This window comes from Cognatiluteimonas telluris (genome assembly GCF_011320095.1).
GTDB classification, from domain to species: Bacteria; Pseudomonadota; Gammaproteobacteria; order Xanthomonadales; family Xanthomonadaceae; genus Cognatiluteimonas; species Cognatiluteimonas telluris.
The window spans coordinates 1-50174 of the sequence record NZ_JAANOY010000017.1 but is presented as its reverse complement, the minus strand read 5'-3'; the positions used below and the strand labels follow the sequence as shown (position 1 = coordinate 50174).

The 50174-nt window shown below is 70.3% G+C and carries 45 protein-coding genes, 1 tRNA gene and 1 pseudogene; 13 read left to right on the top strand and 34 right to left on the bottom strand.

Annotated elements, in window-relative coordinates; all coding sequences use genetic code 11:
* Positions 1–14 precede the first annotated feature (14 nt).
* Positions 15–320: a hypothetical protein gene (locus G7B67_RS09500; protein WP_166211394.1), complete on the bottom strand. Its 306-nt coding sequence runs from the start codon at positions 318–320 to the stop codon at positions 15–17.
* A gap of 149 nt (positions 321–469) precedes the next feature.
* On the opposite strand from G7B67_RS09500, the gene G7B67_RS09495 reads away from it, so the two are divergent.
* Positions 470–1105 (top strand): lipocalin family protein, encoded by a 636-nt coding sequence (locus tag G7B67_RS09495; RefSeq protein ID WP_243412318.1) that lies wholly within the window; start codon positions 470–472, stop codon positions 1103–1105.
* Positions 1106–1428: 323 nt separating this feature from the next.
* Here the strand turns inward: G7B67_RS09495 and G7B67_RS09490 are convergent, their stop codons facing one another.
* Positions 1429–2412, bottom strand: a complete 984-nt coding sequence (locus G7B67_RS09490; protein ID WP_166211391.1) for a helix-turn-helix transcriptional regulator — start codon at positions 2410–2412, stop codon at positions 1429–1431.
* A gap of 195 nt (positions 2413–2607) precedes the next feature.
* On the opposite strand from G7B67_RS09490, the gene G7B67_RS09485 reads away from it, so the two are divergent.
* Genes G7B67_RS09485 through G7B67_RS09475 form a run of 3 tightly spaced genes read left to right on the top strand, consistent with a single transcriptional unit; the run spans position 2608 to position 7276 of the window.
* A complete protein-coding gene (locus G7B67_RS09485; protein WP_166211388.1) occupies positions 2608–5553 on the top strand; it encodes a molybdopterin oxidoreductase family protein in 2946 nt (981 codons plus the stop codon).
* A 2-nt stretch (positions 5554–5555) separates the two neighbouring features.
* Positions 5556–6332, top strand: coding sequence for a 4Fe-4S dicluster domain-containing protein (locus G7B67_RS09480; RefSeq protein ID WP_207780904.1), 777 nt, complete (start codon positions 5556–5558; stop codon positions 6330–6332).
* Positions 6329–7276: a dimethyl sulfoxide reductase anchor subunit family protein gene (locus G7B67_RS09475; protein WP_166211382.1), complete on the top strand. Its 948-nt coding sequence runs from the start codon at positions 6329–6331 to the stop codon at positions 7274–7276. The genes G7B67_RS09480 and G7B67_RS09475 overlap by 4 nt, the downstream gene beginning before the upstream one ends.
* Positions 7277–7397: 121 nt before the next feature.
* Here the strand turns inward: G7B67_RS09475 and hemC are convergent, their stop codons facing one another.
* The 7 genes and pseudogenes from hemC to G7B67_RS09440 form a co-directional block, all read right to left on the bottom strand.
* Positions 7398–8342, bottom strand: coding sequence for a hydroxymethylbilane synthase (hemC, locus tag G7B67_RS09470; RefSeq protein ID WP_166211379.1), 945 nt, complete (start codon positions 8340–8342; stop codon positions 7398–7400).
* 97 nt (positions 8343–8439) lie between these two features.
* Positions 8440–9165: a LytR/AlgR family response regulator transcription factor gene (locus G7B67_RS09465; protein WP_166211400.1), complete on the bottom strand. Its 726-nt coding sequence runs from the start codon at positions 9163–9165 to the stop codon at positions 8440–8442.
* A 38-nt stretch (positions 9166–9203) separates the two neighbouring features.
* Positions 9204–10271, bottom strand: a complete 1068-nt coding sequence (locus G7B67_RS09460; RefSeq protein WP_166211376.1) for a sensor histidine kinase — start codon at positions 10269–10271, stop codon at positions 9204–9206.
* The gene (locus G7B67_RS09455) at positions 10271–10942 is read right to left on the bottom strand and encodes an alpha/beta hydrolase (protein WP_166211373.1); all 672 of its coding nucleotides are present in this window, start codon (positions 10940–10942) and stop codon (positions 10271–10273) included. Before G7B67_RS09455 ends, G7B67_RS09460 begins: the two co-directional genes overlap by 1 nt.
* 33 nt (positions 10943–10975) lie before the next feature.
* On the bottom strand, positions 10976–11641 hold the full coding sequence (locus G7B67_RS09450; RefSeq protein ID WP_166211371.1) for a helix-turn-helix transcriptional regulator: 666 nt from the start codon (positions 11639–11641) through the stop codon (positions 10976–10978).
* 88 nt (positions 11642–11729) lie between these two features.
* Complete coding sequence (locus G7B67_RS09445) at positions 11730–12401, bottom strand: hypothetical protein (protein ID WP_166211368.1); 672 nt, start codon at positions 12399–12401, stop codon at positions 11730–11732.
* A gap of 192 nt (positions 12402–12593) precedes the next feature.
* A pseudogene (locus G7B67_RS09440) lies at positions 12594–13772 on the bottom strand (KUP/HAK/KT family potassium transporter); the annotation flags it as partial.
* 81 nt (positions 13773–13853) lie between these two features.
* Between G7B67_RS09440 and G7B67_RS09435 the strand changes: the two are divergent.
* Together G7B67_RS09435 and G7B67_RS09430 are read left to right on the top strand one after the other, a co-directional pair.
* Positions 13854–15329 carry a sensor histidine kinase gene (locus G7B67_RS09435; RefSeq protein WP_166211362.1) on the top strand — a complete coding sequence of 492 codons (1476 nt, stop codon included), beginning with the start codon at positions 13854–13856 and terminating at the stop codon, positions 15327–15329.
* Entirely contained in the window at positions 15326–16054 is a 729-nt protein-coding gene (locus tag G7B67_RS09430) for a response regulator (RefSeq protein WP_166211359.1), read from the top strand. Before G7B67_RS09435 ends, G7B67_RS09430 begins: the two co-directional genes overlap by 4 nt.
* Before the next feature lie 223 nt (positions 16055–16277).
* Here G7B67_RS09430 and G7B67_RS09425 read toward each other — a convergent pair.
* The 6 genes from G7B67_RS09425 to dtd all read right to left on the bottom strand — a co-directional run bounded on the left by G7B67_RS09425 (position 16278) and on the right by dtd (position 19914).
* Positions 16278–16354: transfer RNA gene (locus tag G7B67_RS09425), tRNA-Ile, on the bottom strand.
* Between the two features lie 26 nt (positions 16355–16380).
* Positions 16381–16641 (bottom strand): DUF5985 family protein, encoded by a 261-nt coding sequence (locus tag G7B67_RS09420; protein ID WP_166211356.1) that lies wholly within the window; start codon positions 16639–16641, stop codon positions 16381–16383.
* 30 nt (positions 16642–16671) lie between these two features.
* Positions 16672–16929 carry a DUF5985 family protein gene (locus tag G7B67_RS09415; protein WP_166211352.1) on the bottom strand — a complete coding sequence of 86 codons (258 nt, stop codon included), beginning with the start codon at positions 16927–16929 and terminating at the stop codon, positions 16672–16674.
* 1 nt (position 16930) lies between these two features.
* Positions 16931–17308 carry a hypothetical protein gene (locus tag G7B67_RS09410; RefSeq protein WP_166211349.1) on the bottom strand — a complete coding sequence of 126 codons (378 nt, stop codon included), beginning with the start codon at positions 17306–17308 and terminating at the stop codon, positions 16931–16933.
* 115 nt (positions 17309–17423) lie between these two features.
* Entirely contained in the window at positions 17424–19277 is a 1854-nt protein-coding gene (gene rpoD / locus G7B67_RS09405; protein WP_166211346.1) for an RNA polymerase sigma factor RpoD, read from the bottom strand.
* Between the two features lie 196 nt (positions 19278–19473).
* Positions 19474–19914: a D-aminoacyl-tRNA deacylase gene (gene dtd / locus G7B67_RS09400; RefSeq protein ID WP_166211343.1), complete on the bottom strand. Its 441-nt coding sequence runs from the start codon at positions 19912–19914 to the stop codon at positions 19474–19476.
* Positions 19915–19986: 72 nt separating this feature from the next.
* Here dtd and G7B67_RS09395 point away from each other — a divergent pair, with 72 nt between their 5' ends.
* Positions 19987–20916, top strand: coding sequence for a lauroyl acyltransferase (locus tag G7B67_RS09395; RefSeq protein ID WP_166211340.1), 930 nt, complete (start codon positions 19987–19989; stop codon positions 20914–20916).
* Positions 20917–20979: 63 nt separating this feature from the next.
* Here G7B67_RS09395 and G7B67_RS09390 read toward each other — a convergent pair whose 3' ends face one another.
* Positions 20980–21969 (bottom strand): glycosyltransferase, encoded by a 990-nt coding sequence (locus G7B67_RS09390; protein WP_166211337.1) that lies wholly within the window; start codon positions 21967–21969, stop codon positions 20980–20982.
* 74 nt (positions 21970–22043) lie between these two features.
* On the opposite strand from G7B67_RS09390, the gene G7B67_RS09385 reads away from it, so the two are divergent.
* A complete protein-coding gene (locus G7B67_RS09385) occupies positions 22044–23102 on the top strand; it encodes a hypothetical protein (protein WP_166211334.1) in 1059 nt (352 codons plus the stop codon).
* A gap of 239 nt (positions 23103–23341) precedes the next feature.
* Here G7B67_RS09385 and G7B67_RS09380 read toward each other — a convergent pair whose 3' ends face one another.
* The 13 genes from G7B67_RS09380 to G7B67_RS09320 all read right to left on the bottom strand — a co-directional run bounded on the left by G7B67_RS09380 (position 23342) and on the right by G7B67_RS09320 (position 42738).
* Positions 23342–25051, bottom strand: a complete 1710-nt coding sequence (locus tag G7B67_RS09380; RefSeq protein WP_166211331.1) for an ArnT family glycosyltransferase — start codon at positions 25049–25051, stop codon at positions 23342–23344.
* Positions 25052–25294: 243 nt separating this feature from the next.
* A complete protein-coding gene (rsmB, locus tag G7B67_RS09375) occupies positions 25295–26632 on the bottom strand; it encodes a 16S rRNA (cytosine(967)-C(5))-methyltransferase RsmB (RefSeq protein WP_166211328.1) in 1338 nt (445 codons plus the stop codon).
* Entirely contained in the window at positions 26629–28317 is a 1689-nt protein-coding gene (gene ubiB / locus G7B67_RS09370) for a ubiquinone biosynthesis regulatory protein kinase UbiB (protein ID WP_166211325.1), read from the bottom strand. Before ubiB ends, rsmB begins: the two co-directional genes overlap by 4 nt.
* Entirely contained in the window at positions 28314–28955 is a 642-nt protein-coding gene (locus G7B67_RS09365; protein WP_166211322.1) for a ubiquinone biosynthesis accessory factor UbiJ, read from the bottom strand. Before G7B67_RS09365 ends, ubiB begins: the two co-directional genes overlap by 4 nt.
* A gap of 97 nt (positions 28956–29052) precedes the next feature.
* Positions 29053–30045 (bottom strand): 2-alkyl-3-oxoalkanoate reductase, encoded by a 993-nt coding sequence (gene oleD, locus G7B67_RS09360; RefSeq protein WP_166211319.1) that lies wholly within the window; start codon positions 30043–30045, stop codon positions 29053–29055.
* On the bottom strand, positions 30042–31718 hold the full coding sequence (gene oleC / locus G7B67_RS09355) for an olefin beta-lactone synthetase (RefSeq protein ID WP_166211316.1): 1677 nt from the start codon (positions 31716–31718) through the stop codon (positions 30042–30044). Before oleC ends, oleD begins: the two co-directional genes overlap by 4 nt.
* Positions 31719–31885: 167 nt before the next feature.
* Positions 31886–32824: an alpha/beta fold hydrolase gene (locus G7B67_RS09350; protein WP_166211313.1), complete on the bottom strand. Its 939-nt coding sequence runs from the start codon at positions 32822–32824 to the stop codon at positions 31886–31888.
* Positions 32821–35325 carry a DEAD/DEAH box helicase family protein gene (locus G7B67_RS09345; protein ID WP_166211310.1) on the bottom strand — a complete coding sequence of 835 codons (2505 nt, stop codon included), beginning with the start codon at positions 35323–35325 and terminating at the stop codon, positions 32821–32823. Before G7B67_RS09345 ends, G7B67_RS09350 begins: the two co-directional genes overlap by 4 nt.
* 1 nt (position 35326) lies before the next feature.
* Positions 35327–36958 carry a site-specific DNA-methyltransferase gene (locus tag G7B67_RS09340; RefSeq protein ID WP_166211307.1) on the bottom strand — a complete coding sequence of 544 codons (1632 nt, stop codon included), beginning with the start codon at positions 36956–36958 and terminating at the stop codon, positions 35327–35329.
* The gene (locus G7B67_RS09335) at positions 36955–38022 is read right to left on the bottom strand and encodes a Fic family protein (protein WP_166211305.1); all 1068 of its coding nucleotides are present in this window, start codon (positions 38020–38022) and stop codon (positions 36955–36957) included. Before G7B67_RS09335 ends, G7B67_RS09340 begins: the two co-directional genes overlap by 4 nt.
* A gap of 112 nt (positions 38023–38134) precedes the next feature.
* Positions 38135–39151, bottom strand: a complete 1017-nt coding sequence (locus G7B67_RS09330) for a 3-oxoacyl-ACP synthase III (RefSeq protein WP_166211302.1) — start codon at positions 39149–39151, stop codon at positions 38135–38137.
* Between the two features lie 283 nt (positions 39152–39434).
* Entirely contained in the window at positions 39435–39749 is a 315-nt protein-coding gene (locus tag G7B67_RS09325) for a DUF4156 domain-containing protein (RefSeq protein ID WP_166211299.1), read from the bottom strand.
* Between the two features lie 88 nt (positions 39750–39837).
* Positions 39838–42738: a M16 family metallopeptidase gene (locus G7B67_RS09320; protein WP_425482433.1), complete on the bottom strand. Its 2901-nt coding sequence runs from the start codon at positions 42736–42738 to the stop codon at positions 39838–39840.
* Positions 42739–42962: 224 nt separating this feature from the next.
* Between G7B67_RS09320 and G7B67_RS09315 the strand changes: the two genes are divergently transcribed.
* Together G7B67_RS09315 and G7B67_RS09310 are read left to right on the top strand one after the other, a co-directional pair.
* Positions 42963–43670: an SDR family oxidoreductase gene (locus G7B67_RS09315; protein WP_166211293.1), complete on the top strand. Its 708-nt coding sequence runs from the start codon at positions 42963–42965 to the stop codon at positions 43668–43670.
* 259 nt (positions 43671–43929) lie between these two features.
* On the top strand, positions 43930–44409 hold the full coding sequence (locus tag G7B67_RS09310) for a tRNA (cytidine(34)-2'-O)-methyltransferase (protein WP_166211290.1): 480 nt from the start codon (positions 43930–43932) through the stop codon (positions 44407–44409).
* A gap of 174 nt (positions 44410–44583) precedes the next feature.
* Here G7B67_RS09310 and G7B67_RS09305 read toward each other — a convergent pair whose 3' ends face one another.
* The 5 genes from G7B67_RS09305 to G7B67_RS09285 form a co-directional block, all read right to left on the bottom strand.
* Positions 44584–45636, bottom strand: a complete 1053-nt coding sequence (locus G7B67_RS09305; protein WP_166211287.1) for an NAD(P)H-dependent glycerol-3-phosphate dehydrogenase — start codon at positions 45634–45636, stop codon at positions 44584–44586.
* Positions 45637–45652: 16 nt separating this feature from the next.
* The gene (secB, locus tag G7B67_RS09300) at positions 45653–46177 is read right to left on the bottom strand and encodes a protein-export chaperone SecB (protein ID WP_166211284.1); all 525 of its coding nucleotides are present in this window, start codon (positions 46175–46177) and stop codon (positions 45653–45655) included.
* Positions 46178–46335: 158 nt separating this feature from the next.
* The gene (locus G7B67_RS09295; RefSeq protein ID WP_166211281.1) at positions 46336–46770 is read right to left on the bottom strand and encodes a rhodanese-like domain-containing protein; all 435 of its coding nucleotides are present in this window, start codon (positions 46768–46770) and stop codon (positions 46336–46338) included.
* A gap of 101 nt (positions 46771–46871) precedes the next feature.
* Complete coding sequence (locus tag G7B67_RS09290; RefSeq protein ID WP_166211278.1) at positions 46872–47291, bottom strand: hypothetical protein; 420 nt, start codon at positions 47289–47291, stop codon at positions 46872–46874.
* Between the two features lie 32 nt (positions 47292–47323).
* On the bottom strand, positions 47324–47803 hold the full coding sequence (locus G7B67_RS09285) for a YiiD C-terminal domain-containing protein (protein WP_166211275.1): 480 nt from the start codon (positions 47801–47803) through the stop codon (positions 47324–47326).
* A 16-nt stretch (positions 47804–47819) separates the two neighbouring features.
* Here G7B67_RS09285 and G7B67_RS09280 point away from each other — a divergent pair, with 16 nt between their 5' ends.
* From G7B67_RS09280 to G7B67_RS09270, 3 genes are all read left to right on the top strand, one after another.
* Positions 47820–48674, top strand: a complete 855-nt coding sequence (locus G7B67_RS09280) for a uroporphyrinogen-III synthase (RefSeq protein WP_166211273.1) — start codon at positions 47820–47822, stop codon at positions 48672–48674.
* Positions 48671–49657, top strand: coding sequence for a uroporphyrinogen-III C-methyltransferase (locus G7B67_RS09275; protein ID WP_243412317.1), 987 nt, complete (start codon positions 48671–48673; stop codon positions 49655–49657). The genes G7B67_RS09280 and G7B67_RS09275 overlap by 4 nt, the downstream gene beginning before the upstream one ends.
* 72 nt (positions 49658–49729) lie before the next feature.
* Positions 49730–50174, top strand: a 445-nt coding sequence (locus tag G7B67_RS09270; protein ID WP_279303992.1) for a heme biosynthesis HemY N-terminal domain-containing protein, incomplete at its 3' end; no start/stop codon positions are given.

Sequence of the window (50174 nt, the reverse complement as noted above, 5' to 3'; positions counted from 1 at the left end):
CTTCAGCCTCCGCGTCAGGCCGCGCGCATCCGTCGCGTGGCGGGCGTGGGCAGGCGCCGGCGTGCCTGGGTGGTCGGGTGCCGGCGCCGGCGCGGGTTGCCGGCCGCCGCGCGCGACAGCCGTGGCAGGCGGAAGCGGTGCAGCGCCCACCAGCTCACCAGCGGCATCCCCAGCAACCACAACGGCAGCGCGCCAAACCACGGGCTGTCGACCCGCAGCAGCACCAGCGCCAACAGCGCGCCGATCGCGACCAGCAGGCGCAGTGCGCGCTCCAGGCGCGGATCCGGGGTGGGGGCGGACGACGACGGTGACAGGGACATGGGACGACTCCGGTCAAGTGGTGACGCCAGCGTCGGCGGTGCACATCTCAGGGCCTGCGATTGCGCGCGATGGCGCAATCACGGACGCTGCACACCCCCGCGGGTGCCATGTCCGGCGCTGCGTCCCGCCGCCTTCGAAGGAGTGAAGCGTGTCCCCCATCCCATCCCCGACGGCCACGCCGGTACTGCGCGCAACGGTTGCGCGACTGCGGTGCGCCCGCGCCTGGAAAACGCGGCTTGGCGCCCTGTTGCTGCCGATGCTGCTCGCCGCCTGCGCCTCGGCGCCCGTGGCCGCGCCACCCAGTGCCCTGCCGTTGGCGCCGCTGATGGGCACCTGGTACGTGATCGCGCACGTTCCGTATTTCACCGAACGCGGCCACGTGCAGTCGCGCGACGAATACACCCTGCGCGACGACGGCCGGATCGCCGTGCATTACGTCTACCGCACCGGCTTCCACGCCCCGGTCAAGTCGCTCGACGCCGTCGCCAAGGTGCTCCCCGGCACCGGCAACCGCGACTGGCGGCTGCGGTTCTTCCGCGTGGTGCCGGCCACCCAGCGCATCCTCGAAGTCGATCCGCAGCAGCGCTGGATGCTGCTGGCCACGCCCGACGGCGGGTTGGCGTGGATCTTCGCGCGCACGCCGGAAATGGACGGGGCCACCTACCAGGCGCTGCTGGAGAAGCTGGACGGCTACGGCGTCAACACCGACAAGGTCTGGCGGATCGCGCAGACGCCCGGACAGGTGGGACAGCTGGGCTTCGAGCGTCCCAACGACGAGCAATAGGGGCGGCGTCAAAGCGCGCGCGACGCCCGCAGCCCGGGTAAGGCGCAGCCGCACCCGGGGTGCCGGTCGCCGGATCAGGCGACGACGTGGAGTTCGCATTGCGTCCCGGAGGCGCTGCGTTTATCCGGGCGACGAATCCTGCACAGTTACGACAGGGTGTGGCACATCGCGCGGCGCAAGGTGCGCAGACCGTCGCCCGGGTCAGGTCGCAGGCCGCACCCGGGACCGACGCGCGCAAGACCGGACCCGCGCCTGAGCTCCCGAAGCCCGCGCAAGGCCACCGGCCGCAGCCGCGTCGGTGCGCGGGAATCGATCCCTGCGCCTCAGCGATCGTAATGGCTCAGCGCCAGCGACAGCAGCGAGCGCGCCTGCTCGCGCAGCGCCGGCGGCTCGACCACTTCGGCGTCGCTGCCGTAATGCAGCACGTCCATCAGCAGTTCGCGCGCCGAACTGTAGGGCACCTTCAGTTCATAGCGGCCATCGGGCAGGAAGCGCCCCTGCTGCTGCGAATGCCAGTGCTCGTCGGCGACCCAGCGCGCGGATTTCGCGCTGAACACGATCGTCGCCCAGCCCTTGGGTGCGCCGGAAAAAATCCCGTAGCTGCCGGACAGGTGTTCGTTGAGCTGCGCCTCGTCGATGTCGCGCGCATCGGCGTCGAGCACCCGCGCGCCGCTGATGCGATCGACGGAAAAACTGCGTAGCGCCTCGCGGTCGTGGTCCCAGGCGTCCAGGTACCAGTTGTCGCGGTAATGGGTGATGCGTTGCGGCGACACCGTGCGCCGGGTCTTCTCGTCGGTCGAGCGCGCGCGGTAATCGAAACTCAGCTGCTTGCGCTCCAGCACCGAGGAGCACACCGCGCGGAAGGCCTGCTCGTCCATGCGTCGGGTGCGGTGCGGGATCACGCGCACGCGTTCGACCGGCCAGCGCTTGCCGCTGCCGTGCTTGGCATTGGCGTGCTCGTCGAGCAGCTTCTCGATCCGCTGCTGCAACGGCGCCAGCGCGCTGGACAACATGCCGCCGCCGCTGCGCGAGAGCAGCTGCTGGGTGGCGAGCAGCGCGTGCAGCTCTTCGGAATTCAGCCACAGCCCGGGCAGCTCGAAGCGGTCGCCTTCGCTGGCGTCGTAGCGGAAGCCGGCCTCGCCGTCGCCGACCACCGGCGCCATCAGCGCATCGCGCAGGAACGCCAGGTCGCGATAGACCGTCGCCCGCGAGCAGCCAAGTTCGTCCTGCAGCCGCGGCACCGTCACCGGGTAGCGCGCGGTCTTGAGGATGCGGTGCAGGGAGAGGATGCGTTCGTAGCGGTCCATCGGCCGATTATGCCGCCATCGGGGGCCGCAACGGGTGCGGCCGCCGGCGCCGCGGCGCACAATGCGCGCCATGCCCGAACCGCAGCGCAACCTGTCGCCCTCCACGGGCGACACCGAACACCGCGCGCCGTCGCAATGCCATGACAGGCATCGCGCGCGCAGACCGGGAGGCCGGCACCCGCGCCGGACGGCGCCATGAAGGAGCCGACCCTGAACCTGTCGCCCTCACCCGGCGACGAGGCCAAGACCACGACCTGCTACATGTGCGCCTGCCGCTGCGGCATCAAGGTGTGGCTGGCCGACGGGCGCATCCGCTACATCCAGGGCAATCCCGAGCATCCGGTCAATCGCGGCGTGCTGTGCGCCAAGGGCGCGGCCGGGATCATGCAGCACTACTCGCCGGCGCGCCTGTCCAAGCCGCTGCTGCGGATCGGCGAGCGCGGCAGTGGCGAGTTCCGCGAGATCGAATGGGACGAGGCGCTGCAGCTGGCCACCGACTGGCTGGCGCCGATCCGCGCGCGCAATCCGGACGAACTCGCGTTCTTCACCGGCCGCGACCAGTCGCAGGCGCTCACCGGCTGGTGGGCGCAGCAGTTCGGCACCCTCAACTACGCCGCGCACGGCGGCTTCTGCTCGGTCAACATGGCCGCCGGCGGCCTCTACACCACCGGCGGCAGCTTCTGGGAATTCGGCGAGCCCGACTGGGAGCACACGCAGTACCTGATGCTGTGGGGCGTGGCCGAAGACCACGACTCCAATCCGATCAAGCTCGGCCTGGGCAAGCTCAAGGCGCGCGGCGCGAAGATCGTCGCGGTCAATCCGGTCCGCACCGGCTACGGCGCGATCGCCGACGAGTGGATCGGGATCCGGCCGGGCACCGATGGCCTGTTCGCGTTCGCGCTGATTCACGAGCTGCTGCGCAGCGACCGCATCGACCTCGACTACCTGGTGCGCTACGCCAATGCGCACTGGCTGGTGGTGCGCAATCCCGGCGGCGCCGACGACGGCCTGTTCGCGCGTGATGCGGAAGGCCATCCGCTGTGCGCCCTGCTCCCCTCTCCCGCCGGGAGAGGGGCTGGGGGTGAGGGTGCGTCGAGCGATACGCCCGCCCACGCAGGACACCGCTTCGCACGCGCCGACGCGACCGGTATCACGCCCGCCGTGGTCGGCGAAGTGATACTGGCCGATGGCCGCATCGCGGTCCCGGTGTTCCAGCTGCTCGCCGAGCGTTACCTCGATCCGCAGTACGCACCCGACGCGGTGAGCGCGCGCTGCGGCATCCCCGCCGACACCATCCGCCGGATCGCGCGCGAGCTCGCCGCCGCCGCCTTCGACAGCAACTTCTCGCTGCCGATCGCCTGGACCGACACCGCCGGCCGCACGCATCCGGAGATGGTGGGGCGCCCGGTGTCGATGCACGCCATGCGCGGCATCAGCGCGCACAGCAACGGCTTCCACACCTGTCGCGCGCTGCACCTGCTGCAGTTGCTGCTGGGCGCGATCGACACGCCGGGCTCGTTCCGTTACCAGCCGCCCTACCCCAAGCCGATTCCGCCGGCGAATCGTCCCGCGCGCGGACGCAAGGACAACGGCACGCTCGATGGCGGTCCGCTGGGGTTCGTGCACGGGCCCGAGGACCTGGTCGTGGATGCGGAAGGCCGGCCACGGCGGATCGACCATGCGTTTTCGTGGGCCTATCCGCTCGCCGCGCACGGCATGCTGCAGACCGTGATCCGCAACGCGCACGCGGGCGACCCGTACAAGATCGATGCGTTGCTGATGTTCATGGCCAACATGAGCTGGAACTCGGCGATGAACACCCGCGAGACGATGCACTGGCTGACCGACAAGGATGGCGAAGGCAACTACCGCATCCCGCGCATCATCTATTCCGATGCCTACGCGTCGGAAATGGTCGCCTATGCGGATCTCGTGTTGCCCGACACGACCTACCTCGAACGCTTCGACGCGATCTCGCTGCTGGACCGGCCGATTTCCGACGCCGACGCCGCGGCCGACGCGATCCGCCATCCGCTGTTCGATCCGGCCACGCAACCGCACCCCGGCGGGCATCCGCGCGACGTGCGCGGCTTCCAGTCGGTGCTGCTCGACCTCGGTGCGCGCCTGGGATTGCCCGGCATGGCGCATGCCGACGGCACGCCGGTCTACCGCGACTACGCCGACTACATCGTCCGCCACGAACGCACGCCCGGCGTCGGCCTGCTCGCCGGCTGGCGCGGCGAGGACGGCAGCCAGCACGGCAAGGGCGCGCCGAATCCACGCCAGCTCGAGGCCTACATCGCCCACGACGGTTTCTGGCGCGAGGAGATCCCCGAACACGCGCGCTATTACAAGATGGCCAATCGCGGCTACCTGGACTGGGCGCAGCGCATGGGTTTCGTCGCCAATGCCGAACCAATCGTGCTGCAGCTGTACTCCGAGGCCCTGCAGAAATTCCGCCTCGCCGCGCAGGGCCATGGCGCGGTGCAACCGCCGCCCGAACATCGCGAGCGCGTGGCGACGTATTTCGATCCGCTGCCGATCTGGTACGAGCCGTTCGAAGGCGTGCAGGTCGATGGCGACGCGTACCCGCTGTCGGCGATCACCCAGCGGCCGATGTTCATGTACCACGCCTGGGGATCGCAGAACGCGTGGCTGCGGCAGATCGCGACGCGCAATTTCCTGTACCTGCATCCGGCGACGGGCGCGCGCTTCGGACTGGCCGACGAGGACTGGATCGACGTCACCTCGCACCACGGCAGCATCCGCGTGCAGGCGAAGTTCGCCGCCAACGTGCAACCCGACACCGTGTGGAGCTGGAACGCGATCGGCAAGCGCAAGCGCGCCTGGACGCTGGCCCAGGGTGCACCCGAATCCAACCAGGGCTTCCTGTTGAACCACCTGATCTCCGACATCACCCCGCGCGGGGACTACGCCAACGCCGATCCGGTCACCGGCCAGGCGGCGTGGTTCGACCTGCGGGTGTCGATCCGCAAAGCCGACGTCGGCGCCGTGGATGGCGACCACACCCAGAGCCAGCCGCAGTTCGCGCCGCTGGCCTACGCCGAGGCCGACGAGGCGCCGCTGCGCTACGGCGTGCGCATGCGCAACCGGCAGCACGCGAGCAAGGCAAAACCATGACCATGCTGCCGCCACCATCGAAGGTGAAACTCGGACTGGTAATCGACCTCGATACCTGCGTCGGCTGCCATGCCTGCGCGGTCGGTTGCAAGGAATGGAACGCCGGCGGCATCGCCGGGCCACTGACCGACAGCGATCCCTACAGCGCGTCGCCGAGCGGGGTCTGGCTCAACCGCGTGCACAGCTTCGAGCTGCAGGCCACCAGCGCCTGTGGCGGCGGTGGCGCTTCGACGGCCACGCAACCGGCGCAGACGCTGCATTTCCCGCGCTCGTGCCTGCATTGCGAAACCCCCGCCTGCGTCACCGTGTGTCCGACCGGCGCCAGCTACAAGCGCGGCGAGGACGGCATCGTGCTGGTCGACGAGGACAAGTGCATCGGCTGCGGCCTGTGCGCGTGGGCCTGTCCGTACGGCGCGCGCGAAATGTCGCCGGTCGAAGGGGTGATGAAGAAGTGCACCCTGTGCGTGGATCGCATCTACAACGAGAACCTGCCCGAAGCCGAGCGCGAACCGGCCTGCGTGCAGGTGTGTCCCACCCGCGCGCGGCATTTCGGCGATCTTGGCGATCCGGAGTCGAAGGTGTCGCGACTGGTCGCCGAGCGCGGCGGCGTGGCGTTGCTGCCGGAGCTGGGCTACCAGCCGGTCAACCGTTACCTGCCGCCGCGGCCACGGCGCGGGGTGGAGGCGGCCGAAGCATCGCCGCCGGTCGCGGCCGAAGTGCTGGACGTGGACGCCTTGCCGCCGATGCTGAAATGGTTGGATCGGGTGCTGAGCCGATGAATCCGGCGTTCTCGGTCATCTTCTTCACCACCTTGTCCGGTGCCGGCTACGGGCTGCTGGCGTGGACGGCGGTGGCGGCGATGTTGCAGCAACCGGCGCGATCGTTGCTGCCGGGCCTGCTGGCCGGGCTGGTGCTGGTGACGATCGGCCTGCTGAGTTCGCTCGCGCACCTGGGCCAGCCGCAACGTGCGTGGCGCGCGTTGTCGCAGTGGCGTACCTCGTGGCTGTCGCGCGAAGGCGTCGCCGCGGTGGCGACCTACGTGCCGGCGCTGGGCCTGGGCGCGGCGCTGCTGCCGGCGATGCTCGACAACGATGTGCGGACGGCGCCGGCGCTGCTCGGCCCGGTCGGCATCACCTGCGCGCTGGCGCTGGTGGTGCTCGCGTCGGTGACCGTGGCCTGCACCGCGATGATCTACGCCAGCCTCAAGCCGGTGCCGGCGTGGCGGCATGGCCTGGTGATGCCGGTGTACCTGCTGTTCGCGCTGGTCTGTGGCGGCTGGCTGTGGCTGGCGCTGCGCGGATTTTCGGCTTCGGCGCCGGTGTCGCTGCTCGTGCTCGCGGCGGCGACGACGCTGCTGCTGGCGCTGTGCAAATGGCGCTACTGGCATGCGATCGACACCACGCCGCTGCCGCTCACCCGCGGCGACGCGGTCGGCCTGCCACGGCGCGACGTGGCGCTCTTCGAACGCCCGATCACCGAATCCAATTACGTCACCCGCGAGATGGCCTTCGTGCTCGCGCGCAAGCATGGGCGACGGCTGCGCATGCTGGCGATCGTGTTGCTGGTCGTCGTGCCCGTCGCATGCGCGGCGCTGGGCGCGGCCATCGTCGGCCTGCAGCCGCTTGCGTTGCCGCTGGCCGCGCTGTGCGCACTGGTGGGCGCGTTGGTGGAGCGCTGGCTGTTCTTCGCCCAGGCGCGGCACCTGGTGACGTTGTATTACTGAGGCCAGGGACTCGCGGCTGAAGCCACGCCGACCAGAGCGGTCTTCGGCCATGAATCGGCGCATGGGCTTGGAAGGAGCGGCTGCCCTTGGGAGCGGCTTCAGCCGCGAGCTCTTCCCGCAATCACGACACGAACGGCCCCGTATCCGGCTCGCCACTGCCGGCCAGCAGCGCGCCGGCGCCCTGCGCCAGCAGCTTCTCGGCGACATCCAGGCCGAGGTCGTGCGCCTGGGTTTCCATCGCGACCGAACTGGCGCGCACCAGCCGGCCGCTGTGCGCGGAACCGACCAGTCCCGACAACACCAGCCGGCCGTCGGTCAAGCGCGCATACGCGGCCACCGGGACATGGCAGCTGCCGTGCAGGGCGAGGTTCATCGCGCGCTCGGCCTCCACGCAGGTGCGGGTATGCGCGTCGTCGAGCACCGCGCACAGCGCGCGCGTGGCGGCATCGCCATCGCGGCATTCGACCGCGATCGCGCCCTGCGCCGGCGCCGGCAACCACTGCGGCGCATCGAGCCGGTCGCGGATGCGCGCCTGCAGGCCGAGCCGCTGCAGGCCGGCGCACGCCAGCACGATCGCGTCGTAGTCGCCGCCATCGAGTTTCGCCAGCCGGGTGTTGACGTTGCCGCGCAGGTCGACCAGTTGCAGGTCCGGGCGCAGCGCGCGCAGTTGCGCCTGCCGCCGCAGCGACGACGTGCCCACGCGCGCGCCCTGCGGCAACCCGTCCAGGTCGGCGTGCCGGGTGCTGACGAAGGCATCGGCGTGGTCGCCGCGCGCCAGGATCGCGGCCAGCGCGAAACCGGCATCGAGTTCCATCGGCACGTCCTTGAGCGAGTGCACCGCGCAGTCGGCGTCGCCGCGCTGCATCGCCAGCTCCAGTTCCTTCAGGAACAGCCCCTTGCCGCCGATCGCCGCCAGCGAGCGGTCCAGCACCTCGTCGCCGCGGGTCGACATCGGCACCAGTTCCACCACCAGCCCGGGGTGCGCGGCGCGCAGCTGGGCGGCCACGAATTCGCTCTGCCACAGGGCGAGCGGGCTCTTGCGGGTGGCGATGCGCAACAGGTCCATGGGGACATTATCGCCGGAGCGCGGGAGTACCGGACGCCAGCGTGGCCGTCGCGGCGCCGCCCCGGGCTCCCCGGGGGGCCGCCAACCTCCGCTCGCGCTAGAGGTGCTTCACCGTCTCGCGCAGCATCGACACGCAGCGGCGGCTGACTTCCAGCGGCTGCTTGCCGTGGCGCAGCACCGCCTGCACATGGCCATCGCCGGCGCGCTTGAGTTCGATGATCTCGTGGCGCGCGACCAGGCAATTGCGATGGATGCGCACGAAGCGCTCGGGGAATTCGTCTTCCAGCGACTTCAACGACTCCTCGATCAGGTCCTCGCCTCGCGCGTGGTGCACGACGACGTATTTTTCCTCGGCCTGCAGGTAGTGCACGTCGTCGATCGGGATCAGCCGCAGGCTGCCGCGCATGCGCGCGCACAGGTGGGTACGCTGGGCGGCGGGCGCCGCCGTCGCCTGGCCGCGGCCGGCGGCGAACATCCGCACGCGTTCGATCGCCGCCGCCAGGCGTTCCGGGCGCACCGGCTTGACCAGGTAATCGATCGCCTGGGCATCGAAGGCGGACAGTGCGTGGGCGTCGAAGGCGGTGCAGAACACCACCGCTGGCCGGGGCTCGAACGCGCCCAGGTGGTGCGCGGCTTCCAGGCCGTCGATTCCGGGCATCACGATGTCCAGCAACACCAGGTCCGGCGCATGTTCCGCGCAGGCGTGGAGCGCGGCGTGGCCGTCGGCGGCCTCGGCCACCACCTCGACCCCCGGCATCTCGCCCAGCAACTCGCGCAGGCGCGCGCGTGCCAGTGGCTCGTCGTCGACGATCACCACCCGCATCGGCGCCGCTGCGACGGCGTTGTTGTCGTTCCCGGAGATCATCGCGCCGACCCCTCCGCCGCCACCGGCACGGTCAGTTCGCAGTGATAGTAGCCATCCTGCGAACGCGTCGTCATCCGCGCGCGTTGGCCGAACGCAAAGGCCAGCCGATGGCCGATGCTGTGCTGGGCGTGGCGCGCGCCCCCGTCGCCGCCATCGTCCGCGAGCGGGTTCTCGACGTGCATGTGCAGCAGTTCGCCGCGCACCGCCAGGGTGATCGTCACCAGGCCTCCCCGCGGCAGCCGCGCGATGCCGTGGATGATGGCGTTCTCCAGTAGCGGTTGCAGCACCAGCCGCGGCAACGGCAGCGACCACGGCAGGGGCTCCTGGCGGTCCCAGTGCACCTGCAGCCGCGTACCCAGCCGCAGGGTTTCGATCGCGAGGTAGCGCTCGGCCAGTTCGACTTCCTCGCGCAGGCTGGAGTCGGACTCCCCCGCGCCGAGTGCCGCGCGGAACAGGTCGGACAGGTCGAGCACCGCGCGCTCGGCGACGACCGGGTCGCGGCGGACCAGCCCGGCGATGGTGTTCATGCTGTTGAACAGGAAGTGGGGCTTGATGCGTGCCTGCAACGCATCGGCCTCGGCGCGCGCGCTGGCGCGTACCTGCGCCTGCCAGCCGTCGATGACGAACAGGTAACGCAGCACGATCGCGGCGATCAGTGCCGCGATCGCCGCGCTGCCGGTGGCGAACTGCAGCAGCGAGACCTGTCGCGGGATCAGGCCGTAGGCGAGGCTGTGGTCCAGCACGTGGATCATCGCCGCCCCCAGCCACGCCACCAGCGCGGCGCTGGCGACGGCGGCCAGCGTGCCCAGCGCCATCGGCAGCCGCGACAACCATGGGCGCAGCACGCACAGCAGCACCGCGATGGTCAACGCCAACCACAGTGCGAACGCACTGGCCGAAACGAAGCGCTGCGCGTTCCAGTGCGCCCCGCCATCGGGGGCCAGCGCGAGCACCAGCACCACCAGTTCGGCGACGCCGAACATCGTGGCCAGGCGCGGCAACCGGCACAGGTCCGGCAGCCAGGGTTCCCCGGCGCGAGCGGGCGCGGCGGCGGCAGGCCCCATCAGCCGGTGGCGAAGCGGCTGGCCAGCCAGCCGCCGAGGTCCGCGATCTCCTCGGCGCAGACCGAATGCGGCATCGGGTACCGATGCCACTCCAAGTCGAATCCGAGCGAGCGCAGCACCTGGGCGCTGAATTCCCCGGCCGCGCACGGCACCACCGGATCCTGCACGCCGTGCGCCATGAACACCGGCTGGGTGCGCGCCTGCGGCGTGGCCAGGCTTGCCGCCCGGTCGTGCATCGGCAGGTAGGTCGACAGCGCCACCAATCCGGCCAGCGGCTCGGTCCGGCGCAGCCCCGCGGCCAGTGCCACCGCCCCGCCCTGCGAGAACCCGGCCAGCAGCAGCCGCGAGGCGGGGATGCCGCGCTCGGCTTCGCGGTCGATCAGCGCCTGCACCTGGGCGATCGACTCGCCGATGCCCGCTTCGTCCGCGCGGTGGGCGAAATCGACGTTGGCGATGTCGTACCAGGCGCGCATGCGCATGCCGCCGTTGATCGTGATCGCGCGAGTGGGCGCATGCGGAAACACGAAGCGCAATGCCGGCCAGTCCGGGCGGACCAGCTCGGGCACGATCGGCACGAAGTCATTGCCGTCGGCGCCCAGGCCATGCAGCCAGAGCACGGTCCAGCGCGGATCCGGCCCGGTGTCGCGTTCGACGGTCGGCAGCACTTCCATCGCCGCATTGTCGCCGCCGTGGCGGTGCCCGCGTCAACTTCCGGGTTTGCCGGGGGCGCGCGAAGCCGGTTCGCCGATCCGGAAACGGCACACGTGGCCGCCGCGGACGATGCATTCCATGTGGTGGATGCGGCGGCCGCTCACGGCTTCCATGTAGGCCAGGTCGAACTTGCAGACCTGCGGATGCTGGCGCGCCAGCGCATGGAACACGCAGTTGAACGCTTCCACCTGCCATTCGTCGCCATGGCGCGCGGGCACCGCCTCGTAGCCGACGCTGTCCAGCCGCTGCGCCAGGGCGCGCGCCATGCCCTCGCTGCCTTCACCCGCCTGCAGGGCGGGCTGGGTCGCGGCGACGGTGGTGCCCAACTCCTGCAGCATTGCGCCGATTTCGGTCTCTCCCAGCCGCGCGTGCAGCTGCGCCAGCAGCGCACCGGCGATCGCGCCGTAATTGCGCGGAAACAGCTCGCGCCCTTCGGAGGTCAGCGCGAAGCGCGCCTGCGGGCGACCGCCGGTGGGCAGCGACTGCACCCGCTCGACATAGCCATGGCCGAGCAGCGCGGTCAGGTGCTGGCGCACCGCGTTGTGGCTGATGCGCAGGCGCTCGCATAGGGTTTCCACCCCGCAACCGTCCGGGGACAGCAGCAGCTGTCGCAACAGCCGCTGCTGGGTATCGCCGAAACGGGCCAGGCCCTGCGCCATCGTCAACCCGCCTTGTGCGTGGACACCACGGAACCGGCGGCGCGCTCGCGCGTCATCGCTTCCACGATTGCAGGACGGGGCGTCATCCTCAGCTCGCCTTGGCCGGGAACTGCTTTGCGATCGCACCGGCCAGCGCGTCTGCAATGCCGTCCATGTGCTGCTGCATCGTGACCCAGCTCGACGCTTCGCCCTTGCTGTCGCCAGCCATGATCTGGCTGATCTGCTGCGAATGGTGCGCGCCATGGGCCAGCATCAGGCCGCGCACGGTGTCCTCGGGCAGGTTGGGATTGGCGCTGGACAGGAACTTGGCGATGTCTCCGGCATTGGACACCAGGTGGGTCATCGCGGTGTTGGCGGCTTCGGTGTCGTTCTTGGCGCGCGCGTCGGTCAGCGCCTTGACCGCGCCCCAGTGGCCGGCGAGCAGGCTCATCATCTTTTCGCCGCCGGCCTTGCCGTAGAAGCCGGCGACCGCGTCGCTGATCTGATGGGCGTTGGCGACCACCGCGTCGGCGGCGGCCTTGGCCTTGGCGTCGTCGTGCGCGTGCACGGCCAGGGCGTATTCGCGGGCGTGGACGATATGGCCGTGCCACAGCGAGCGCATCGCGGCATGGAGCTTGGGCGCCGCGGGCGTGGCGGCGGCAGCAGCCGGTGCGGCCGGTGCGCCGGCGGCGGCAGGCAGGGGCGCGGCCTGCAATGGCGCGACACAGGCCAGCGCGAGCGTCAGGGTGGCCAGCGCGACGGGTTTGAGGGAGAGCTGCATGGCGGTTTCCTGGAAGGCATCGCGGACTGCGACCCGGCCATCCTGCGCGCCTGCACGCTACGCGCCAGACAGGGGTGTGTAAAGCCTGCGACAAGGGCCCGCACCGGCCCCCGCCGCCCCGGCGCAGGCGCGGATGCTTGCCTGCCCGCCGGGTCCGATCGCATCTGGGACCCGTGTGCAGCCACGCGCAGGTCAGATTTCCACCGGCGCGCCCAGCTCGACCAGCCGCGTGCCCGGAATGCGGAAAAAATCCGTCGCCGACGCGGCATTGCGGTGCATGAAGCCGAACAGGTGATCGCGCCAGGGCGGCATGCCGCCCCGGCGGCTGGCGACGATGGATTCGCGGCTCGCGAAGTACGTGGTCTCCATCGGGTCGAAGCACAGTCCGCTGCAGTCGGCCGCCCGCATCAGCGCCAGCGGCACGTCGGGGCTTTCCATGAAACCGTAGCGCACGCTCGCCTGGTAGAAGGCATTGCCGATGGTGTGGATCGAAAGCCGTTCCGACGCAGGCACGAACGGCACGGCGCGGGTTTCCACCGTCAGCAGCACGTTGCGCTCGTGCAGCACCTTGTTGTGCTTGAGGTTGTGCAGCAGCGCCTTCGGCACGATGCCCTTCTGCGCGGTGAGGAACACGGCGGTGCCGGGCACGCGAACGGGTGGCGACAGCATCAGGCCGGGCAGGAACGCATCCAGGGCGATGCCGTCCTTGACGATTTCCGCCCGCAGCAGCTGCCGCCCCCGCGCCCACGTGCGCAACAGCGTGAACACCAGCACGCCCAGCAGGATCGGGAACCACGCGCCGTCCATGAACTTGACGACGTTGGCGGACAGGAACGCCACATCGACCAGCACGAACACGACGGCGAGCGGCCAGAACAGATACGGCGGCAGCGCCAAGCGCCTGCGCATCGCCACGATCAACAGGGTGCTGGTGATCAGCATGGTGCCGGTCACCGACACGCCGTACGCGGTCGCAAGCGCGGTGGAACTGCCGAAGCCGACCACGGTGGCGATCACCGCCGCCATGAGCATCCAGTTGATCGACGGGACATAGATCTGGCCGATGGTTTCGCGGGAGGTATGGCGGATCGCCAAGCGTGGCAGGTAGCCCAGCTGGATCGCCTGTCGGGTCGCCGAGTACGCGCCGCTGATCACTGCCTGCGAGGCGATGACGGTCGCCGCGGTCGCCAGTCCCACCATGGGATACAGCGCCCACGGCGGGATGCCGTTGTAGAACGGGTTCGCGACCGCGGTTGGATCGGCCAGGACCAGGGCGCCCTGGCCAAGGTAGGCGATCGTGAGCGCGGGCAGCACGAGGACGTTCCAGGCCGCGGTGATCGGCTTGCGCCCGAAGTGGCCCATGTCCGCGTGCTCCCCGAAGCGCTTTCACTCGCCCGCCAAGGCAGGACCAGCGTCGGGCCTGCACAATGGCGCGGTCTACCCGAGTCGCCGATGCCGTTTCGAGCCGCCAATGCCTCGCTCGGCCCGCCCGCCGCCGGCTACCTGCTGGCCTTGGCGATGGCGCTACTTGCCGTGCTCGCCGCCGCGGCGGCCGAACACTGGCTGGGCCTGGCGGACCTGTCGCTGGTGTTCATGCTCGCGGTGCTGCTGGTCGCCGCGCGCACGCGCACCGGACCCGCAGTGGTTACCGCGTTGCTGTGTTTCCTGGCCTACAACTTTTTCTTCATCGAGCCGCGCTACACGCTCTACATCAGCGCAAGCCACGGCGTGGCGACCGTGCTGCTGTTCCTCGCTGCCGCCCTGCTGGCCGGGCGCATGGCCTCGCAACTGGCAATGAAGGTCCAGACGCTGCATGCCGCCCATGGCAATGCGCAGGCGCTCCAGGAATTGAGCCAGCGCCTGGCCGTCGCCGCTGACGAAGCGGACGTCGCCACGGCCGCGCGTGACGTCTTCCGGCGCCACCTGCGGGCCGACGCATGGGTGCGGCTGGACCAACACCCTGAAGGCTCGTCCGGCGGCAGCGACACGAATGCGTGGCGACAGCAGCAGGGCAGCGCCTCGGAGCATGGTTGGCTGTTCCTGCCCCTGCGCACGCCGGACCAGGACGTTGGCGTCATCGGGCTGAAGCTGCCCGAACACCTGGAAGGACTCGACGAGCTGCAGCACAGCCTGGTGCACGCCATGGCCGACAACATGGCCCAGGCCATACTTCGCACGCGACTGGTACGCGACCTGCAGACCGAACGCGTGGCCGGCGAAACCGAACGCCTTCGCAGCGCCTTGCTGTCGTCGGTGTCGCACGACCTGCGCACGCCGCTGGCCGCCATCATCGGCGCAGCCGATAGCCTGGACAACTACGGCGACCGGATGGACGGCGCCGACCGACGTGCGCTGCTGGACATGGTCCGCAGCGAGGGCGAACGGCTCGACCGCTACATCCAGAACCTGCTCGACATGACCCGCCTGGGCCAAGGCGCGCTGGCGCTGGAGCGGGACTGGATCGGCATCGACGAACTGATCGGCTCCGCGATCGGTCGCTTGCGTCGGTACCAGCCCGGAACCGCGTTCCCGGTGTCCCTCGACCCCGCCATCGGGCCGATCCACGTCCATCCCGCGCTGGTCGAGCAGGCGCTGTTCAACGTGATCGAGAACGCGGCGAAGTTCTCGCCGGCCGATGCCGCGGTCGCGATCCACGTGCGCGGCGACGGCGAACGGCTGCGCATCGATGTCACCGATCGCGGCCCTGGCATTCCGGAAAGCGAGCGCCAACGCATCTTCGACATGTTCTACAGCGTCGAGCGTGGCGACCGCGGCCACAACGGCACCGGGCTGGGGTTGGCGATCTGCCGCGGCGTGGTCCTCGCGCACGGCGGCGAGGTGGAGGCGCTGCCTGGGCCGGACGGACGGGGCACGACACTGCGGATCCTGTTGCCCATGGATCGGCACCTGCCAACGGCGGTGCCATGACGCACGGCGTCGCCACCCCTGCCCGCGTGCTGGTCGTCGACGACGAGCCGCAGATCCGGCGCTTCCTGGAGATCAGCCTGCGCACGCAGGGCTACACGGTGGAACTCGCCGACACCGCTGCCGCCGGGCTGGAAGCCCTGGCGACGCGCGGCGCCCACCTCGTCGTGCTGGACATGGGGCTGCCGGACTGCGAGGGACTGCAGGTCCTGCGCGACATCCGCCGGTGGTCGCAGGTGCCGGTGTTGATACTGACCGTGCGCGCGCATGAATCCGAAAAGGTCGCTGCGCTGGACGCGGGCGCCAACGACTACGTCACCAAGCCCTTCGGCATCCAGGAACTGATGGCGCGCATCCGCGTCCTGCTGCGTGCGCAGGCGGCCGGCCCGGATGCGACGCCGGCGTTCGACGACGGACACCTGCGCGTGGATCTCGCGCGCCGCGAAGTGAGCCTCGCCGGCCAGCCGATCGCACTCTCGCGCAAGGAGTACGCACTGCTTGCACTGCTGGTGCGCCATGCCGGGCGCGTCATCACCCAGCCGCAATTGTTGCGTGAGGTCTGGGGCCCCACGCACCAGGAAGACACCCACTACCTGCGCATCCTCGTCGGCAAGCTCCGGCAGAAGCTGGGCGACGAGGCGGCGGCCCCGCGATGGATCGCGACCGAGCCGGGGGTGGGGCTACGGCTGATCTGCGATGAATCGGTGATCGGCACCCGCCCGAAATGACTGCCTGCGGCCAAAGCCAACCTCGGGCCATCCGCGCGGCGGCTGGTGCGATGACCGGCCACCCCATCCGTCCAGGCGTCGCCATCGCCGAAGTGCGTCGAACCGGCAAACGAAGCAAGTCATGCGCCGGTTGGCCGCAATCGTCATGCCCGAACGTGGCGGCGTCCGGATCGAAAACATGCGTACCCGGGGGTGACCAAACCGTCGTCGCCCCAGACGGATGTGGTGGGCCCACCAGGACTCGAACCTGGAACCAAAGGATTATGAGTCCTCTGCTCTAACCAATTGAGCTATGGGCCCGCGTGTTGCGGTGCTGCGCGGGAGAATCAGCGCCGGCGGACGAGGTTCTTCTCGAAGATCGCCCACAGGATCAGGCCGTAGGACACCAGGCGCACGACGTAGTAGAGGGTCGCTTCCTCGGTGCGCGCGCCGTTGTAGGTGAACAGGGCGCGGTTGATGGCCTCGAGCAGGAACGAGGCGGCGAAGTACAAAAACAACCGGTCGTGGCTCTGGCGCCAGAAGCGCAGGAACAGCAGCGCCGCCACCGCCGAGCCCATCGCGATCGCGCCGAGCAGGAATTGGCTCATGACGGACGCTCCATCCCAACACGCTTCATGTCAATGCTCCTCGAAGATCAGGCCGTACAGCAGCAGCGCCACCGCCAGCAGCGCGCTCATCAGGCGCACCACCCACAGCGTGTCGTTGGGGAACAGGTAGTTGTCGGCGATGACCAGCATGTTGGTCAGGGTCAGGCAGGCAAAGCACAGGCCGCTCCAGAACAGCATGCGCGAGCCGGTGCGCCGGGCGCCGGCGAACAACATCGCGCTGCAGGCCAGCGCGGTGAGTGCACACAGGGCATAGATCAGCAGGGCCATGTCAGGAGTCCTTGCGCAGGCGGAAGGCGTCGGCGAAGCGATGGGCCTTGCGGTCGGAACTGGAGTGGATCAGTTCGGCGACCGTGACCATCTGCCGCGCGTAGAGCGTGGCCAGGGTGTCGATGGTGGTGGCGACGTCCGCGTCCGCCGGGGCGTAGCGGTAGCCGTTGCCGGCGACGACGACCAGGCCCGAGGCGATCAGGTCGTCCAGCAGCAGGGTGGCATTGGCGGCGTCGACGTAAAGCCGGCTGGCCAGTTGCGCCAGCGGCCACTCCTCGGGACGCCCGCGCAGCAGCAGCAGCGCCTCCAGGTGCGGGACCGTGGGGATGGTCGCCAGCAGGAAGCGGCGGACGTCGCCGGGGATGGTGGCAGCGTTCATCGCCGCGAAGCTTCGCCGATTTGGCCGCAGGCGGCAATGCGATCCGACGGGAAATCCCGGATTTCACGCGGAAAACCCGCCTCGCGGCGGGTTTTTCGTGGGGCCTTGCGCCCGCTCACTCGATGTCGAGGAAGCTGCGCAACTGCTCGCTGCGCGACGGATGGCGCAGCTTGCGCAGCGCCTTGGCCTCGATCTGGCGGATGCGTTCGCGGGTGACGTCGAACTGCTTGCCGACCTCCTCCAGCGTGTGATCGGTGTTCATGTCGATGCCGAAGCGCATGCGCAGCACCTTGGCTTCGCGCGGCGTCAGCCCGGCGAGCACGTCGCGCACGGTCTCGGACAGGTTGATGTTGGTGGTGTTCTCGATCGGCGACTCGACGTTGGTGTCCTCGATGAAATCGCCCAGGTGCGAGTCTTCGTCGTCGCCGATCGGCGTCTCCATCGAGATCGGTTCCTTGGCGATCTTCATGACCTTGCGGATCTTGTCCTCGGGCATGTCCATTTCTTTCGCCAGCTCTTCCGGCGTCGCCTCGCGGCCGAACTGCTGCAGCATCTGCCGGCTGATGCGGTTCAACTTGTTGATCGTCTCGATCATGTGCACCGGGATGCGGATGGTGCGCGCCTGGTCGGCGATCGAGCGGGTGATCGCCTGGCGGATCCACCACGTCGCGTAGGTCGAGAACTTGTAGCCGCGGCGGTATTCGAACTTGTCGACCGCCTTCATCAGGCCGATGTTGCCTTCCTGGATCAGGTCCAGGAACTGCAGGCCGCGGTTGGTGTACTTCTTGGCGATCGAGATCACCAGGCGCAGGTTGGCCTCGACCATTTCCTTCTTGGCGCGGCGGGCCTTGGCTTCGCCGGTGGCCATGGCGCGGCTGATGTCCTTGATGTCGGGCAGGGTCACGTGCATCGCTTTTTCGATCGCGATGGTGGCTTCCTGCTCGGCGACGATCTGGTCCTTGACGTCGCGCAGGCCCGAGGACCACTTCTGCTTGCGCTTGAGGACTTCGTCCACCCACTCCAGGTTGGTCTGGTTGCCTTCCCAGGCGCGGATGAAATCCTTGCGCGGCATCTTCGCCACGCGCGTGGACAGGTCCAGGATCCGGCGCTCGTGGTCCTTGATCTGGCTCAGCACCTCGCGCAGCTTGCGCACCAGCGTGTCGGTCAGCGGCAGCGGCAGCTTGAGCGTCATGAACTGCTCGGCCATCTCCTCGCGCAGCTTCAGCACCGGCTTGGCGGACGGGCCGTTCTTGGCGAAGGATTTCTCGAACTTGACGTAGCAGGCGGCCAGCGCCTCCATCCGGCGCGCGACTTCCAGCGGATCCGGGCCGGTGGGACCGGCTTCCTCTTCCTCGGCGTCGGCCGCGTCGTCTTCCTCTTCGGCTTCGGCATCGGCATCGGCGACGGGCGCGGCGACCACGGGCTCCGGGACTTCTTCCTCCAGGTCGTGGAAGCCGACCACGATTTCAGCCAGGCGCTTCTTGCCGGCCTTGTGCAGCTCGTAGTCCTCGAGCAGGAGGTTGATCGACCACGGGAAGCTCGCCAACGCGGCGCGCATCTGGTTCAGGCCTTCCTCGATCCGCTTGGCGATGGCGATTTCGCCTTCGCGCGTGAGCAGCTCCACCGTGCCCATCTCGCGCATGTACATCCGCACCGGGTCGGTGGTGCGGCCGCCCTCGGCATCGAGCGCGGACAGCGTCGCGGCGGCTTCCTCGGCGGCGGTGTCGTCGACCTCGCGGCCGCTGCCGGAGGTGCCGGCGAGCAGCAGCGTTTCGGCGTCGGGTGCGATTTCATGCACCTCGATGCCCATGCCGTTGATCATGCCGATGATGTCTTCGATCTGCTCCGGATCGACCATGTCGTCGGGCAGGTGGTCGTTGACCTCGGCATAGGTCAGGTAGCCCTGTTCCAGGCCCTTGCTGATCAACAGCTTGATATCGGATTGCGGAGCCTGACGTTCGTTGGCCATGGAAGGCGTGCCACCGGATGGGGTGTAGGGAACCCTGCATTATACTGCGCAGGGGCTTAAAACGCTTGCGCAGCGCGGCTGCGCGGGGGAAATCGACGCGCACCGGATGACGCGTCCAGCCGCCATCGGCCGCGATCGCCGCCACCATCGCGCGCGCGCCGGCGGCGGCCGGCGGCAGCAGGGACCGGCCGCGCGCTCAGCCGCGCAGCAGGAACGTCACCGGGCCGTCGTTGACCAGGCTGACCACCATATGGGCACCGAAGCGGCCGGTTTCCACCCCGCCGGCGTGGTGTTCGCGGCAGGCGGCGACCAGGGCGTCGAACAGCGGTTCAGCTTTTCCCGGCGGCGCGGCGGTGCTGAAACCCGGACGCAGGCCAGAGCCGGTGTCCGCGGCGAGGGTGAACTGGCTGACCAGCAGCAGCCCACCGCCGGTGTCGGCCAGCGACAGGTTCATCCGGCCCTGGGCGTCGGCGAAGACGCGGTAGCCGAGCAGGCGTTGCGCCATCCGCGCGATCCGGGTGTCGTCGTCCGCGGCCTCGACGCCCACCAGGGCGAGCAGGCCGGGGCCGATCGCGCCGACGCAATCGTCGTCGATCTCCACCCGGGCCTGGGTGACGCGCTGGATCAGGATGAGCATGGCGGGTCGCGGGTGCCGGACATGGCGTCGAAGGCAAGGCTACGGCATGCGGCGGCTCGGTAGACTGGGGCGATGCCGCGCGCCGTTGCCGCCTTCCTGTATGCCATCGCTTCGCTGGTCGGACGCCTGCCGTGGTCGTGGCTGCGCGCCATCGGCGACGCGGTCGCATGGGTGTGGCGCAGGCTCGATGCGCGTGAAAGCCGGGTCGCGCGCCGCAACCTGGAGCTCGCGCTGCCGGACATCGATGCCGACGCGCGTGCGGCATTGCAGCGCGCGGTGCTGGGCACCACCGCGCGCCAGGCGCTGGAGACGCTGCGCTTCTGGACCCGCCCGCATGCGCGCAACCTGGCGCTGATCCGCGAGGTGGAGGGCGCCGAGGCCTTCGATGCCGCGCTCGCCAGCGGCCGCGGCGTGATCGTCGCCGCGCCGCACTACGGCAACTGGGAACTGCTCAACCAATGGCTGGCGGCGCGCACGCCGCTGGCGATCCTGTACCGGCCGCCGGAGTCGGCGGTCGGGGAAGCCTTCCTGCAGCGCGCGCGCGCCGACAACGGCGAGCGCGTGACCCAGGTGCGGGCCGATGCCGGCGCGGTGCGGCAGCTGTTCAAGCGCCTGCGCGACGGCGGCGTGGTCGGCATCCTGCCCGACCAGCAGCCCAAGGCCGGCGATGGCGCGTTCGCGCCGTTCTTCGGCGTGCCGGCGCTGACGATGACGCTGTTGTCGCGGCTGGCCGCGCGCAGCCAGGCCCAGGTGTTGTTCGCGTACTGCGAACGCATCGATGGCGGCCCGATGTTCCGCCTGCGGATCGAGGCCGCGCCGCCGGCGATCGCCGCGGACGACCCCGACGCCGGCGTCGCCGCCTTGAATGCGATGGTCGAGCGCATCGCGCGCCGCGACCTGGCGCAGTACCAGTGGACCTACAAGCGCTACACGCTGCGGCCGTCCGGCCGTGGCGAGGACAATCCCTATCGCGATATCGAGCGGCGACGGACGGCGCGCTGACGCTGGCGGCTGCGCGGCGCGCCGCTCGCCGCATCAACCGTGCGGGACGCTGCCGCTACAGCGCTAGCGCGCGCCTTCCCACAGCCGCCGCAGCCGCGCCAGGAGTTCGCGACGATCGCGCGCCGCCAGCGAAGGCGGGTCGCGTTGCAGGCGTGCCAAGCGCTCGGCCAGTACGTCGAACAGCAATCCGCGCCAGCGCGCCAGCGTGGCGGCGTTGGTGAAGGCCTCACCACGCACGCGGCCGTTGGCGACCATCGCTCCGTACAGCCCCGGCTCGTCGAGCAGGCGCTGCAACGCCTGCAGCGCGGCGTCGGGCGTGGCGGCCTCGAGATAATCCAGCGGCCCTTCGCGCAGCTCGCGATAGCCCGACTCCGGGCCGAGGATCGCCGGCACGCCCGCGAGCCAGGCGTTGAACAGTTTCCACGCCGGCTTGTTGCGGATCAGGCCGAGCGCGGCCGGGCGCACCGCGAGCAGCACGTCGACATCGCCGTAATCGTTGGGTGGATGTGAAGGCGCGCCGTTGTCGGTGTAGTTGCAGCGCAACTCGATCCCGCGCTGGGCGAGGAACGCCTGCCACGCCGGCGCATGGAAGCCGCTGTCCAGGTTCTGTGGCGTGCCTGGAAACAGCACCACGTGCACCATGTCATCGCGCGTCGGATCGCGCGGGCGCAACGCCGGTTGCGGCCAATGCGGCAGGTGCAGCGCGCGCACGCCATCAGCGGAGAAAGCGTTCTGCACGATCTCGACATCGGCAAAGCCGACCGGATGGCGATCGCTGCGCACCGCGACCAGCAGCGCGCGATGGTCGCCGCGCAACTGCGCGCGCACGGCGCGCTTGTCGCCGGCATAGAACACCACGATGCCCTGCGCCGGCACCCGGTTGTCGAGCACCACCGGCAGGCCGGCATCGCGTAGCCGGCAGTAGCTGAGGACGATCCAGAAGTCCTCGCCCAGGCGCAGCCGCGCCGGCTCGGCGTCGGGCTGCAGCGTCCGCCACGCGGCGAGCCGGGCGTCGTCCACGGCAAGGAAGAAGGTGACCGGCATCGCCGTCATTGCGGGTGTCTGCCGCGCGTGGGTGTGGAGGGCAAGGCTACACTCGCCGCACCCAGCGCTACGAGGTTCCCCGCTTGCCGGCCACGCGCGTGCTGTTCGTTCCGGTCTCCGGCGGCGCCGGCAGTGGCGAGGTGCAGCGCTGCCGGGTGCTGGCGCAGGCGTTGCAGGCACGCGTAGTCCGCGAGGACGGGCCTGCGGTGGAGGTGCACTTCCTGCTCGCGCCCGGGATCGACGCAGGAGGGTTCTCCGCGACCGCGCTGTCCGCGTCGCCCACCCGCGCGCCGCGCGAAGTCGCCGCGTCGATCCGCGCCCTGCAGCCTGCGCTGGTGGTGTTCGACGGCAATGCGCGCGTCGCCGCGCTCGACGCCGCACGCGACGCCGGCGCACGCACGCTGCTGATCAGCTCGCGGCCGAGTGCGCGCGATCGGGGCTGGCGCTGGCGACGCATGGCACGGCTGGATGCGCACTGGCTGGTCGGCGCCGACCTGCGCGGTGCGCCCGGCTGGCGCGAAAGGCTGGCGCGCTGGCGCTTCCCGCAGGTGGATGTGCGCCGGTTCGCGACCCTGTTCGCGCCGCCCGGCGCGGTGGCGCCGGTGCTGGCGCGGCTTGGATTGCAGGCAGGCGACGCCTACGTCGTGGTCTGCGCCGGCGGCGGCGGGCATCGCGCGACGGCGTTGTTCGGCCAGGCCGCCAGCGCTCTGGCGCGCAGCGGCATCACGACTGTCGCCGTGGGCGTGGAGGCCGCCGCGCCTGCGATCGCGGTACCGGCACTGCCGAATGCGGAGCTGATGGCGCTGCTTGGCGGCGCGCGGGTGGCGTTGCTCGCGGGCGGCAGCCTGCTGGTGCAGGCGCTCGCGCTGGACGTGCCGGTGGTCGCGCTGCCGCTGCAGGCCGAACAGGCCGCGCGCGTGCGCTGGCTGGCGGCGGCCGGTGCGGTGCGGGCTGCAACGATGCCGTCCACGACGATGGCCGCCACGAGCGCACAGGACGCGACAGGCGTGGCACAGCGCGTGCGCGAACTGGTCGACGATGCCGGCGCACGTGAACGCCTGCGCACGGGCATTGGCGCGCTGGCGCTGCGCAATGGCCTGGACGATGCGGTGCAGGCGCTGGCCGTGCTGCTGCAACGGTAGCCGCACGCGCGCCCGCGATGTGCGGAGTGGGTCGACGATATCCGGCAGTTCCGTCAGCCGTTGACGCCCTTGCGATCCGTTGTCGCGCAGGGCCGCGCTCGTCCACGCCACCCCAACGCGGGTCGGAGCGCTCGCGGCCGGACGCGCTGGCCCCAAGTGGCCGGCCCGCATGGTCGATCATCCGCCGGCGTCGATGGCGACCGCTCGCGCGACGCCGATCGCCCTTGCAGCTGCGACCGTCAGTCGAAATCCGGTCCGCGCCAGCCTTGCAGTGGCGGCGGCGTGCAGTCCGGGCGCAACGATCCGGCATCGATCAGCCACCAGCGCCGTCGGTTGGCGACACCGGCGAACTGCGCGCGCGCCGGGTCCACGCACGGACCCATCGCGGCTTCGAGGATCAGCACGCGGCGCGCGGGATCGGCGCGCAGCCATGGCATCGCCGCGGCCAACTGCTGGTGCGGCGGCATGACGAAGCCCCACGTCTTCGCCGGGCGATCGGCCATCAGCAGGTTCTGTTCCTTCCATGCCACCAGGCCCAATGGCGTGTCGGGACCGATGCGTTGCCCGACCTGCGTCATCAGGCCACGCGCCGAACTCGATGGATTGAGCAGCGGATACGCGACCAGTCCATAGAGCAGCCACAAGCCGGTCAGCGCCGACAGCAGTGTTGCGATCGGACGGCGCCGGAACCACAGCACGCTGCCCGCTGCCCACGCCGCCATCGCCAGCAGCAGCCAGCCGATCGCGTCGGCGCCGGCTTCGAAGCCGCGTTCGGCAGCGAAGCGCGCCTCGAACGAAGGATGGCCGAACAGGATCGCCAGCCCGCCGCCCGCGGTCGCGAGCAGCAACGCCGCCACGCACGCGCGCGCGATCCATTGCGCGCCACGCTTGCGCACGATGCCCGGCAGCAGCGGCGCCAGCGCCAGGCACGCCATCGGCAGCGCCGGCATGATGTAGACGTCGCGCTTGCCGTGCGGGATCGAGAAGAACACCACCACCATCACCCACCACGCCAGCGGCAGCAGGTAGCGCGGATCGTGGCGTCGCAGCCGTCGCCGCCACGCCGGCAGTGCCCACGGCAACGCGAGCAGCGGCGGCAGCCACATCGTCAGCATCACCCCCAGGTGGTACCAGGGGGGATGCGGATGGTCCCAGGACTTCGCGTAGCGGCCGGCGGTCTGGTGGAACAGGATGTCGTCGACGTAGGCGTGGTACGCGGGCTCGTGGCTGCCCAGCGCCACCGACAACATCGGCGCCAGCCACACGGCCGCCGCCACCACGAACGCCAGCGGCCCCAGCAACACCCGCCAGTCGCGCAGCGGCACGCGCACGCCACGCCAGCCGCGCCATGCCGCGGCGAACGCCGGCAGCAGCATCAGCAGCGCCAGCACGCCGACGCCTTTGGTGATCGTGCCCAGGCCCGCGGCGAACCAGCCCAGCGTCCACATCCGCCAGTCGAAGCGGCCATCGTCGCGCGGCAGCAGGAAGCAGCGCAGCAGCCCGTAATTGGCGAGCGTGATCCAGAACGTCACCAGCGGATCGATCTGCGCCTTCTTGGCCTGGTAGGTGAACTGCAGCGCGAACAACAGCGCGAAGCCCGCGTACAGGCCGACCTGGCGCGTCCACAAGCGCTTGCCGAGGTCCACCACGCACCACAGCGTGCCCAGCGCGGCCAGCAGCGACGGCAGCAGGAAGGCGACGCGCCAGTTGCGCAGCAGTTCGAAGCCGGCCGCTTCCAGCCACATCAGCATCGGCGGCTTGTCCGAATACAGTTCCACCCCGCGATGCGGGAACAGCCAGTTGCCGCTCTCGACCATCTGCTTGGCGGCGAGCGCGAAGCGCGGCTCGTCCGCGGGCCAGGGATCGCGCAGTCCGATGCCGGCGCCGATCACCAGCAGCGCGAGGATCCAGAACAGCCAGGTGTCGCGGGAGATCCGGGTCTTGGGCATGGCGGGATGATACGAGGTGTTGCCTGCGGCGCTGTCGGGCGCTGGCATTTGCCGCCGGATGAGCGATCAGCGAGCGATGACCGCCGTCCTTCTCCCGCCGGGAGAAGGTGGCGCGCAGCGCCGGATGAGGGTGCGGCGAGCGATGAAGCAGGTCCCTTCCCCCACCGGGAGAGGGTGCCGCGCAGCATCGGATGAGGTGTGGCGAGCGAAGCGGCCGCCGCCCTGAACAACGCCGAACCCTGCTCAGCCCTTGCGCAACCGCGCGTAGAAAAACCCGTCCATGCCGTCTTCGCCCGGCAGGCGCTGCGAACCCTGCTCGCGGTCCGCCTGGCGCATGCGGCGGCCGAAGCGCGCATCCAGCGGTTCGATCGCCGCGTCCGGCCGCCGCGCGAGGAACGCGGCGACCTGCGCGTCGTTCTCGCAACGCAGGATCGAGCAGGTCGCGTACAACAGCGTGCCGCCCGGCGCGAGCGTCGGCCACAGCGCGTCCAGCAAGCGCGATTGCGTCCTGCACAAAGCGCCGATGTCGGCCTCGCGCCGGTGCAGCAGGATGTCCGGTTGTCGCCGCACCACGCCCGTCGCGCTGCACGGCGCGTCGAGCAGGATGGCGTCGAACGGCCGCCCGTCCCACCACGCGCCGACATCGGCGGCATCGGCCTGCCGCAACGCGGCCGTCGCACCGAGCGCCAGCCGGGCGAAGGTCGCGCCGATCTGCCGCAGCCGCGCCGGATCGACGTCCAGCGCCAGCAGCCGCATGGTCGGATCGCGTTCGAGCAGGTGCGCGGCCTTGCCGCCGGGGGCGGCGCAGGCGTCGAGCACGCGCGCGCCGGGCGACGGCGACAAGGCATCGGCAACCAGCTGCGCGCTGCCGTCCTGCACCGACAGCGCGCCGTCGGCGAAGCCCGGCAGCGCCGACACCGGCACCGGCGCATCGATCCGCAGCGCCTGCGGGCACAGCGGCGTCGTCGAGGCTTCGATCCGGCTCTCCGCCAGCTGCGCCTGCAGAGCGGCGACGCTGCCCTGCTGCGTATTCACCCGCAGCCACAACGGCCCGGGCTCGACGCTCGCGCGCAGGATCGCGTCCGCGTCGCCGGGCCAGTCGCGCCGCAGTTGCGCCAGTAGCCACGGCGGCCATGCCGCGGAGGGATCGCCTGCCGGCAGGCCTTCGCGCTGCGCGCGGCGCAGCAGGGCGTTCACCAGCGCGGCCTGGTGCGTGCGTCCGATGGCGCGCGCCGCGTCCACCGTCGACGCCACCGCCGCGTGCGCCGGCAGCGCCAGCGCATCGAGCTGCGCGAAGCCGGCGTGCAGCAACGCACGTAGCGGCGCGTCGCGTTGGCCCAGCGGCTTGGGCAGCCATGCGGCGAGCGCGGCGTCGTAACCCGCGCGCTGGCGCAACGCGGCGAACACGATGGCTTCCACCAGCGCGCGATCGCGCGGATCGGCGAGCGCCGGCAGCGCCGTCGCCAGCTCGCCCTTGAGCGAGCGGCCCTTGTGCAGCACCGCGTCGAGCACCCGTGCCGCCGCCACCCGCGAGGCGACACCGCTGGCGAGCGCCGCGGTCGACGCCGTCGCTGGCTTCATCGCTTCGGCCACGCCGCGAGCAACGCCCACGCGCCACCGAGTCCGGCGACCCAGGCGGCGGCGGGAATCCGCGCCAGCTGCGGTCCGCCGGCATCCAACGCATACAGCACCGCGGCGACGATCAGCAGCGCGCTGCCGACGATCGCGCCCACCGCGCGCCGCTGCAGTTGCCCGGTGGCCTCGGCGATGTCGGCCAGCTGGCGCGAATGCATGTGCAGTTCCTGCCGGCCTTCGACCTGTTGCTCCAGCCAGGCGTGCAGCAGCCGCGGCATGTCCGGCGCCTGCGTGATCAGCTCCGGCAGGCGCTTGCGGAATTCGCGCGCGAGCCGGCGCGGGCTGTAGCGCTCGCGCAGGATGCGTTCGAGCACCGGCCGGGCGACCGCCCAGATGTCGATGGCGGGATCGAGTTGGCGGCCGACGCCTTCGATGTTGAGCAGGGTCTTCTGCAGCAGGATCAGCTGCGGCTGGATCGTCAGCTCGTAGCGCTGCGCGGTGCGGAACAATTTGAGCAGCACCTCGGCCAGCGAGATCTCCGACAGCGGCCGGGTGAAGTACGGCTCGCACACCGTGCGCGCGGCGGCCTCGAGCTCGTCGATGCGGATATGCGACGGCATCCAGCCGGCCTGCACGTGCAGCTCGGCGATGCGGCGGTAATCCTTGTTGAAGATCGCCATGAAGTTCTCGGCGAGGTAGTACTGATCCTCGCTGGAGAGCTGGCCCATGATGCCGAAGTCCAGCGCGATGAAGCGCGGGTCGTCGCGTCGCGCCGGATCGGTGTCGACCCAGATGTTGCCGGCGTGCGCATCGGCGTGGAAGAAGTTGTCGCGGAACACCTGGGTGTAGAACACGCGCACGCCCTTGGCGGCCAGGCGCTGGCGGTCGATGCCGGCGGCGTCGAGCGCGGCGATGTCGTCCGACGGAATGCCATGCACGCGCTCGAGCGTGAGCACGCGCTCGGCGGTGTGCGACCAGATCACTTCCGGCACGTAGAGGTCGGGGCCGGGCTGTCCATCCGGGCCCAGCCAGAACCGCCGCAGCACCGAGGCATTGGCGCCTTCGCGCTGCAGGTCGAGCTCGGCGGCGAGCGTGGTTTCGATCTCGCGCACGATCTCGCGCGGGCGGATCTTGTCGGCGGCCGGATGGGTGCGATCGACCAGGCCCGCGATCGTGCGCAGCAGCGCGATGTCCTGGTCGATCTGCTGGCCGATGCCGGGGCGCAGCACCTTGACCACGACATCGCGCGATGGCGTGCCGTCCGCTGCGAACAGCGTCGCCGCATGCACCTGCGCGATCGACGCCGAGGCCAGCGGCTTGGTGTCGAAGCTGGCGAAGGCGACCGCGATCGGTTGCCCCAGCGCCTGCTCGACCAGCGCGCGCGCGGTGTCGCCATCGAACGGCGCCACGCGATCCTGCAACAGCGTCAGTTCCTGCGCGACGTCCGGCGGCACCAGGTCGCGACGCGTGGACAGGATCTGCCCGAACTTGACGAAGATCGGCCCGAGTTCCTGCAGCGCCAGTCGCAGGCGCGCGCCGCGCGGCATGGCCGCGATCGCGCTGGAGGCGCGCGGCACGAACGGACGCATGAAGCGCAGCCAGCGCTCGGCCGGCGTGTCGCGCAGCAGGTCGTCCAGCCGGTAGCGCAACAGCACGCGGCCGATGCGCAGCGCACGCAGGCCGGACTTCATCCGGCCGCTCCGCGTTGCAGCCGCGACACCCGCGCGGCTAGGCGCTCGGTGTCGTCGCGGACCGCATCGACGTGGTCGTGGAAGGCGTTCAACTCATCGCGGCCGACGACGTCGCGCGATTCCTCGGTGAGGTATTCGGCCGCGCTTTCCGCGAAGTCGCGTCCGGCCCGGCGCGCGCCCTTCAAGGCCGCGGCCACCGCGTTGGCGATCTGCACGCCGAGGACGTCGCCGAACACGGCGGCGAAGGGCTGCTGCCAATCCGGATCGAAGCGCTCGGCCAGCCGCTGCAGGCGGCGTGCCAGCTCCGCATCGCCGGACAGGTGCAGGCGTCCGACCGGTGGCGCGTCGTCGCGGCGCAGGCTGCCGGCGAACGGCAGCTGCGCGAACAACGCGCCCAGGGTGCCGCGCACGCTCAGGTCGGGCTCGGCGCTGTCCTCGACCGGACCCACGCGCAGGCGGTCGCCGTCCACCCGCACCTGCAGCGCGAGCGCGGGTTGCTCGACCCGCAGCACGACGCGCTGGCCATCGAGCGCGCGCAGCCCGTCGCGCGTGTCCGGATCCAGCGCCAGCGCGCGATTGAGCGCGGCCTCGAGGGTGCGGCCGGCGAGCGGTTTCCAGGACAGGGGGATGGGCGTCATCGCGCCATTGTAAGGGTCACCCCGCATCGCACCGCGAACGCCGGCGTGGCGCTGCGACGGCCGGCCGCCGGTCCCACCCGGGTCCGCGCGGCGATGGTCAGCGCGTCCAGCTGGCTGCCAGCCGCGCCAGCCCCTCGTCGATCGTTACCCGCGGTGTGTAGCCGAAGTCGCGCATGGCCGGCGTCATGTCATACCAATGCGTGGTCGCCAGCTGTTCGGCAAGGAACCGCGTCAACGGCGGTTCGCCGCGCAGCGGCAACAGTGTCCACGCCGCCTCGCAGCCCGCGCCGATCGCATAGGCGAGACGGAACGGCACGTGACCGGTGACGGCCGGTGCGCCCGCCGCGTGCAGTAGCGCATTGATGATGTCGCGCGCGCGGCGCGGTTCGCCGTTGCTGATGAAATACGCGCGCCCCGCGCACGCGGCGCCGAAGCGCAGGTGTTCGAAGGCATCGAAATGCGCTTGCGCCGCGTTGTCGATGTAAGTGGTGTCGATCAAATTGTCGCCGCTGCCGACGATGCGCAGCCGCCCGGCACGCGCGCGTTCGACCAGCCGCGGCAGCAGCTGCTGGTCGCCCGGACCCCAGATCAGGCGCGGTCGCAGCGCGATGGTGGCAAGGTCGCCGCCGTTCGCTGCAAGCACCGCGCGCTCGGCGATGGTCTTGGTCGCCGCGTACGGCGCCTTGACGTGTTCGCCGTAGGGCACGTTCTCGGCGGTGCCGTTGGCGACCGGGTGGGTCGCGCGATGGGTGACGCTGGGCGAGGAGGTGTACACCAGCCGCGCGATGCCGTGCGCGCGGCAGGCGGCGATGACGTTGTCGGTGCCGACCACGTTGGCGCGGTGATAGCTGTCGTAGCTGCCCCAGGCGCCGGCCTTGGCCGCGTTGTGGAAGATCGCCTCGCAGCCGTGGGCCGCCGCGAGCACCGCCGCGCGGTCGGCGAGATCGCCCTGCAGCTGGCGCACGCCGATCACGTCGAGCGCGGGGTAATGTCCGCGATTGAAACTGCGGACCTCATGGCCGCGCTCGACCAGTCCGCGACACAGCGCCTGGCCCAGGAAGCCGCCACCGCCGGTGACGAGCAGTTTCAAGCGCGCGTCCTGCGCGTCGAACGCAAGGCACGCGACGCCCAGCGCGCCAGCGCTTCGCGGCCGATCTTGGCGTTGTGGCGGATGTCGACCGGGAAGCGCGGATGGAACAGCACGTCGCGGATGCCGGCCGTATGCACGAAGCCTTCGCCGAGGTGCCGCAGTTCGGCCGCGATGCGCGGCTGCTGGTCGCCGGCGACGCCGGTTGCAAGCTCGACGCACAACACTGGCCGCTGCGCACCAGCGGCACCGACACCGACCAATGCCGTGCGCCGCACGTCCGAATGCACGTTGAACACCGGCTCGACCTGCTCGGTGCACAGCACGCGACCGTCGGCGGTGACCACCCGTTGCGACTTGCGACCGCAGAACCACAGGCGCCCTTCGCCATCGAGGTAACCCAGGTCGCCCATGCGATGCACGATGCGTTCGCTGCCGTCGGGCAAGGCTTCGCGGATCTTCGCCAGCCGCGTGGCCGCGTCGCGGTTGAAGTAACTGTCGGTCGCGGTGGGTCCGGCGACAGTGATTTCGCCGACCTGTCCTGGCCTGACCAGCTGCGCATCGTCCCAGTGCGCGATCGCGCCATCGTCGATGGCGATGATGCGCACCACGTTCGGCGCCACCGGGCGCCCGACGCAGGTGCCGCCACCGTGTTCGCTGCGCTCGCGCGTGGCCTGCAGCTCGCGGCCTTCGATCACGGCCACCGGCAGGCATTCGGTGGCGCCGTAAGGCGTCCAGAAGCGGGCGTCGTCGGGCAGCAGCGCGCGCATCGCGGCCACGACCGCGGCCGGCACCGGCGCGCCGGCGCAGGTCACGCGCCGGAGCGACGGCAACGGCGCGCCGTGCGCGGCCAGTACCGCGATCAACGCGGGCGATCCGAACAGCTGGTCGACGCCGAAACGCTCGATCGCGCGCAACAGCCTGCGTGGGTTGGCACGCGCCGGCCGCGTCGGATCCATGTCGGGGATGATCGAGGTCAGCCCGAGCGCGGGGTCGAACAGCGCGAACGGTGGAAACGTCGGCAGGTCGACGCCGCCCTCGCCGATTCCGAAGGCCTCGCGCAGCATCGCCGCCTGGGCGACGAAGTGGCGATGCCGGTAGACGACGCCCTTGGGCACGCCGGTGGAGCCGCTGGTGAACAGGATCGCGGCGATGTCGTCCGGCGCGGTGTCAGCCAGTTGCGGCCCGGCGCCGGTGCCGTCGCGCTCCACCTGCGCCAGCGTGGCGTCGGCCAGCCACGCGCGCGGCGCGGTGGTGATGCGGGTATGCGCCGACGTCGCCCAGCGCAGCGCGACGCGCGCGACGTGCGCCAGCGCGATGCCGATGAACGCTTCGGGTTGCGCCTCGTCCAGGCACTGCCGCAGCGCGCGCCTGTCGATCCCCGGGTCGACCAGCACCGGCACCGCGCCGGCCTTGAACAGCGCGAACAGGGTGAGGAAGAACTCCGGCGTCGGCCGCAGCATCACCACCGTGCGCGTGCCGCGGGCGATGCCGCGTCGGGCCAGGCCGGCGGCGATGGCATCGCTGCGGGCATCGAGTTGCGCGTAGGTCAGGGCGATGTCGTAGCGGGCCATGCCGTTCCACTGCCGTCGCCCCGGGCAGCGCATCGCGACCTGGTCAGGGCGCTCGCGCGCCAGGCGTGGCAGGGCGGCGGCGATATTGCAGGGATCGCTCATCGGCCGATTGTAGGCGAGCGGATTTTTGTGGGGCCGGCTTCCTGTGGGGCCGGCTTCCTGGTGGGGGCGGCTTCCTGTGGGGCCGGCTTCCTGTGGGAGCGGCTTCAGCCGCGAGCTTTCCTGTGGGCAATTCACGCCACACCAGGAGCTCGCGACTGAAGCCGCTCCTACGAAGGGCGCTGCGACGTGCGATCGAGGAACGCGCGGATCCGCGGCACCAGCAGCGCGTGCTTGTCCTCCAGCACGTAATGCCCGGCATCCTCGAACGCATGCACCTCGGCCTGCGGCAACGCGCGACGGAACCCGTCGAGGAAATGCCGGTCGAAGACGAAATCGCGCAGCCCCCAGCCGATGAACGCCGGACGATCCGCGAATTCGTGCAATCGACGCCCGGCCTCCGCGACCAGTGGCCACGCGCGGTCGCCCTCCCGCAACGGGATGTCCTGCATGAAGCGCAACGTGCTGATCGCATTGCGCCAGCCCGCATAAGGTTTGATGTAGGCGCGGCGCACATCGGCCGGCAAACGGTGCCGGGTGCCGAACCACGCCGCACCGCGCGCGAACAGGTTCAACGCGCGGATCAGCAACCCGCCAGCGCGCGAGTCGCGTCCCAGCGACAGCTGCCACGGCATCGGCTTGGCGTCCGGCAATGGAAACGCCGCGGTGTTGAGGATCACCAGCCGCTCGACCTGCGGCAGGTGCGACAGCGCCCAGCCAAAGCCGATCATCCCGCCCCAGTCGTGCACCGCCAGCGTGATCGGGCCGGTGATCCCAAGCTGATTGAGCAGCGTCGCCAGATCGTCCACGCGCGACTGCAGCGTGTAGTCGTAGTGACCTGCGCGCGTATCCGGCTGCGACGGTGGCCGCACGCCGCCGCCATCGTCCGGCTTGTCCGACAGCCCCATGCCGATGTGGTCGGGCACGATGCAGCGATAGCGGTCGCGCAGCCCGAGCACGAGGTGGCGCCAGTAGAAACTCCACGACGGATTGCCGTGCAGCATCACGACCACCTCGCCATCGCGCGGGCCTTCGTCCAGGTACGACAGCGCGATCCCGGGGCGAATTTCGAGCCGATACAGGTCGAACGGGTAGTCGGGATATGTCATGGAAACTGCAACTGCTCCACGCTGAAACCACCCGCGCTCTGCAGCTTGCCGCCGAGGTTGCGGAGGAAACTGAAGGTGCTTTCGCCGCGCTTGCGCCCGACCATGTAGACGCGGCCATAGTCGCGGTGGCCGGCGGAGGCCTTGTCGACCTCGCTGTCCTTGCCTGCGAGGAAGTCACCCTTGACCTCCAGCAGTGCGATGCCGTGGCCCGGGCGCGCGGCCAGGCGGACGATGAAGTCCGGGTAATACCCGGCACCCTCATCCCACCGGTACAGGCCCACGCCGGTCTTGGGCGGATTGCGATGCCACCACGTCACCAGCGGACTGGCATCGAGCACCTGAGCGACCGCGAGTTCGTCCGGGTTGAGGCCGGGCGGGAATACGCCATAGAGGTTGCGGCTGGCAGCGGGCAGGCGCAGCGCCGATTCGATGCCGCCGGCAAGCGGGACGTCAATGTCCAGCACGTTCTGGTGACGCAGCGACTGATAGGCGGCAGTGAGCAGCTGCGGGCGACGCGCCAGCACCAGGTCGAGCTGCTCCGCCAACGCTTCCTCGTCGGCCGGGGGCTTGGCGCCAGAGTCGACGATGGCGCGCTCGAACCGCGCCAGCAGCCGACGCTGCAGCTCGCGATCGTTGGCCTCACCCAGCCGCAGTCGGATCTGCTCGGCGCGTGCCGCCAGAGCCCGGGTCGACATGGTGGCCCACACGTCCTCGGTGGCTTCGGCCACCGCTTCGCCACCGGTGAACAGATTCGATTCGGCACGCTGCACCTGCACCCGATCGCGCAGGCGATCGCCCAGCACGGCTGGTGAGAAATCCATATGCGCCGCAACCCCGGCCTCGAAATCCTCACCGGGGGGCGGCAGCTTTTCGCCGCGCAGACTCGCCGGCGCATCCGGGCGCCTGACGTACTCGAACGGCTGGGGTGTGGCTTGTGCATAGGCCGCCATCAGCTCGTCCAAAGCACGCGGCGCGCCCCCGGTGCCACCCTCCATCGCCAGCGTGGCCTGCGCTGCCGCTGCGAAGCCGGCGAAGGCGGTCCCAGCCAAGGCCGCCTCCAGCGCAGACGCATCCGCTGCGGGCAAGGCCACCGAGCGTGATGGATCACTGCTGTCGACCAGGCTGGCGCCGGCCGACGACACCAGCAGGCTCATCGGTTCGCCACTGCGCGCAACCTGCACCTCGGCGGTATTGCCGACGACCGTCACTACGGTCTGCGTGCCGAGCTCCGGCGCCTGCGTGGTCAACGTGTTGATCTGGGCCGCCGCTTCCAGCAGGCCTTCCTGGGATTCCGAATTGGCCAGGAACACGCAGCCCTGCCGCAGCAGCGGCGGCAAGGCGCGGCCCTGCAGCAGCGCATGGCGGCGGACGATGCGGCCGATCACCTGGGTGCCGAACCCGGCATCGCGGGTGCCGCGCAAGGCCGCGAGCGTGAAAGCGCGCGGCGCGTCGAAACCCAGCGCCACCGCCATCTTGAAGATCAGCACCTCGACCGTGGGATCGCTGGCGAGCGCCAGCAGGTCTGGATCGGGTTCGTCGGCGGTGTGCACGCGCACCGCTGCATCCGCGAAGCCCAGTTCTTCGACCAGGTAGCGCCGCGCCGCGTCCTGCGCCTGCTTGCCGTCGGGCACCTGCACCAGCATCAGCGGCGTCAACGCGACGCCCAACGCAGCGAGCTCGGCACGAATACGCCGGTGCATGGCCGCGCATTCGCGCAGCGCAAGATGCTCGAAGTCCACCAGTTGCGCGGTGTCGCCGTCGCGGGCGACGAAGCGCACGGTGCGCACGCCGTCCTTGAGCAGTCCGGCCTGCACCGCATCGAAGCGGCTGACCGAGGCCCAGTCCGCCGGGGCGCCCACCACATACCCCGTCGCACGCTCGAAGGCCGGCATGTCGGCGTCGCGCGGCGTGGCCGTCATCAGCAGCGCATAGTCCGGCTTGAGCACCTCGCTGAAGAAGGCGCGTGCCTGCGCGGCCCGCTGGAAGCCGTGATGTGCCTCGTCGACGACGCAGCCGATGCGCAGGCCCTCGGCGCGTGCCAGCGCGATGAGTTCGTCGATGGCCAGGCCGGCGTCGCCGGACTGGCGGGCGCGGCGACTGTCGGCGCTGCGCGCGGCCAGCGAGGCCCAGGTCACGACGAAGACGCCGCCGCCGCGCACGGCATCGATCTGGCGGTCGCTGTCGAGGTCCAGCAGCGTCAATTCCGGCGCCTGGGTGGCAAGGACCTGGCGCGACTGCTCCACCAGTCCAGTGAATGGCGCAAACCAGAACCACAGGATCGGTTCTGCTCGCGAGGCCGCGCGCATGGCTTCCACCGCGATCAGGGTCTTGCCGGCGCCGGTCGGCGCCTGCAGCACCACCGCGCCGTCGTTGCGCCGCGCCAGGTCGATGCGCTGCGGCGTGTCGGCGGCGATCTGCGTGTACAGCGAACGCACGTTGGCCAGGCGCGCGTTGATGCCTTCGCGCACGATCAGCTGGAAGTCCTTGAGCGTGGCAGGCATGTCAGCGTCCGAAGCGTTCGCGCAGGAATTCGGGAATCGGCCGCACGTCGAGCTCCGGTGCCAACTCGCGCAGGCGCTCCGGCGCCCAGCCGTACAGTGCCGCATCCGCCGGCGCCGCTGGCAGCCACGCGTGCAGGCGCGCGAGCGAGGCGTCGCGGAAGTCGGCGAGATAGGCCATGCCGTCGGCGTGCCCAAAGCCACCCATGGTCCAGGGTGCCAGCGGTAGGCCATGCAGCAGCTGCAGCGCATTCCAGATCTCGGCGTGCTCGAGCTTCACCGCCAGACGGTGCTGCGGCACCCGCCGCGCACGCAGGTAGGCGAAGCCACCGCCCAGCCCGGCGATCGCCTCGCCTTTGGCATTGGTGTAACCGCCCAGCACCTTGCGCACCCGCTGCGCGCAGACATCGCGGCAGAGGTTCTTGTCGGGGGTGTCTTCGGTGGCTTCGGTGCTGCTGACGAGGATGAATTTGCGGGTGCCACCGTCTTCGGCGTTGAGGTTGGCGACGGCGTGGGCAGTGGTGCCGGAGCCGGCAAAAAAATCCAGCACAACAGCGTTTTTATCGCCGACGACACGCAGCACCCGCTCGATCAATTCCACCGGCTTGGGCGTGCTGAACAGGTCTGCGGTGTGAAAAATATCCCGCAAAAACGCCTTTGCTTGGCGCATTGTCGGCAGGTCGGCCCAGATCGTGGGCCATGGACGGGACGGATCTTCAGGAGCGTATTCGCGGGTGTAGGGTTCCCAGACGACGCGGCCGAGCTTTTCGCGTTCCTTCCAGATCAAGGTGCCGTCGGCGATATGGACGTTAACGGCCTCGGCGCCTTTGGCCCAGCGCGCCTCTTCGCCGTTGTCGTGAATCGGCAGAACGTCGGTACCATCAGGGCCCTTAATTGGGAAAAACATCGTCGGTCGATCGCTGCGGAGGCTGTTCGCACCATTTTTTTTCAGCAACCTGTCGCGGTAGCGCGTGCCGTCCTCGGTTCGCTGACCATATGCAGCAACGATCTCCGGCGCTTCTTTCTGCACCAGATGAAGGAGGTCGCTTTGACGCGCGTAGCACAACAGGTATTCATGGTCAGGGGTAATGGCTACCTTGTTGTCGTTTGGGCTATCGACTTTCCGCCAGATGAACTGCGCGACAAAGTTGTCGGGCCCAAACACTCGATCCATCAGCATCCCCAACCGGAACAGCTCGTTGTCGTCGATGCTGACGAAGATCACGCCGTCATCGGCCAGCAGCTCTTTCGCCAGCGCCAGGCGCCGGTACATGAACTCCAGCCACAGTGAATGGCGGAAGCGATGGGTCTTGTCGACGAAACGGTCGTTGTAGACGAAGTCGCGGTTGCCGGTGTTGTACGGCGGGTCGATGTAAATGCAGCGGATCGCACCCTTGTGGCTGATCCGCAACGCGCGCAGGGCGTCGAAGTTGTCGCCCTCGATGATCAGGTTGTTCCACGGCGCGTCGCCGTGGCTCAGCGCTGGGTTGAGCTCCAGCGCGACGTAGTCGTCGTTGAGCGCGCGATCGGCTTCGATGTCGTCGCGCTCCCACACCAGCCCGAGCTGGCGCTCGGCATCGCGCCGCTGCAACAGGCGGATCAGGGTCTCACGATCGAGGTCGTCGTATCGACTCATGCAGGCGTACCACTCAACAGCGCAAACAGCGGTCGGTTGACGTAATAGTTGGTGCGTCCGATCCGGCGCTTGTCGAGCACGCCATCCCGGGCCAGGGTGTCCAGGTATTTCGTCGCCGTCAGACGCGACACGCCCAGCTCGCGCTGCACGAATTCCACCTTGGTATACGGGTGGCTGAAGAGGTTGTTGATCAGGTCCTGGCTGTAGAACTTGTAGTTGGCGCGGATGGTTTGCTTGGCGTCCTGCAGGAGTGTCTTGATCGACTGGATGGTGGTGATGGTATCGGCGGCCGTGATGGCGACCGCGTCGAGCATGTACAACACCCAGTCTTCCCACGCGTCGTCATCGCGCACCGCCTGCAGCAGGCGGTAGTACTCCGGCTTGGTGCGGACGATATGCCGGCTCAGGTACAGCACCGGGATGTCGAGCAGCCTCTCCTTGACCAGGTACAGCACGTTGATGATTCGCCCGGTGCGCCCGTTGCCGTCGTAGAACGGGTGAATGCTCTCGAACTGGTGGTGGATCAGGGCCATCTTCACCAGCGGGTCGGCTGCGAACTCCGGCTGGTCGTGGATGAAGTGTTCCAGCTCGCCCATCAGTCGCTCGACCTCGGGCGCATCCTGCGGCGGTTCATACACCACCGCGCCAGTGCTGTTGCGCAGTTGCGTGCCCGGCAGCTTGCGGAAGCCCGCCTGGTTGCATTCCAGCTGCCGCTGGATGCCGATAATGATGTTCAGCGTCAGCAAGTCGTGCTCGCTGACCTGCTCAAAGCCGGCGCGCAGGGCCTGACGGTAGCGCAGCACTTCCTTGATGGCCGTGCCAACGGCCTCGGCGGGATCGTCGTCGCGGAACAACTCGTCGTGCGTGGTGACGATGTTCTCGATCGCCGAACTGTCCTTGGCCTCCTGCAGGGCCAGGGTATTGATGAGGATGTCCTGATTGGGGATGCTGGCCGCAACGCCCTTGAGTTCGGCCAGCGCACGGCTGGCGGCGTTGAGCCGCTTCAGGATGGGGGCCGTCTCAAAGCGCCGCGGATCGAGCCGGTGCAGCGGGGGAATCGGCATCCTCGCGGCGCTCATGTATAGAAAGTGGTGGTTTTATATACACGTCCGCCCGGGCGTGTCCAGAATTATCTGTTTTCTATACATGTCGGTGATCCGCCGACAGCGAGCGTGCTTACCAGACGACTTCCGCCATCGAGCAGTTCAGGCCCGAGCCGATGCCGAGCAGGGCGACGCGGTCGCCCTTCTTCAGCCGGCCCAGCTCGCGCAGCTTGCTCAGCACGATCGGCACCGAGGCCGGACCGATGTTGCCGTGCTCGCCGAAGATCGTCAGCACTTTCTTCGGGTCGATGCCGAAGGCTTCGATGAAGGCCTTGGTATGGACCTGGCTGACCTGGTGGATGACGAACTCGTCCATCTCCTCGACCACCCAGCCCAGCGCGATCTTGGCGGCGACGAAGGTCTTCTGCGCCAGCTTCATGCCCTCGATCAGCAGCATGCGGGTGTCGGTGACCATGCGGTCGAGGTTGCCGCGGCACAGGTTGTTGAACTGGGTCGCGGCGCGGGTGACGCCACCGCGGTAGCGCGGCGCACCCGGCGCGAGTTCGGCGCGCGCGAGCACCATCGCCGCGGCGCCGCAGCCCAGCGTGAGCGTGGCCATCTCGTTGCGGAACTGCGCTTCGGTCAGGTCGCCGGCGCCCAGGCGCTCGAGCGTCTTCTCGTAGGCAAGGTTGGCGGTCTCGCCGTCGACGATCAGGGCGTAGTCGATCTCGCCGCGCTCGATCATGCGGCTGGCGATGTCCATGCCATTGAGGAACGCCAGGCACGCGTTGGCGACGTCGAAGTTCTGGCACAACTCGCCCAGGCCGAGGTTGCCGCTGACGATCGAGGCGGTGGACGGCTCCAGGTAATCGCGGCTGACCGAGGTGTTGACCAGCAGGCCGATCTTGTCCGGATCGATACCGGCGTCGGCCAGTGCCTTGACCCCGGCCAGCGTCGCCGCATCGGAGGCCTGCACGTTGTCGTCCCACAGCCGCCGGGCGTGGATGCCGGCGATGTCGCCCAGCACGTCGGTCTTGATCCCGAGGCGGTCGAGGGTCGGCTTGAGGCGGGCGTTGATCTCGTCCGAGCCGAGCCGGCGCGGAGCGTCGACGTGGGCCAGGCCGGCGATGGCGACGTGCTGGAACAACATTGGCGTGGCCCCGGGATGTGAAGAAAACGCGACAGGATAACGCGCGTTGCTTAACGCTGCCGCGCTGGAGCGCACGGATCGGGCGGGGCTGCTGCCTGGGGTGCGACTCGGCGGGCGGGCCGGAGGCAAGGGCACCGCTCCCAGCCCCCTTCGCTGCGCGAAAGAAAGGGGCGGCGGGTGGCTGCGTGGCCACCAAGTGACCCGCCCGGCGACGGCGCGCCAAGAGGGGCGCGGGTGGCCGCGTCAGCGGGGACGCGATGGCGGTTGGATGGCGCCCTGTCGCCTAGCGGCCGCAGCGCCACATCGCGTAGCGCTGGACCCCATCCTCGGGGCCATCGAGCGGCTGCACGGTATCGGCCGACAGCCCGGGCGCTTCGTTGCGGGCCAGGGTCTCCAGCTCGTCGTGCACGCGCAGCGGATTGCGTTCGTAGGGGCCGAGGGAAGCCTTGACCGAGACCTCCACCTCACCGCGCGGCTGGCAGCCGGACGGGGCGGCGGCAACCACGCGCACCGCGCTGGCGCCGGGCGCCATGTGCACCCAGGTGCAGCCGGCGGTGGTGGCGGTCAGTGCGGCGAGGACGAAGACGGCATTGCGCATCGGGGCGGCTCCAGGCGGTGGGGGAAACAAAAACGGCAGGCCGGATTGTGGCCCGGCCTGCCGTGGGTGGCTGAACCCGCGCTGGTGCCTACCTGGCGGCGGGGGCCTGCGGCGCCGCCACCGGATGGCCGTCGGCATCGATCACCTGGACCGTGCCGAGCTTGAGGGCACGCACCGGCGCCTCGATCTTCGACAGGTCGCCCACCACCACCCAGGTCAATGCATCGGCATCGAGCGCTTTCGCCGCGGCGTTGACCTGGTCGGGGGTCATCGCCAGGACCTCGGCGTTGCGGCGCATCACCCAGTCGTCCGGCCGGTCGTAGCGGACGATGCCGCCGATCGTGGACATCACCGCATTGCCGGTTTCGTAGGCGCCCGGCTGGCTGCGGATGTCGTCGGCGACCACCTTCTGCACTTCCTCGGCCGTGGCCGGGCTGGTGCCGCTGGCGTAAGCGCCGATCTCGCGCTGCATCTCGCCCAGCGCCTCGGCGGTCTTGTCGATCTGCACCGGCGCGAACGCCAGCCACGGACGCTGTCCGACCGCACCGGGCGCGAAGGTGTAGGCGCCATAGGCCCAGTGCTTGTTCTCGCGCAGGTTCATGTTCAGCCGCGACGAGAACAGCCCGCCGAGCACGTCGTTGGCAATGCCGAACTTCACCGCCGCCGGGTCCTTGCTGGACGGCACCAGTTCGCCGGCGAAGATGTTGGCCTGCACCGCGCCGGGCTGGTCGATCAGGAACACCCGCGCCTTGCCCGGGCGCGCCACCACCGGGATCGCCGGCGCCGGGGAGGCGTTGCCCACGCCGTTCCAGTCGCCGAGCGTGCGGTTGAGCAGCGGCACGATCTCGGCCAGCGTGGTGTCGCCGACGACGATCAGGGTCGATTGCTCCGGCCTGACCCAGGCGTGGTCGTATGCCACCAGGTCGTCACGCGTGATCGCGGCGACCTGCTGCTCGGTGCCGCTACCGGTGAACGGCACGCCGTAGGGATGGTCGGCGCCGAACAGCAGTGGCGGAAGCACGCGCAGGGCCGAGGTCTGCGGCTGCGCCTTCTCCTGGGCGATGCCGGCGATCCGCTGCGCCTTGACCCGGTCGATCTCCTTCTGCTCGAAACGCGGCTCGCGCAGCATGCTCGCGTACAACTCCAGCGAAGGCGCCAGGTTCTTCTTCAACGCCGACAGGTAGGCATTGGCGCCATCGAGCGAAGCCCCCGCGCCGATCCGCGCGCCCAGCGACTCCGCCTTGCCCTTGAACGCCAGCGAGTCCAGCGCGCCGGCGCCCTCGTCGAGCATGCTCATCGCGAACGAGGCGGTGCCGAGCTTGCCCTGCGGGTCGGAGGCGTAGCCGCCGTGGAATTCGTAGCTCATCTGCACCACGGGGATCTCGTGGCGCTCGGCCAGGATCAGGGTGCTGCCGTTGGCCAGGGTGGCGCGCTGCAGCGCCGGGAACTTCAGCGCCGGGAACGTGGTGACGGCCGGCACGCCCTTGCTGCGGTCGACCTGGCTGGGCAGCGTGGAGTATTTCGGATCCGCCGTCGGCAGCGTCATCGGTGCCGGCTTGACCGATGCATCCTCGACCAGCGGCGCGCGCTTGCCGGGCATCACCACGAAGCTGTGACTGGGCTGGCCGAGCCACTTCTGCGCCGCCGCGCGTACCTGGGCCGGGGTCGCGGCGGAGATCGTCTGCCAGCTGTCGCGGAAGCAACCGGGGTTGTGCTCGTAGATTTCGCACGAGGCCAGGATGTCGGCCTTGCCGCCGAACCCACCGATGCGCTCGATGCCGCGGATGAAGCGCGCGCGCTCCACGGTCTTGGCCTGCGCCAGCTCGTCGGCGGTCGGGCCGTCCTTGAGCAGGCGCTGCAGCTCCTCATCGACGATCGCCTCGACCTTCGCCGGGTCGACGCCCTGCTTGACCATCGCCGTCACCACGAAATTGGACGACAGCTGGCTGGAGCTGTTGTAGGTCGCCACCGAGTCGGCGAGTTTCTCGCCATGCACCAGGCGGCGGTCCAGGCGCGAGTCGGCGGCGCCGCCGAGCACCTGCGCGAACAGGTCGAGCAGGTCCGCCTCGCGCGTGCCGGCGGGGGCGACGTTCCACAGCCGCTGCACCAGCGGCTGCGGCACCTTGTCCTCGAGCACGGTGCGGCCGGACTTGGCCAGCGGCGCCACGTCGACCTTCGGCTGCGCCATGGTCGGGCCGGCGGGAATGTCGCCGAAGTAGCGCGCGACCTTGTCTTTCGCCGTGGCCAGGTCGATGTCGCCGGCCAGCACCAGCACCGCGTTGTTGGGGCCGTACCAGGTGCGGAACCAGGTCTTGACGTCGTCCAGCGACGCGGCGTTGAGGTCGGCCATCGAACCGATGGTGGTGTGGTGGTAGGGATGGCCCACCGGGTACATGGTCCGGGCCTCCACCTCGTCGAGCTGGCCGTAGGGCTGGTTCTCGCCTTCGCGCTTTTCGTTCTGCACCACGCCGCGCTGCTCGTCGAGCGCGGCCTGGTCGATGCCTCCCAGCAGGTGGCCCATGCGCTCGGATTCCATCCACAACGCCATGTCCAGCGCGGTGGTCGGGACGTTCTCGAAGAAGTTGGTGCGGTCCGGATTGGTGGTGCCGTTCTGGTCGGTCGCGCCGGCCTGCTCGAAGGGGGTGAAGTACTCGCCCTTGTGGTTTTCCGAAGCCTGGAACATCAGGTGCTCGTACAGGTGGGCGAAGCCGCTGCGCCCGGCCGGTTCGTCCTTGCTGCCGACGTGGTACCAGAGGTTGACCGCGACGATCGGCGCCTTGTGGTCTTCGTGCACGATCACCTGCAGGCCATTGGGCAGGGTGAACTGCTGGTAGGCGATGTCGACCGCGGACGCGGCCGGCGAGGCCACTGGCGTGGCGGTGTCCGCCAGCGCGGTTGCCGGCATGGCGAAGCCGCCGAGTGCCGCGGTGAGCGCCAGCGTGAGGACGCCGTGGCGGAAGGACGGCGCGGGACGCGTGGCGCGGGACACGATCGACATGCGGAAAGCTCCAATCATCAGGACACGAAGGCGCGATCCTACCGGCCGTGGGCGCCGGGGGCACTAGCCCATTAGTACGGTGGCGGCGGATTGCGGCCGCCATGTCGCGGCCGGGACGTCGCCGCAGGCCTGCGCGGGCGCCGGCAGCCGGGCGCTCCTGATCGGCCAGCGCCCTGGCGACAGCGCCGCCACGCGGCGGCTGGCACACTGCGCCGATGTCGTCCCTGCATGCACTCGTCACCGGCGCCAACCGCGGCCTGGGCCTGGAATTCGTCCGCCAGCTGCTTGCGCGCGGCGACCGCATCGTGGCCACCTGCCGCCAGCCGGGCAAGGCAACCGCGCTCAACGCGCTGGCCGGCGACCACCCCGGCCGCCTGCACGTACTGCCGCTGGATGTCGCCGATCCGCGCGCGATCGCCGAGCTGGTGCGCGAACTTGCATTGCTGGACGACGACGGCGCGCGCATCGACCTGCTGGTCAATGGTGCCGGCGTGCTGCATTCGGGCGAGCGCTTCGGCAGCGTGGGCGCCGACAACCTCCTGGACAGTTTCCGCACCAACGCGATGGGGCCGTTCCTGCTGGCGCAGGCGCTGGCACCCCGGCTGCGCGACGGCGCGCGGATCGCGAACATCACCTCGCAACTGGGCTCGATCGCCAACACCACGCGCTTCGGCACGCCCAGCTACGACATCAGCAAGGCGGCGCAGAACATGGCCACCGCCTTGCTGGCGGCCGCGTTGCGCGAGCGCGGCATCGCGGTGATCGCATTGCACCCGGGCTGGGTGCAGACCGACATGGGCGGCGCCGGGGCGACGGTCACGCCGGAGCAGTCGGTGTCCGGTCTGCTGCGCGTGATCGGCGCATTGAAGCCGTCGGACAGCGGCCACTTCCTGGATTGGCAGGGCGAAGCGTTGCCTTGGTGACGCCGTGCAAGACGTGACGCAGGCGCGGTTTGCAACCCCGCCTGCGTTGCCTGCAGCGGGCGTGTCGACCGTTCCAGCTGCCGCACGGGCGGGCCGAAGCGTGCCCTGCGCAAACACCACCCGTGCCGTGGCGACGGCTGCGGACCGCATCGTTATCATCGATGGTCATCCAGCCGCGCCGGGCGCCGTGGTCGGCGTTGTCCGGCACCGCCGGATGAACGACGACAGGTGATCGCGGCGCGCCGCGCCGGGATACCCCATGTTCGACGTGCTCCTCTACCAGCCGGAAATCCCGCCCAACACCGGCAACGTGATCCGCCTGTGCGCCAACACCGGCGCGCGCCTGCACCTGGTCGAGCCACTGGGCTTCGCGCTGGACGATGCGCGGCTGCGTCGCGCGGGCCTGGACTACCACGAGTACGCGACGGTGCAGGTGCACGCCTCGCTGGACGCGGCGCTGGCGGCGATCGCACGGGCGAACGGCACCGCGCCGCGGGTGTTCGCCTTGAGCACGCGCGGGCGGATCCGGCACGACGCGCCGCGTTATGCCGCCGGCGATGTCTTCCTCTTCGGTCCCGAGACGCGCGGCCTGCCCGGGGCGGTGCTGGACGCGCTTCCAGAAGCGCAGCGCCTGCGCCTGCCGATGCGGCCGGACAGCCGCAGCCTCAATCTGTCGAATTCGGTCGCGGTCGTGGTTTACGAAGCCTGGCGGCAGCATGGTTTTGCCGGCGGCGCGTAGCGGGCTTGCGAAGGCGCGGCGCACTTGCGCGGCGCAGCTCGTTACGACGGGCTCGAACCGCTTGCGGTTGCAGCCGCTTCCGTGAGCGGGCGGCGATCGACGATGAAGCGTGGCACGGCCTGGCGGGAAACGCCCGCGGTTGAAGCCGCTCCTGCGGACGGCCGGCAACCCACGTCAGCCTGGGAACAGCCCCGCGTCGTACTCGGCCCGCTGCTCGCGCGCGAGCAGGCGCTGCAGCGCCTGCGCCGGCGTGATCTCGCCGTGCAGCACCGCCTGCACCGCGCTGGAGATCGGCAGCTCGATGCCGTGGCGCTCGGCCTGGCGCATGACTTCGTCCACGGTCTGGATCGACTCGACCACCTGGCCGATCTCGCGCACCGCTTCGTCGATGCTCTGCCCGCGCCCGAGCGCCAAACCCAGGCGACGGTTGCGCGAGAGTTCGCCGGTGCAGGTCAGCACCAGGTCGCCCAGGCCCGCCAGCCCCATCAGGGTTTCCGGGCGGCCGCCGATCGCGGCGTTGAGCCGCAGCATCTCGTTGAGGCCACGGGTGATCAGGCCGGTGCGGGCATTGAGCCCCAGGCCCATGCCGTCGGCGGCGCCGGTGGCGACCGCGAGCACGTTCTTCATCGCCCCGCCCAGTTCGGCACCGCGCAGGTCGTTGCCGGTGTAGACGCGGAAACTCGGCCCGTGCAGCACGTCGGCGACGACCTGGGCGAAGGCGGCATCGTCGGCATGCACCGTCAGCGCGGTCGGCAGGCCGGCCGCGACTTCCTTGGCGAACGATGGACCGGTGACGACCGCCAGCGGCACGCCCGGGCCGAGCAGATCGGCGGCGACCTCATGCAGGAAACGCCCGCTGCCGGGCTCGAAGCCCTTGGTCGCCCAGGCCACGCCGGCATGCGTGGGCCGCAGCGGCGCCAGCGCCTGCAGGGTGTGGGTGAAGGCATGCGAGGGCACCGCGACCAGCACCAGGTCGGCATCGCGCAGCGCGGCCGGCAGGTCGGTGGTCGCCCGCAGCGCGCCGGGCAACGCGATGCCGGGCAGGTAATGCGGGTTTTCGTGGCGCTGGTCGATCGCCGCGACAACGTCCGCGTCACGACCCCACAGGCACGCGTGGTGCCCGTGGCGTGCGATCAGCGCCGCCAGCGCGGTGCCCCAGGAGCCGGCTCCCAGGATCGCGACCCGCTGCGGACGGCCGGCGGCTGGCGCCGCCGCGTCGGTGGTCATGCCAGGCGCGGCCCGGTCAGGCGTTGCCGGCCGTTTCCGCGCCGGCCAGGCCGCCGTCCATGCCGTTGCCCTGCGCCTGCTCGGCACGCTGGCGCGCGCCCTCGGCGTACAGCGCGTCGAAGTTGATCGGCTGCAGCAGGAACGGCGGGAAGCCGCCGCCCTGGATCAGGTCGCTGATCGCCTGGCGCGCATACGGATACAGCGCGTTCGGGCAATGGGTGCCGAGCATCACGTCCAGGGTCATCGGATCGAAACCCGACAGGCCGAACACGCCCGCCTGCTGCACTTCGGCCAGGTACGCGGTCTTGTCGCCGGTGGTGCAGGTCAGGGTGACGCCGAGGACCACTTCGTATGCCGATTCCGACAGCTTCTGCACGTGCTGGCTGAGGTTCATCTGCAGCTGCGGCTGGCCAGCCTCGTTGAAGACCTGCGGGGTGCCGGGGGCCTCGAACGAGACGTCCTTGAGATAAAGCTTCTCGACGGTGAACGCGGGGCCGCCGGGTTCGCCGCCAGCGCCATTGAGGGTGTCTTGCTCGGACATCTGCAACTCCAGCCGGATCGAATGGGGAATCGGGAATTATCGCACGGCGCCGCGGGCGAAGCCGGCGGGCCGGCCGTTACGGCGCGCCTGCGCGCGCTTCATCAGGGAGGTGCGAGGCCGGGCTTCCGGTGCCGCTCGGGATCACTCCGCAATCCCGGTCAACGGCCCTTGGCCAGCGGCAGGTCCGCCTGCTGCCAGGCGCCGATGCCGCCGTCGAGCACGTAGACGCGTTCGAAACCGGCCTTGTGCAGGCGCTTGGCCGCCTCGCCCGAGGTCTGCCCGGCCTTGCACACCAGCACCACCGGCAGCGCGCGCGCCGGTGCCAGCTGCTTGTTCTCCGGATCGAACTGGCTCATCTGCACGTTGCGTGCGCCGGGGATGTGGCCCTTCTCGAAGTCGGCCTGCGGGCGCAGGTCGACCACCAGCGCGTTGTCGCGGTTGACCAGCGCGGTCAGCGCCGCCGGGCCCAGGCCCTTGTAGCCGCGGAACAGCGCACTGATCTCGTTGAAAAGCAGCGCCAGGGTCAGTCCGCCCAGCGCCAGCAGCAGGTAGGGGTGGCGGCCGGCGAAGGCCATCAGTTCGGGAGCGGTCACGGGAATCCGGGCAACGCGCGGGGGATCGCGCGGGGCGGCGATTGTCGCCGCTCGCCCGCCCGCGCGCAAAACGCCGTGCGATCAGCCGCCCGGTGCGGGCACTACCGGGCCTGCCACAGGTCCGGCAGGCCCGACTCCACCCACCACGTCTTGGCCACCGGGTCGTAGCGCCACTGCTCGGTGTAACGCGCCTGCCGCTCGACCAGGGTGTTGCGGTTGATCACACCGATCTCGACTTCCCGCAGCGCGGTGCCGTCGCCGAGCTGGGCCCCGAGGTCGTGGTAGGCGGAGATCTGCAACTGCTTGTAGCGTTCGAATTCCAGGCCGGTCATCGGGTGCGCGGCGCGATAGGCGGGGTCGAGCATGTTCCAGGCGCCTTCGAAGTCGCCCCAGCGGATCGCGGCCGACCAGGCGTACTGCAGCTTGTCCAGCGCGTTGCTGCGATCGCCGCCGGTGGCGCAGGCCGAGAGCGCCAGCAGCAGCGCGATGCAGGCAGCCCGGGCGGGTTTGGATCGGCGCATGGCGAGGGTTCCGGAGGAGAGCGAAGGCCATCCTACCTGCTGGCCACGGCGACATAACGCGCATGGCATTCGGCCGCGACCCCGCCGTCGGGCAGGCGCACGCAGGCGTCGAGCTCGATTCCGGCCTTGCCGCGCTCATGGAACCGGGCGACGAACGCCTCCCAATCGGCGCTGTCGGCCACGCGCGCCTCGGCCCGCAGGTCGGCGAACAGCGGCGCGCGATAGTGCACCTGCGCGCTTGCCACGAAAACGTCGGCCGACACGCCCGCCGCCTGCAGCCGCAGGCTCACCACGCCCCAGGCCGCCAGCGTCATCAGCGATCCGAGGCTGCCGCCGAATGCGCAGCCCTTGTCGTTGACATGCGCGGACAGCGGCGCGTGCAGGCGCAGGCATTCCCCGTCGAAGCCGTCCAGGCGCAGCTGCAGCGCCGCCACCGGCGGCATCGCCTGCAGCGTCCGCGCCAACGCCGCCAGAGCCGCATCCGTGCCCGCGGCGACCGATCCAAGATCCATTGGCTATCCTGCCCAGATGCCCGACACCGTGCTCGCCGGATGCTACGTGATCTCGCTGCGGCCGGCGGGACAGCACGCGGCACTGCGCCGTGCGGCGGCGCGCCATGGCGCGCGGCTGCTGGCCTTGTCGCCGTGGACGCTGGCCGCGCGTGATGACGCGGCGACGCGCGCGGACCTGGCTGCGGCACTGGCGTGCACCAGGATCGTGGTCACCAGCCCCGCCGCGGTGCGTGCGGCGGTGGCGTTGCAGCCCTTGCATGCGGCGCATGGACAGGCGTGGTTCGCGGTCGGCGCTGCCACGGCGCGCGCGCTGCGAAGGGCTGGCGTGGCGGGCGTGATGTCGCCAGCGGGCGGGGAGTTCGCGCCGCCGGATGGCGAACGCCGCGACGCCGACGCCAGCCGGCGCATGGATAGCGAGGGCCTGCTCGCGCTGCCCGGATTGCATGGCGTGCAGGCAACCCCGATCGGCCTGCTCACCGCGCCCGGTGGTCGCGGCGCCATCGAGCGCGTGCTGCAAGCACGCGGCGCGCGCCTGTTGCGCGCCGATGTGTACACGCGGTCGCCGCTGGCCATCAACCGGCGCGCGCTGGCCTCGCTGCGCGCGCTGCAGGCGTCGGCATGGCTGGCCCTGAGCAGCGGCGATGCGTTGGCATGCACGCTGGCGCAGCTGCCTGACGATGCCGCCGCGCGCCTGCGCACGGCGCGCGTCGCGGCCGCAAGTCCTCGGTTGGCGGAACTGGCCGACAGCCTGGGGTTCACCGGCGTCGTCGTCGCCGCCAGCGCGCAGCCGCGCGACCTGGTCGCGGCGATGGTGCGCGGGGCATCGGCTAGCATGCGCGGCATTGCCGATGCCACCGGGCCAACCGCTTGAACGATGCTGCTCCGCTGCCTGCACCCGCGCGTCGTCGTACCGGCGCCGGGTGGCTGCTGGTGGCACTGGTGGTGCTGGCGGCCGCCGGTTGGTACGGCTGGCAGGCGTGGCAGGCACAGCAGCGGCGCGCACGCGCGTGGGCGGCCGAAACCACCCAGCAATGGCAGGCGCTGGACGCCCGCATCGATGCGCTGCGCGTCGACCAGCGCGCGCAGGCGCAGCGCCTGCAGCAGGCCGATGCCACCAACCGCGTGCTGCGCGAGGAGCTGCTCGGCATCGGCCAGCGCGCGGCGCTGCTCGAGGACAGCGTGCGCAAGCTCGCCGATCCCGACCGCGACGGCGCACAGGCGCTGCGGCTGGACGAGGTCGACCTGCTGCTCGGACAGGGCGAGCAGCGGCTGCGGATCGCCGGCGACCTCGATGGCGCGCGCGACGCCTATGCCCTGGCTGCGGGCGTGCTCGAAGGCATCCATCCCGGTGCCGGCGGCAATGCGGCGCTGCTCAACCTGCGCCAAGCGCTGGTGCAGGAACGCGCCACCCTCGATGCCCTGGCCCAGGATCCGAAAGTCGCCGCGCTGGCGCAGCTGGATCGCTTCGCGGCGTCGCTGTCGTTGCCGGCGACGGCGCCATCGCCAGCGACCGCGGCGCGGCCGTGGTGGCAGCGGGCGCTGTCGCGCATCGTGCAGGTCCAGCCTTCGAACGCAGCGGTCGCGGTCGCAGGCGGCGAACGCGCGGCCGCATTCGCTGCGCTGCAACTGGAACTGACCCTGGCGCGCGCGGCGATCGAGCGCCGCGATACCGCTGCCTACCGCGCTGCCTTGGGGCGCGCCGACGGCTGGATCGCGCGGCTGTGGCCGGACTCGCCGCAACGCCGCGCTCGCCGCGCCGCATTGCAGGCCCTGCGTGCGCAGCCGCTGGTGCTGCAGCTGCCGGCGCTGGGCAGCACCCGTCGCCAGCTGCAGGCCCTGGGCCACGGCAGCTAGCCTGCCTCCATACGAAACGCCAACACCCGGCGCGCTAGCGTGCCTGCCACTCCCGCGCTGAATGGAATCGCCATGAACCTGTTCCGCAACGTGCTGTTCTGGATCGTGCTGGCGCTGGTCGGCGCCTTGCTGGCGCAGGTGCTGCTGGCCGACCCGGGCTATGTGCTGGTGCGCTTCCGCGGGAGCGACTACACCACCACCGTGGCCAGCGCGCTGGCGATCGGCCTGGCGCTGCTCGCCGCGCTGTGGTTGCTGTGGACCCTGCTCGCGCTGCCACTGCGCAGCTGGCGTCGGCATCGGGACCAGCGTGCCCGCGCCCGGCTGGGCGAAGGCCTTCAAGCGCTGCATCGCGGCCATTACGAGCGCGCGCACGTGTTGCTCGCGCAGGCCGCCGACGACGGCCAGGTGCAGGGCGGCAGTGTCGAGGCCAGCGCGCGACTGGCGGCCGCCCGCGCCGCGGCGGCGCGTGGTGACCAGGCGGCGGCGCGCCACCAGCTCGATGCGCTCGGCGAGCGCC

What these genes read in the sequence shown, in the direction of transcription:
- G7B67_RS09500 (WP_166211394.1), bottom strand. Translation starts at nt 320, where the DNA reads ATGTCCCTGTCACCGTCGTCGTCCGCCCCCACCCCGGATCCGCGCCTG.
- G7B67_RS09490 (WP_166211391.1), bottom strand. Translation starts at nt 2,412, where the DNA reads ATGGACCGCTACGAACGCATCCTCTCCCTGCACCGCATCCTCAAGACC.
- G7B67_RS09485 (WP_166211388.1), top strand. Translation starts at nt 2,608, where the DNA reads ATGAAGGAGCCGACCCTGAACCTGTCGCCCTCACCCGGCGACGAGGCC.
- G7B67_RS09480 (WP_207780904.1), top strand. Translation starts at nt 5,556, where the DNA reads ATGCTGCCGCCACCATCGAAGGTGAAACTCGGACTGGTAATCGACCTC.
- G7B67_RS09475 (WP_166211382.1), top strand. Translation starts at nt 6,329, where the DNA reads ATGAATCCGGCGTTCTCGGTCATCTTCTTCACCACCTTGTCCGGTGCC.
- hemC (WP_166211379.1), bottom strand. Translation starts at nt 8,342, where the DNA reads ATGGACCTGTTGCGCATCGCCACCCGCAAGAGCCCGCTCGCCCTGTGG.
- G7B67_RS09465 (WP_166211400.1), bottom strand. Translation starts at nt 9,165, where the DNA reads ATGCGGGTGGTGATCGTCGACGACGAGCCACTGGCACGCGCGCGCCTG.
- G7B67_RS09460 (WP_166211376.1), bottom strand. Translation starts at nt 10,271, where the DNA reads ATGGGGCCTGCCGCCGCCGCGCCCGCTCGCGCCGGGGAACCCTGGCTG.
- G7B67_RS09455 (WP_166211373.1), bottom strand. Translation starts at nt 10,942, where the DNA reads ATGGAAGTGCTGCCGACCGTCGAACGCGACACCGGGCCGGATCCGCGC.
- G7B67_RS09450 (WP_166211371.1), bottom strand. Translation starts at nt 11,641, where the DNA reads ATGGCGCAGGGCCTGGCCCGTTTCGGCGATACCCAGCAGCGGCTGTTG.
- G7B67_RS09445 (WP_166211368.1), bottom strand. Translation starts at nt 12,401, where the DNA reads ATGCAGCTCTCCCTCAAACCCGTCGCGCTGGCCACCCTGACGCTCGCG.
- G7B67_RS09435 (WP_166211362.1), top strand. Translation starts at nt 13,854, where the DNA reads ATGCCGTTTCGAGCCGCCAATGCCTCGCTCGGCCCGCCCGCCGCCGGC.
- G7B67_RS09430 (WP_166211359.1), top strand. Translation starts at nt 15,326, where the DNA reads ATGACGCACGGCGTCGCCACCCCTGCCCGCGTGCTGGTCGTCGACGAC.
- G7B67_RS09420 (WP_166211356.1), bottom strand. Translation starts at nt 16,641, where the DNA reads ATGAGCCAATTCCTGCTCGGCGCGATCGCGATGGGCTCGGCGGTGGCG.
- G7B67_RS09415 (WP_166211352.1), bottom strand. Translation starts at nt 16,929, where the DNA reads ATGGCCCTGCTGATCTATGCCCTGTGTGCACTCACCGCGCTGGCCTGC.
- G7B67_RS09410 (WP_166211349.1), bottom strand. Translation starts at nt 17,308, where the DNA reads ATGAACGCTGCCACCATCCCCGGCGACGTCCGCCGCTTCCTGCTGGCG.
- rpoD (WP_166211346.1), bottom strand. Translation starts at nt 19,277, where the DNA reads ATGGCCAACGAACGTCAGGCTCCGCAATCCGATATCAAGCTGTTGATC.
- dtd (WP_166211343.1), bottom strand. Translation starts at nt 19,914, where the DNA reads ATGCTCATCCTGATCCAGCGCGTCACCCAGGCCCGGGTGGAGATCGAC.
- G7B67_RS09395 (WP_166211340.1), top strand. Translation starts at nt 19,987, where the DNA reads ATGCCGCGCGCCGTTGCCGCCTTCCTGTATGCCATCGCTTCGCTGGTC.
- G7B67_RS09390 (WP_166211337.1), bottom strand. Translation starts at nt 21,969, where the DNA reads ATGACGGCGATGCCGGTCACCTTCTTCCTTGCCGTGGACGACGCCCGG.
- G7B67_RS09380 (WP_166211331.1), bottom strand. Translation starts at nt 25,051, where the DNA reads ATGCCCAAGACCCGGATCTCCCGCGACACCTGGCTGTTCTGGATCCTC.
- rsmB (WP_166211328.1), bottom strand. Translation starts at nt 26,632, where the DNA reads ATGAAGCCAGCGACGGCGTCGACCGCGGCGCTCGCCAGCGGTGTCGCC.
- ubiB (WP_166211325.1), bottom strand. Translation starts at nt 28,317, where the DNA reads ATGAAGTCCGGCCTGCGTGCGCTGCGCATCGGCCGCGTGCTGTTGCGC.
- G7B67_RS09365 (WP_166211322.1), bottom strand. Translation starts at nt 28,955, where the DNA reads ATGACGCCCATCCCCCTGTCCTGGAAACCGCTCGCCGGCCGCACCCTC.
- oleC (WP_166211316.1), bottom strand. Translation starts at nt 31,718, where the DNA reads ATGAGCGATCCCTGCAATATCGCCGCCGCCCTGCCACGCCTGGCGCGC.
- G7B67_RS09350 (WP_166211313.1), bottom strand. Translation starts at nt 32,824, where the DNA reads ATGACATATCCCGACTACCCGTTCGACCTGTATCGGCTCGAAATTCGC.
- G7B67_RS09345 (WP_166211310.1), bottom strand. Translation starts at nt 35,325, where the DNA reads ATGCCTGCCACGCTCAAGGACTTCCAGCTGATCGTGCGCGAAGGCATC.
- G7B67_RS09340 (WP_166211307.1), bottom strand. Translation starts at nt 36,958, where the DNA reads ATGAGTCGATACGACGACCTCGATCGTGAGACCCTGATCCGCCTGTTG.
- G7B67_RS09335 (WP_166211305.1), bottom strand. Translation starts at nt 38,022, where the DNA reads ATGCCGATTCCCCCGCTGCACCGGCTCGATCCGCGGCGCTTTGAGACG.
- G7B67_RS09330 (WP_166211302.1), bottom strand. Translation starts at nt 39,151, where the DNA reads ATGTTGTTCCAGCACGTCGCCATCGCCGGCCTGGCCCACGTCGACGCT.
- G7B67_RS09325 (WP_166211299.1), bottom strand. Translation starts at nt 39,749, where the DNA reads ATGCGCAATGCCGTCTTCGTCCTCGCCGCACTGACCGCCACCACCGCC.
- G7B67_RS09315 (WP_166211293.1), top strand. Translation starts at nt 42,963, where the DNA reads ATGTCGTCCCTGCATGCACTCGTCACCGGCGCCAACCGCGGCCTGGGC.
- G7B67_RS09310 (WP_166211290.1), top strand. Translation starts at nt 43,930, where the DNA reads ATGTTCGACGTGCTCCTCTACCAGCCGGAAATCCCGCCCAACACCGGC.
- G7B67_RS09305 (WP_166211287.1), bottom strand. Translation starts at nt 45,636, where the DNA reads ATGACCACCGACGCGGCGGCGCCAGCCGCCGGCCGTCCGCAGCGGGTC.
- secB (WP_166211284.1), bottom strand. Translation starts at nt 46,177, where the DNA reads ATGTCCGAGCAAGACACCCTCAATGGCGCTGGCGGCGAACCCGGCGGC.
- G7B67_RS09290 (WP_166211278.1), bottom strand. Translation starts at nt 47,291, where the DNA reads ATGCGCCGATCCAAACCCGCCCGGGCTGCCTGCATCGCGCTGCTGCTG.
- G7B67_RS09285 (WP_166211275.1), bottom strand. Translation starts at nt 47,803, where the DNA reads ATGGATCTTGGATCGGTCGCCGCGGGCACGGATGCGGCTCTGGCGGCG.
- G7B67_RS09280 (WP_166211273.1), top strand. Translation starts at nt 47,820, where the DNA reads ATGCCCGACACCGTGCTCGCCGGATGCTACGTGATCTCGCTGCGGCCG.